The sequence below is a fragment of the Enterobacter sp. MGH85 genome (assembly GCF_001037655.1).
GTDB classification, from domain to species: domain Bacteria; phylum Pseudomonadota; class Gammaproteobacteria; order Enterobacterales; family Enterobacteriaceae; genus Enterobacter; species Enterobacter intestinihominis.
Map to the genome: position 1 here is coordinate 2,120,353 of NZ_KQ089925.1, position 56,724 is coordinate 2,177,076.

The window sequence follows — 56,724 nt, forward strand, 5'->3', positions numbered from 1 at the left end:
AGAATACCAAGGCGCTTGAGAGAACTCGGGTGAAGGAACTAGGCAAAATGGTGCCGTAACTTCGGGAGAAGGCACGCTGATGTGTAGGTGAAGTCCCTGCGGACGGAGCTGAAATCAGTCGAAGATACCAGCTGGCTGCAACTGTTTATTAAAAACACAGCACTGTGCAAACACGAAAGTGGACGTATACGGTGTGACGCCTGCCCGGTGCCGGAAGGTTAATTGATGGGGTTAGCGGCAACGCGAAGCTCTTGATCGAAGCCCCGGTAAACGGCGGCCGTAACTATAACGGTCCTAAGGTAGCGAAATTCCTTGTCGGGTAAGTTCCGACCTGCACGAATGGCGTAATGATGGCCAGGCTGTCTCCACCCGAGACTCAGTGAAATTGAACTCGCTGTGAAGATGCAGTGTACCCGCGGCAAGACGGAAAGACCCCGTGAACCTTTACTATAGCTTGACACTGAACACTGGTCCTTGATGTGTAGGATAGGTGGGAGGCTTTGAAGCGTGGACGCCAGTCTGCGTGGAGCCAACCTTGAAATACCACCCTTTAATGGCTGGTGTTCTAACGTAGACCCGTAATCCGGGTTGCGGACAGTGTCTGGTGGGTAGTTTGACTGGGGCGGTCTCCTCCCAAAGAGTAACGGAGGAGCACGAAGGTTGGCTAATCCTGGTCGGACATCAGGAGGTTAGTGCAATGGCATAAGCCAGCTTGACTGCGAGCGTGACGGCGCGAGCAGGTGCGAAAGCAGGTCATAGTGATCCGGTGGTTCTGAATGGAAGGGCCATCGCTCAACGGATAAAAGGTACTCCGGGGATAACAGGCTGATACCGCCCAAGAGTTCATATCGACGGCGGTGTTTGGCACCTCGATGTCGGCTCATCACATCCTGGGGCTGAAGTAGGTCCCAAGGGTATGGCTGTTCGCCATTTAAAGTGGTACGCGAGCTGGGTTTAGAACGTCGTGAGACAGTTCGGTCCCTATCTGCCGTGGGCGCTGGAGAATTGAGGGGGGCTGCTCCTAGTACGAGAGGACCGGAGTGGACGCATCACTGGTGTTCGGGTTGTCATGCCAATGGCACTGCCCGGTAGCTAAATGCGGAAGAGATAAGTGCTGAAAGCATCTAAGCACGAAACTTGCCCCGAGATGAGTTCTCCCTGAGACCTTGAGTCTCCTGAAGGAACGTTGAAGACGACGACGTTGATAGGTCGGGTGTGTAAGCGCAGCGATGCGTTGAGCTAACCGATACTAATGAACCGTGAGGCTTAACCTTACAACGCCGAAGCTGTTTTGGCGAAGAGACAGACACGATTTTCAGCCTGATACAGATTAACAGAATTTGCCTGGCGGCTTTAGCGCGGTGGTCCCACCTGACCCCATGCCGAACTCAGAAGTGAAACGCCGTAGCGCCGATGGTAGTGTGGGGTCTCCCCATGTGAGAGTAGGGAACTGCCAGGCATCAAACAGAAAGAACCCCGTACCGGAAGGTGCGGGGTTTTTTGCTTTGTGCGCGGAAAAACATGCCGGATGGCGGCTTCCCCTTATCCGGCCTACAATTGTTAAAACGATTTTAACAATGGTGCCGCTTTGACTCGTCCTTTTGATTACCAACAAGATTTTGCAAATATAAATTTTCGCGAACATCCCGAACGGTATCAGGTTGGCCGGGGTGAGCAGGGCGTATTGATGGTCGAGCCTTATAAAAGCGAAATCCTTCCACACTGGCGTTTTAAAAATTCTGAAGTCGCAGCGCGTTCGGCACAAGAGATATACGCTCTCTTTGAAGAGTACCGCAGTAAAAACGATTTTGTAGGCATGGATATGGCGCGTAAATTCATACAAATGGGCTATACCCGCGCCCGGCGATACGCGAATCATAAGGGCGGTAAAAAGTATGATGCGGAACGACAAGTCAAACCCCTCGATCACGATCCAGTGAAAGCAGAAGCAGCCGCAGTCTTCAAAAAGTGGTGGGATAAAATTCGTGCAGACGAAGATTACTTGCAGCGAAAAAAGGCCCACCAGCAGTCCTGGGGATAATTACTGCGTCCGCTAATAATTAGATAGCTGATCGAGTTCACAAAACGCAATGAAACATATTGGAAACATTTTATTTACCTAACGATTCGTTTTAAATCCGGTTTTACTGTTTGTGGGCAAAGGCCCGCAATGTGAGACAGGGGATATTAAAATGACAGAAACCGTAGCCAGTGCAGATACGGATAACACCAATTTGGCAGGTAAGGATACTCGCCGTCGGGTTTGGGCAATCGTTGGGGCCTCATCAGGAAACCTTGTAGAGTGGTTTGACTTTTACGTCTATTCATTTTGTTCACTCTACTTTGCGCATATCTTTTTCCCGTCAGGGAACACCACAACTCAGCTTTTGCAAACCGCAGGCGTTTTTGCCGCCGGGTTCCTGATGCGCCCTATCGGTGGATGGCTCTTCGGCAGGATCGCGGACAGGAAAGGGCGCAAGACATCCATGCTCATCTCTGTATGCATGATGTGCGTCGGCTCGCTGGTGATTGCCTGCCTGCCCGGTTATGAGACTATCGGAACATGGGCACCGGCGTTGTTGTTGCTGGCACGTCTGTTCCAGGGGCTATCCGTCGGTGGCGAATATGGCACCAGTGCGACATACATGAGCGAAGTGGCTGTTGAAGGGCGCAAAGGTTTCTATGCATCATTCCAGTATGTAACCCTCATTGGCGGACAGCTACTGGCGTTACTGGTTGTGGTGATCCTTCAACAGATCCTTAGCGATGAAGATTTACGCGCCTGGGGCTGGCGCATTCCGTTTGCCCTGGGGGCAGCCCTGGCGGTTGTGGCGCTGTGGCTACGCCGTCAGCTTGATGAAACCTCCCGACAGGAGGTCAGGGCGCTGAAAGAAGCTGGTTCGATGAAAGGGCTGTGGCGTAACCGCAAAGCATTTTTGATGGTATTAGGCTTTACCGCCGCAGGCTCGCTAAGCTTCTATACCTTCACCACCTATATGCAAAAATATCTGGTCAACACTACGGGCATGCATGCAAACGTTGCGAGTGTCGTCATGACGGTGGCGTTACTGGTCTTTATGCTCATCCAGCCGATTGTCGGCGCGCTGTCGGACAAAATTGGTCGCCGTACCTCCATGCTGATCTTTGGCGGCATGCTCACCCTGGGTACCGTTCCGCTTTTGACGGCGCTACAGCATACAACCTCTCCGTATGCCGCTTTCGCTTTAATCATGGTGGCGCTCATTATTATCAGTTTTTACACGGCAATCAGTGGCATTTTGAAAGCGGAAATGTTTCCCGCACAGGTGAGGGCGCTGGGCGTAGGCCTCTCTTATGCGGTTGCAAACGCCCTGTTCGGCGGTTCGGCAGAGTATGTCGCGTTATCCCTTAAGTCATGGGGCAGTGAAACGACCTTCTTCTGGTATGTCACCGTTATGGGGGCGCTGGCGTTTATTGTCTCGCTGATGCTGCATCGCAAAGGAAAAGGTATCCGCCTTTAATAATGCGCCATCTGCCAGACGGCGTAGCCGGTTGTTGCCCCGGCTACGTCCCAGGCAAAATCTTTCCAGCTCCAGCCACTTCCCGAGGGGCGGCTATCCCAAAGTTCTTTTGATGCCCCCAGGCTGATGGAGAACATCAGGCCTATTGTGGCACTTCGATCCCGGCTATATCCCTGGTGCAGCGCATACTCATTACCCGCAGCGGACATCATTGCAGACGCCAGAAAGTGCTGAGCTTTATCCTGACCCGACCAGTTATCATTAGCCATATGGCTGCAACCTGTCAGCAAAAGAGGGATTATCAGGCAAGGCGTACGCATTAACAGGCTCCATAAAAAAAGCCCCGTCGATGACAGGGCTCGTGTATTACAGAATGCGGCTGATGAGGCGATCGATACGGATCCGACGTAGACGGCGAATCAGCTTGCGAACTTTCACCGGGTAATCAGCGATGCTTTGCAGATCGCGATAAAGACGAACCACTGTGGTATGCGTGCGTATAAGCTCCAGCTCACGATCGCGTTTCGCGGCTAACGCATGCTGAGGATCGTGAATAAGAATGGCGTTTTCCAAATCCAGACGCCAGGCGCGTGGGTTCAGGTTATTACCGGTCAGCAGCATCCACTCGTCATCAACCCACATTCCTTTGAGATGATAACTGTTATCTTCATCTTTCCAGAGGCGCACGACGAGCTGGTCCGTGTTCACATAGTACTGTAAACGGCTCAGAAAGCGGCGCAGGTTAATCTCATAGAGATAAGGCAGTGCGCCGATGATCTTGAAAGGCTGATCTTCCGGAATGAAAAAGTCGTTTGCCGTTTTATCCCCGACAATGATTTCCACCTTTTTACCATCACGCAGCAACTGAATGATATTACGCACCAGAACGGCGGGAAGGTTGAAGTACGGGGTGCAGATGGTGAGCTTATGCTCCGCGCACGGCATCAAATGGAAGATAGTCTTGTTCAGGAGGCTGGATTTACCCAGGCCTACCAGAGGCGTAACGGACAGTTCTTCATTATTGGCATCACCCTGGAAACGATAAACCGCATCGCGCAGCTCCTGGCGGAAGGAGCGAACGTCGTTTTTGATTTCCGGGCTTTTCGGGCGATGAGGATCGTCAAGACGGTGCACACCCCGGCCATGAACCAGGTTTTTATCAACCCAGTTGAACATGATGTCGGTCATCTGCGGATTACGGATAAGATGGTAGCGATCGTAACGGTATTTATCGAGCTGATGGAGATACACATCATTCAGACTGGCGCCGCTATAAAGGACGCTGTCATCAATGATAAATCCTTTAAAATGAAGAACGCCAAGCGCTTCACGGGTATTCACCGGTACGCCATATACCGGGATATCAATACCCGGATTTTCCTGGGCCATGCGGCAATACCAGTCAGCATTGGTATTCGAGGCAGCCGCACCAATACGGCCACGCTGAGCACGGTGCCAGTCAACCAGCACGCGAACATCCAGTTCCGGACGCTGACGTTTCGCTTCATAGAGCGCGTTCAGGATCGCACGCCCAGCTTCATCTTGTTCAAGATAGAGCGCCACAATGCAAATACGTCGCGTAGCGCTGGCAATCTTTTCAAGAAGCGTCTCCCGGAAATGAGCGGGAGCATAAAAGAACTCTACATCATCAACTGACTGAGAAATCTTCGGTAGTTGAGCAAGGTGTTGTTGATGTTTATTACGCTTAAATTTTGACAACATCACAGTGCGTTTCTTCTCTGTTCATTGAAGGGTTGTCTGTACCAGGCAAACAACATAAGCGGACAATGATACCCCAGTGCCGGGAAAAGTGGGTAACATTTCCAGCAGCTTACTCTTGTTTATCCGTCGAAGTCAGGCTGAGGGACAAAGAGACAATGCCTTCATCCAGCTGGATATCAACGTCAAAACCGAGCTTCCGCGCCAGGGTCACCATACCCCGATTATTTGGCATAGTAATGCCATTGAGCCGTGACAATCCGTGATCGCGCGTATAACCAATGAGTTTTTCGAGCAGCCGTCTGCCCAAACCCAAACCTTTAAGATCGGAACGCACCAGTACGGCAAACTCCGCATCCACGTTATCCGGGTCGGAAATGGCACGCGTCACGCCGAGGATCTCTTCTCCCTCTGCGGAACGGCGGACCGCCACAATCGCCATTTCTCGATCGTAGTCGATCTGGGTCATATTGGCTAAATCGTCGTGGGTAAATTCATTAATTTCGCTGAAATAGCGATAGTACAAATCTTCTTTCGTCACCTGCGAGATGAACGCTCGCAGCAGCGGCTCGTCTTCCGGCAGGATAGGGCGAAACAGTGCCCGCTCTCCATTTTTCATCTCCACCCACTCTTCCAGATGGAGAGGATAAGGACGAATGGCGAGACGGCTTTCCCGGTCACCGACAAATGGCGCAATTTCCAGCGTCACGTCGAGGGCAGTGAATTCATTTCCGGAAGCGAGGAGCGGGTCGATGTCCAGGCGCTGGATCTCCGCACAGTCAACAATGAGGTTGGAGACCTTCACCAGAAACTGGCTTAACCCGGCGATATCAAGCGGCCTCAGAGCGCTTCTGCCGCGGATTTTTTTACTTTTGATGGCCTGAATAACCAAATAACGCGCCAGGTTCATGTTTAGAGGTGGAAGCGCGACAGCCGCTTGTTCTTCTGGCCGCCATTCAACGCCGCCGTCACCCAGCATAATGAGTGGACCAAAAACCGGATCGTGTTCGACGACCACGCGCAGCTCCTGCGCACCTGCTCGGTTAGCCATGCTCTGCACCAGCAGGCCGTGGATCCGGGCCTGTGGCCACGTCATTTTAACGCGATCGATAATGGCATCCGCGGCCTGTTGTACTTCTGTCGCGGTGCGCAGATACAGCATGACGCCCTGAACATCCGATTTGTGCGGAATATCGGGGGAGCGCAGCTTCAGCGCGACCGGATAGCCAATCTGCTCAGCGATATGTACCGCCTCAGCGCTGTCACCGGCAATCCAGGTCGGCAGTGTTTGCATCCCATAGCTGCCAAGAATGGGTTGCACTTCATGCGTATCAAGCGAAGTGGCGCCCTCTTCGATGGCCTGTTGCAATAAACTGTGTACGTCCACCGAATTTGCTGTGAGGTTGCCCGGTAAGGCAGGCGTTTCACGCAGCTGCTTCTGGTTGCGGCGGTACTCAACCATATGCATAAACGCGGTTATGGTGCCCTCTGGCGTACGGTAGGTTGGCAACCCGGCTTCACTAAACAGACGTCGCGCTTCCTGCGAGGAGAACTCGCCGCACCAGTTGGTCAGCAGGGTGACGTATTTGCCGCGCGGATGGTTTCGGACAGCCTCAATCAGCGTTCGTGCACTTTCGCTGCCTGGCGCAACCGCGCTGGGCGAATGGATAATCATCAGCGCATCAAAGTCCTGGCTATCCAGCAAAATCGTGATCGCCTTAATGTAACGATCGCTGCTGGCATCATCGCGCAAATCGAGGGGATTATCGGGAACAACGCTTCCCGGTAACGCGTCCCGCAGGCGCTGGAGCGTCTCTTCACCCAGCGTGGCCAGCTTGCCGTTGCGTAGCCAGAGCTCGTCCAGCGCCAGGGCGGCGGGAGCGGCTCCGTTGCTGACAATCATCAGCTTTTCACCGCGCAGGGGACGCATGTGGCTCAACGTTTCGACGGCGGAAAAAAGCTCGTGCGTATCCTGTACCCGCAGTAAACCGGCGCGCTGGATCGCTGCATCCCATGCGGGATCCATCCCGGAATGGGATTGCAGCAGGCGCTGAGCCGCGGGGCTGCGCCCGCTTTTGATGACCAGAATCGGTTTATTACGCGATGCGCTACGCGATGCCGACACAAAACGACGGGCGTCACTCAGGTGTTCAAGGTAGAGCAGGATAGCGCTGGTTTTGCTGTCACGCGCCAGGAAATCCAGCAGCTCATCGACGTCAATGTCCAGGCTGTCGCCGAGGGCGATGAAATAGGAAAAGCCCATCTCACGCTGCTGCGCCCAGTCGAGGATGGTATTGGATACCGCTGCCGACTGTGAAATAAAGGCCAGTTTGCCTTTACGGATCGGAACCGGGGAAAAACTGGCATTCAGCCCTTGCCAGGGCGCAAGCAGACCGAGGCTATTTGGACCAAGAATGCGCATCTGGTAGCGGCTGGCGCAGGCCAGCAGTTCGGGCTGCTGTTCAGGAGGCGAGGAAAGAATAATGCAGGTTTTACAGCCTTTCTGACCGAGCGACTCAAGCAATTCGAGGTTTCGTTTCGCATGCGTACAGAGCACGGCGAGGTCGGGAACAAACGGTAAACTTTGCACGTCCGGCCACGCCAGCACCCCCTGTACCGCTTTATAAGCGGGCGTAACGGGCATGACCGGGCCGTTAAACCCGCCAGCCAGCAGGTTACGCATCATCAGATACCCTGCGCGGTCCGGTTTCATCGAGGCGCCAATAACGGCAATGGATTTCGGACGGAGTAGCGCTTCTAACCCTCTCTGGCTCATGCAGGCCTCCTGTGAATGCAAGCGACCTGATGATTTTAAACGCTTTCTGTCTCTGTTGCTGTGACGCTACCCTTATGAACGGTTTTTCCTGCCAGATAACGTTCGCGGAAGCAGGAGAAGTGGGAGCTTAATGCGCTGGCCGCCTGGGTATCGCCCGCCAGATCCAGTAGCGCAATGGCGACTTCAGCGGTGCAATATTGACCCTCGGCATGCGCTTCTCGTAAGCGATAGGCCGAAACGCGCGACAGATCGACGGAGATCACCGGCAGCGCATCAAGATAAGGGCTTTTGCGAAACATCTTTCTTGCTTCGGTCCAGGTGCCGTCGAGCATAATAAACAGCGGCGGCTTACCGGATGGTGGCGCCGTAAGCACCTGGCGTTGTTCGCCTGCATATGATGCCGGGAAAACGACCATGGGCTGATAGTCCGGGTTTGCCACCAGGTCAAGCAGAGCCTGAGGTGGCTCAGTGCGCGACCACTGAAACGCTGCGGTATTGGGCAGAATATCGGCGATCAAACGCCCCGTGTTGCTGGGCTTCATCGGTTCGGTATCGAACATGACCAGACAAAAGCGGCTTTTCGCCTCGCTCGGTGTAAGCGTTTCGCACAGACACACTTTCAGCGGTAAAAGGCAGCGCTGGCAGCGGCGAATACGATTGCCTCGGGCCAGAAAAGGGCGGGTTGCGCGCGCAAGGCGCTCGGCGCGTAATTGAAGTACAGCGTTATCAGTCATGGGCGAAAAGGCAGGAAAAAACCCATTTTCGCAGAGGAGAGAACGGGGCACAAGATGTGCCCCGTGAATGTTACAGGGATTCGTTTAACCAGCTGTCGAAAGGCGCCTTCGGTACTGCACCATTGAGCATGTCGATCACTTCCCCATTTTTGAAAATCATAATGGTTGGAATGCTGCGAATGCGAAAACGGGCGCTGAGTTCACGTTCCGCTTCGGTATTCACTTTAACAAAACGCATTTTCCCGCTGCGCTCTTCAGCCACGTCTTCGAAGATGGGCGCAAAGTTACGGCAGGGGCCGCACCACGGTGCCCAGAAATCGACCACAACCGGCAGATCGTCCTTGAGGAGTTTGTCCAGCGTAGCACCCGTCGCGTTAATGACATCGCCATCAAATAATTCGTGGCCACAACGCCCGCATTTCGCACCGTCATCCATCCGATCGTCCGGAATGCGGTTTAAAGCCTGACAGTTGGCACATACGGTATTCATAACTAACCTCTGATAGAGCCGTGGAACAACGGCAGAACGCCGATAATGTTTCTGATATGTTACATATTATCAGTGAGCCTGTATAAATCGACAACACGTTTTATTCAATGGGAACAATAGTCACAGGCTTTTGTACGAAATTATGGCTATGAGCTTGCACATCGGGTAATCTGCGCGCTTCGCGCAGCGCTGGTGGAGAAAAGCATGAACGACGAAATGAAAAACAAAAGCGGCAAGGTCAAAGTGATGTATGTCCGCAGTGATGATGACTCTGATAAACGCACCCAAAATCCGCGTACCGGAAAAGGTGGCGGGCGTCCGGCGTCTTCTCGTGCAGACGGTGGCCGTCGCCCCGCCCGCGATGACAGAAATAACCGCGGCGATGACCGCAAACGTGATGACCGTAAGCGTGACGATCGCAAACGCGATGATTTTGTCCGCGACGGTGGATCGCCATGGCGTACCGTTTCTCGCGCGCCCGGTGAAGAGGCGACCGAAAAAGCCGATCACGGCGGTATCAGCGGAAAAAGCTTTATCGATCCGGAAGTGCTGCGTCGTCAGCGTGCGGAAGAAACCCGTGTATATGGCGAGAACGCCTGTCAGGCCCTGTTCCAGAGCCGCCCGGAGTGTATCGTTCGCGCATGGTTTATCCAGAGCGTGACCCCGCGCTTTAAAGAAGCGCTGCGCTGGATGGCGGCGAACCGTAAAGCCTACCACGTGGTTGACGATGCCGAGCTGACAAAAGCGTCCGGGACTGAACACCACGGCGGCGTCTGCTTCCTGATCAAAAAACGTAACGGCACCACCGTGCAGCAGTGGGTCAGCCAGGCGGATGCCGATGACTGTGTGCTGGCGCTGGAAGATGTGGGTAACCCGCATAACCTGGGCGCTATGATGCGTAGCTGCGCGCACTTTGGCGTGAAAGGCGTTCTGTTGCAGGATGCCGCGCTGCTGGAATCCGGTGCGGCAATCCGTACCGCGGAAGGCGGTGCTGAGCATGTTCAGCCGATCACCGGCGACAGCGTGCTGGAGGCCCTTGAGCAATTCCGTAACGCGGGCTACACCATTGTCACCACCTCAAGCCGTGCCGCTACGCCGCTGTTTAAAGCGACGTTGCCGCGCAAAATGGTGCTGGTGTTAGGTCAGGAGCGCGATGGTCTGTCTGATGCGGCACTCTCCAGCGCTGACATGAGCGTTTCTATCGACGGCACTGGCAACGTTGAAAGCCTGAACGTATCCGTTGCGACCGGCGTGCTGCTGGCCGAATGGTGGCGTCAGAACAAGGCATAAGCCTTATATGTGCCGGGCCTGACCCGGCACATTCAAACCCTACTCACTCTCTGCCGGTAACACAGGCATCCAGTCAATCGGCTTTTCGCCACGCTTTTCCAGCCACTCATTCGTCAGAACAAAATGGTTACTGCCAAAGAAACCGCGATGCGCAGACAGCGGCGACGGGTGCGGTGCTTTCAGTACGTGATGGCGCTGACGATCGATAATCGCCCCTTTCTTTTGGGCATGTGAACCCCAGAGTAAAAACACGACGCCTTCACGATGCTCATTGATCAGGCTGATAACCTTATCGGTAAAGGTTTCCCATCCCAGACTGGCGTGGGAGTGTGCCTGACCCGCCCGGACGGTTAATACGGTATTCAGCAACAGCACGCCCTGGCGCGCCCAGCTTTCCAGATAACCGTGATTAGGGCGGGTGAAACCCGGAATCGTTCCTTCCAGCTCTTTATACATATTCAGCAGAGAAGGGGGAATGGCCACGCCCGGACGCACGGAAAATGCCAGTCCGTGAGCCTGCCCGGGACCATGGTACGGATCCTGCCCCAGTATAACCACCTTCACGTCGCTCAGTTCGGTGTAGCGAAAGGCGTTAAATACATCTTTCTGCGGTGGATAAATTGTCTGGCCGGCCTGCCGTTCAGCCGCAACGGTACTGAGGGTATTAATAAAATAGGGCTGCTGCTTCTCTTCTGCCAGCACGTCATGCCAGGTTAAAGGTGTTGTCATCTCGCTCTCCTGCGAATTTCATTCTTTGCCTAGCTTACCTGCTAATGGCTGGTGAGCAAAATTACCCGCGGAAAAGCGGCTAAGTGTCTCAATTTATGTTGAAAACCAGGCAGGGTAAGTTGAATTGGTAAATCATTAAAATTGATCTAAAACAAAAAATTCAGACCACACTCTTTATGTGGTTAGTGATTTTGTTGATTTAAATCAATAAATCACCCGGGTCTGAATGTTATATATACACACAACAAACAATGGTTTTACCAATTGGCCGCAAAAGGCCAGCATCAGTTAATGTAGCCTAAGGGAGGCAACACATGATTACAGGTATCCAGATTACTAAAGCTGCAAATGACGATCTGCTGAACTCTTTCTGGCTGCTGGACAGCGAGAAAAACGAAGCGCGCTGTGTAGTAGCGAAAGCAGGTTTTGCGGAAGACGAAATCGTTCCGGTGAGCAAACTGGGCGAAATTGAATACCGTGAAATTCCAATGCAAGTGCAACCAGAAGTGCGCGTGGAAGGTGGTCAGCACCTGAACGTTAACGTCCTGCGTCGTGAAACGCTGATGGATGCTGTTGAGAACCCAGAAAAATACCCGCAGCTGACCATCCGTGTGTCTGGCTATGCGGTGCGTTTCAACTCTCTGACTCCGGAACAGCAGCGCGACGTTATCGCCCGTACCTTTACTGAAAGCCTGTAAGGTTTCAGCTTCGGGGGTGGAATAAAAAAGCCGGGAATGTCCCGGCTTTTTTTTACTCTTCAGTTTTTGTCTCTGGCGCAGCAGAACTTGGCTTACGGCGCTTACCAATATTTTTGGTATCGCGGTGGCGCTGCTTCACGCGCGGCTTCTCTTTTTCTTTCTCTTTTCTCTCAGCACGTTTCGCGAGCGCTTTCTTGGACGGTTTACCCGTCATTTTTTCACTCGGTGCACGTGTCGTCGGACGAAGTTCGTCAATCACACGAGCTTTTAGCGGCTCATCAACGTAGCGGCCAATTTTTTGGAGCAGCAGATGGTCGTGTGCTTCTACCAGAGAAATAGCAATCCCTTTGCGGCCCGCACGGCCGGTACGACCAATACGGTGCAGGTAAGTATCACCGCTGCGCGGCATATCAAAGTTGATCACATGGCTTACGTCCGGGATGTCGATCCCGCGCGCGGCAACGTCGGTTGCAACCAGCACATTCACGCGACCATCGGTCAGGCGCTTAATCCCTTCGGTACGCTTAACCTGTGCCATTTCACCTTCGAGATAGCAGTTGTTGATGCCAGCGTTGCGCAGCATTTCTGCCAGCTCATGCACTCGCTCACGTTTACGTACGAAGACGATGGTACGGGTTGCTTCTTCCTGCTTCAGCAGATGTTTCAGCAACTCAACCTTATGCTCAAGGTTATCTGCGCGGTAGTACCACTGATGGATCTTCTTACGCTCACGCGTCGATGGCGTAGCGGACACTTCCACCGGATCTTCCAGCAGACGTTCGGCGAAATCTTTAATGGCATCCCCTTCAAGGGTTGCCGAGAACAGCATTGTCTGGTTACGCCAGCGCGTTTCACCCGCGATGTGTTCGATATCCTGGGCAAAGCCCATGTCCAGCATGCGGTCAGCTTCATCGAGAATCAGCGTTTCCACCGCCCGGCAGTCGAAGTTCTCTTCTTTTATGTATTGCAGCAGACGGCCTGTCGTCGCGACAACGATATCCTGGTTTTCGCTGAACACTTCGGCGTGGTTCATATACGCTACGCCGCCGGTGATGGTCGCGATATCCAGATGGGTGTTCGCCGCCAGCTCACGCGCGTGTTCGGCAACCTGCATCGCCAGTTCACGGGTCGGGGTCAGGATCAAAATGCGCGGCGGCCCTGATTTTTTACGCGGAAAATCGAGCAAATGCTGCAACACAGGCAGCAAGTAGGCTGCTGTCTTCCCCGTGCCGGTTGGCGCAGAACCGAGCACATCGCGGCCCTCAAGCGCAGGCGGAATGGCCGCGGCCTGAATGGCGGTCGGGCGTGTAAAGCCTTTACTCTCAAGAGCATTGAGCAGGCTTTCATCGAGTTCAAGTTCGGAAAAAGTCGTTACAGTCATGTTCTACCTCTGTGTGGGGCGCTGATTATAGACGTTACGGCTGTAATCTTCATCTGTTTGTATGGATATCGCTTTTCGACCACTTCGCTTTCCCCTATGCTACTCCAGTTTCACACAGAAGGTTGCCCTGACATGTCTCAACTCAAAGCGCAGTTGCGCCGCGATGGTTTTACGTTTAAACAATTTTTTGTGGCGCACGATCGTTGCGCAATGAAAGTCGGTACAGACGGTATTTTACTGGGTGCATGGGCCCCTGTCGCAGGTGTAAAACGCATTCTGGATATTGGTACGGGCAGCGGACTTCAGGCGCTGATGCTGGCGCAGCGTACCGAAGAACACGTCACGATCGACGCCGTTGAGCTTGATCCTCAGGCGGCCCAGCAGGCAAGCGAAAACGCTGCCGATTCTCCGTGGGCAGAACGGATCAGGGTGGAATGTGCCGATGTCCTGACCTGGGCACCGGAGCAGACTGCGCGTTACGATTTGATCGTCAGCAATCCGCCGTATTTCACGCCAGGTGTGGAGTGTGGAACGCCGGAACGCGAGCAGGCACGTTACACCGGCTCGCTCGATCACAAGGCGCTACTGACCAGCGCGGCGGAACTCATCTCGGAAGAGGGATTTTTCTGCGTGGTCTTGCCCGAAAGCACGGGTAACACCTTCATTGAGATCGCTCGGGATATCGGCTGGAGTTTGCGTCTTCGTACCGATATTTCGGATACGGAAGGTCGCTTACCGCACCGTGTGTTGCTGGCGCTCTCGCCGAAAGAGGGGGAGTGCTTTACCGACAGGATGGTTATTCGCGGGCCAGACCAGCGTTATTCCGAAGATTACACTGCCCTGACCCAGGCCTTTTATCTGTTTATGTGAACCTGCGGCGTCAACACCGACGGGCCGGACGTTTCCAGCGGGTCGGGATAGTCCAGCGTATAATGCAGGCCACGACTCTCTTTGCGCATCATCGCACAGCGTACAATCAGCTCGGCAACCTGCACAAGGTTGCGCAGCTCCAGCAGATTATTGGAAACGCGGAAGTTGGCGTAATATTCATCAATTTCCTGCTGCAACATCATGATGCGGCGTAACGCGCGTTCCAGACGCTTCGTTGTGCGTACAATCCCGACATAATCCCACATGAGAAGCCGCAGCTCGTGCCAGTTATGCTGGATAACAACCAGTTCGTCCGGGTTCTCTACCCGACTTTCATCCCATGCTGGCAGGTGCGTTGTTGGACGTGCATAGGGCATGCGTTTGGTTATATCTTCCGCAGCCGACCACCCATACACAAGACACTCCAGCAATGAGTTTGATGCCATGCGATTCGCACCATGCAGGCCGGTGTAACTGACCTCGCCGATCGCATACAAACCATCCACGTCGGTACGACCATGATCGTCAACTATCACCCCGCCACAGGTATAGTGGGCAGCAGGCACAATCGGCACCGGATCGCGGGTTAAATCGATACCCAGACTCAGCAGCTTTTCATAAATCATCGGGAAGTGCTGGCGAATAAAGTCTGCCGGTTTATGGCTAATGTCCAGATACATACAGTCCACGCCAAGCCGCTTCATCTCGTGGTCAATGGCGCGGGCCACGATATCCCGCGGGGCAAGTTCACCTCGGGGGTCGAAGTCCGGCATAAACCTGGAACCGTCCGGTCGCTTGAGATACGCGCCTTCGCCGCGCAACGCTTCAGTTAACAGGAAGTTACGTGCCTGCGGGTGGAACAGGGCGGTAGGATGGAACTGATTAAACTCCATATTCGCTACGCGGCAGCCTGCGCGCCAGGCCATGGCGATACCGTCTCCGGAGGCGATATCCGGGTTAGTCGTGTACTGGTAAACCTTGGAGGCGCCGCCGGTCGCCAGCACAACGGCTTTAGCCTGGCAGGTTTCCACCTTCTCTTTATTCCGATTCCACACCCATGCGCCGACAACACGGCGCGTGCCGGGCAGGCCAATTTTATCGGAAATAATCAGGTCGACGGCGTTACTGCGCTCCAGCACCCGAATATTGGGATGGCTGAGGGCTTTGCTGACCAATGTGGTTTCAACCGCTTTTCCTGTTGCATCAGCAGCGTGCAGAATACGGCGATGGCTGTGCCCGCCTTCACGGGTCAGATGATAGCTCTCTTCACCATTAGGCTGAACCTGAGTATCAAACAGCACGCCCTGGTCGATAAGCCATTGCACGCAGTGGCGGGCATTGCTGGCGACAAACTCTGCGGCATGCTCATCCACGATCCCGGCACCGGCAATCAGAGTGTCTTCTACGTGTGAGGCAATGCTGTCCGTTTCATCAAACACGGCGGCAATACCGCCTTGTGCATAGAAGGTGGAACCTTCGCTCATCGGCCCTTTACTCAGCACGATTACGTTCTGATGTTCCGCCAGGCGCAGCGCGAGGGAGAGGCCAGCAGCACCGCTGCCGATAATCAGTACATCACAATGGAGTTCAGGCGTTGTATTCATGGTGTTTGTTTAATTTACTAAACATGGTCTGGGCAGAATAGCATTGTGATGCGAGTTATCGCACGTTTTTTTTGAAGCGTGTTGCAATGACTAAACGGATGGCCGGAAGTTAAATCATCGCTAAATGACTGGAATTATTTTGCGAAGCAGATCGTTAGCTTCAGATTTTGTGGTGAAATAAAGCCTGTGTTGCGTTACTCTTCTGACGATAAAGTTAATGATTCTTGTCAGAAAGCGGGTGCGTATCGTGAACAGACTTATAATGAGAGAAAATGAACGGTCTGCGGCGCGATGAACAAAAACAAAGGCGTTACGGAACTTATTGAAGAACAGACGCTCTAATTCGGTGCTTGCTCAAAGTGCAATGTTGTTAGAGTGGCGTTTCGATAACGCGTGGAATTTGGTTTGGGGAGACATTACCTCGGATGAGCGAGCAGTTAACGGACCAGGTCCTGGTTGAACGGGTCCAGAAGGGAGATCAGAAAGCTTTTAACCTACTGGTGGTGCGCTACCAGCATAAGGTAGCGAGTCTGGTTTCCCGCTATGTACCGTCAGGCGATGTTCCTGATGTGGTACAAGAGTCTTTTATTAAGGCCTATCGCGCGCTGGATTCATTCCGGGGGGATAGTGCTTTTTATACCTGGCTGTATCGTATTGCAGTCAATACGGCTAAGAATTATTTGGTTGCTCAGGGGCGTCGTCCGCCTTCAAGTGATGTTGACGCTATCGATGCAGAAAACTTCGAAAGTGGCGGCGCGCTGAAAGAAATTTCGAACCCTGAGAACTTAATGTTGTCAGAAGAACTGAGACAAATCGTTTTTCGCACGATCGAGTCGCTCCCGGAAGATTTACGCATGGCAATTACGTTACGGGAGCTGGATGGCCTAAGCTATGAAGAGATAGCCGCCATCATGGATTGTCCGGTCGGCACGGTTCGTTCACGAATTTTCCGTGCGCGAGAAGCCATTGATAATAAAGTTCAACCGCTTATCAGGCGTTGACGATAGCGGGATACTGGAAAAGGTATTAGGCATGCAGAAAGAAAAACTTTCCGCTTTAATGGATGGTGAAATGCTGGATAGTGAGCTGCTCGATGAGTTGTCTCATTCTCCCGAAATGCAACAGACCTGGGAGAACTATCATCTTATTCGCGACACTCTGCGGGGTGATACCAGCGATGTTCTCCATTTCGATATCTCAGCACGCGTTATGGCGGCCATTGAGAACGAACCTGTTCATCAGACCACGCCGCTTATTCCTGAAGCGCAGCCTGCACCTCACCAGTGGCAGAAAATGCCGTTCTGGCACAAGGTGCGTCCATGGGCCAGCCAGCTCACCCAGATGGGAGTCGCTGCGTGTGTATCGCTTGCAGTTATCGTTGGGGTCCAGCACTATAATACCCAGTCTGAAGCCAGTCAGCAGCCTGAAGCGCCAGTGTTCAATACGCTGCCGATGATGGGTAAAGCCAGTCCGGTTAGCCTGGGCGTACCGGCAGATGCCTCCGCAAGCGGCGGACAGCAACAGCAGGTACAGGAGCAGCGTCGTCGCATTAATGCGATGTTGCAGGATTACGAGTTGCAGCGTCGTCTGCACTCCGAGCAGCTTCAGTTTGAGCAGGCCCAAACCCAGCAGGCTGCTGTGCAGGTGCCAGGAAACCAAACTTTAGGAACGCAATCGCAGTAATGAAGCAACTTTGGTTCGCCATGTCTTTGATGGCGGGTAGCCTGTTCTTCTCTGCTAACGCCTCGGCTGATGTTTCATCCGGGGCGTTGTTGCAGCAAATGAATCTGGCCAGCCAGTCACTCAATTACGAGTTGGCATTTATTAGCATCAATAAGCAGGGTGTCGAATCGTTACGCTATCGCCACGCCCGCCTTGATAATCAGCCGCTCGCCCAGCTTTTACAGATGGATGGCCCGCGTCGGGAAGTGGTCCAGCGTGGGAACGAAATCAGCTATTTCGAGCCAGGCCTTGAGCCGTTTACGCTCAATGGTGACTACATCGTTGATTCCCTGCCATCGCTCATTTACACCGATTTTAAACGTCTCGCCCCCTACTATGATTTTATCTCGGTGGGGCGAACGCGTATTGCCGACAGGTTGTGCGAAGTGATCCGCGTAGTCGCGCGGGATGGGACACGTTACAGCTATATCGTCTGGATTGACGCAGAGACGAAGCTGCCGATGCGCGTTGATCTGCTCGATCTCGACGGTGAAACGCTGGAGCAGTTCCGCGTGATCTCCTTCGACGTGAACGGTCAGGTTGGCAACAGTATGCAGAATCTGGCCAAAGCCAGCCTGCCGCCTTTGCTTTCCGTACCTGCCGGCGATTCTGTCAATTTCAACTGGGTACCTTCCTGGATCCCGCAAGGATTCAGCGAAGTATCCAGCAGCCGTCGCCAGCTGCCGACTATCGAAACACCGGTTGAATCGCGCCTCTATTCCGATGGGCTATTTAGCTTCTCGGTGAATATCAATCGCGCTACGGCGAACAGTTCCGAACAGATGCTCCGTACCGGTCGCCGGACGGTTAGCACGACGGTACGCGATAATGCGGAAATTACCATTGTTGGTGAATTACCGCCGCCAACAGCAAAACGTATTTCAGACAGCATTAAATTCAGGGCTGCGCAATGATTAAAGAGTGGGCGACGGTCGTATCCTGGCAGGATGGAGTAGCGCTTGTCAGCTGTGACGTTAAAGCATCATGCAGCAGCTGCGCTTCGCGAGCCGGTTGCGGCAGCCGCGTATTGAATAAGCTGGGGCCGCAAACGTCGCACACTATTGCTGTGTCGAGCGATCAGCCGCTGGTGGCAGGGCAAAAAGTGGAGCTCGGCATCGCTGAAGGCAGCCTGCTCACTTCCGCCATACTGGTTTACCTCTCTCCGCTCGCCGGACTGTTTGTGATGGGCGGGGTTTTCCAGATGCTGTTCGGCACAGATTTGGCCGCCATGTGCGGTGCCGCCTTGGGCGGTGTGGGCGGGTTCTGGCTTGCTAAAGGCGTTTCCCCAAGGCTTACCGCCCGGGAAGCCTGGCAGCCCGTCATTCTCAGCGTTGCACTGGCACCCGACCAACTTCGTGTTGAGACGCTCTCTTCTGAGGCCCGGTGATCTGCCGGGCTTTATTATTATTTACATCGCAATAAAGTAAACGCCGTCTCTTCGCGCTATACCTGACTCTAAGTGCATTTCCAGCAGACGAGGTTGTAGTGTAGAATGCTGCGTTTTCGCACTGAAAAACGTCAGGCTAAGAACAGCGGCCTCCAGGAATTCGTAAGGCATAATTATTTAACTATATGAAGAACATACGTAACTTTTCGATCATTGCTCACATTGACCACGGTAAGTCGACGCTGTCTGACCGTATTATCCAGATTTGCGGTGGCCTGTCTGATCGTGAAATGGCAGCCCAGGTTCTGGACTCCATGGACCTGGAACGCGAACGCGGTATTACCATTAAAGCCCAGAGCGTGACGCTCGACTATAAGGCTTCCGATGGTGAAACCTACCAGCTGAACTTTATCGACACCCCAGGGCACGTTGACTTCTCTTATGAAGTGTCACGCTCGCTGGCGGCCTGCGAAGGCGCGCTGCTGGTGGTGGATGCCGGGCAGGGCGTAGAGGCCCAGACGCTGGCAAACTGCTATACCGCCATGGAAATGGATCTCGAAGTGGTGCCGGTTCTGAATAAAATCGACCTGCCAGCCGCCGATCCTGAGCGCGTAGCGGAAGAAATTGAAGACATCGTCGGTATCGATGCGACCGATGCAGTGCGCTGCTCGGCAAAAACCGGCGTAGGTGTTCCGGATGTACTGGAACGTCTGGTGCGTGACATTCCGCCGCCGGAAGGTGACCCGGATGCGCCGCTCCAGGCGCTGATCATCGACTCCTGGTTTGATAACTACCTGGGCGTTGTCTCGCTGGTGCGTATTAAAAACGGCACCATGCGTAAAGGCGACAAAATCAAGGTTATGAGCACCGGGCAGGTCTACAACGCTGACCGTCTGGGCATCTTCACGCCAAAACAGGTTGACCGTACCGAACTGAAATGCGGCGAAGTGGGTTGGCTGGTCTGTGCAATTAAAGACATCCTCGGCGCGCCAGTGGGCGATACCCTGACCGGCGCACGTAACCCGGCAGATAAAGCGCTGCCAGGCTTCAAAAAGGTGAAACCGCAGGTTTATGCGGGTCTGTTCCCGGTCAGCTCCGACGATTACGAAAACTTCCGCGATGCGCTCGGAAAGCTGAGCCTCAACGATGCTTCCCTGTTCTATGAGCCAGAAAGCTCAACGGCGCTGGGCTTCGGCTTCCGCTGTGGCTTCCTCGGTCTGCTGCACATGGAGATCATTCAGGAACGTCTGGAGCGTGAATACGATCTGGATCTGATCACCACCGCCCCGACGGTTGTCTACGAAGTAGAAACCACGTCGAAAGAGGTCATCTACGTCGACAGCCCTTCCAAGCTCCCGCCGCTGAATAATATTCAGGAACTGCGCGAGCCTATCGCAGAGTGTCACATGCTGCTGCCGCAGGAGTTCCTCGGTAACGTGATCACCCTGTGTATTGAGAAGCGTGGCGTGCAGACCAACATGGTGTACCACGGTAACCAGGTGGCGCTGACCTATGAAATTCCGATGGCGGAAGTGGTGCTCGACTTCTTCGACCGTCTGAAGTCTACCTCCCGTGGCTATGCGTCACTGGACTACAACTTCAAACGCTTCCAGGCCTCCAACATGGTTCGCGTGGACGTGCTGATCAACGGCGAGCGTGTTGATGCCCTGGCGCTGATCACCCACAACGATAACGCACCGTACCGTGGTCGTGAGCTGGTTGAGAAGATGAAAGAGCTGATCCCGCGTCAGCAGTTTGACATTGCGATTCAGGCGGCCATTGGTAACCACATCATTGCCCGTTCAACCGTGAAGCAGCTGCGTAAAAACGTTCTGGCTAAGTGCTACGGCGGCGACGTCAGCCGTAAGAAAAAGCTGTTGCAGAAGCAGAAAGAAGGTAAGAAGCGTATGAAGCAGGTCGGTAACGTTGAGCTGCCGCAGGAAGCATTCCTTGCCATCCTTCATGTTGGTAAAGACGGAAACGGTAAATAACCTTAAGGAGTTGGCATGGCGAACATGTTTGCCCTGATCCTGGTCATCGCTACCCTGGTAACAGGTCTGTTATGGTGCCTGGATAAGTTTATCTTCGCCCCAAAACGCCGTGAACGTCAGGCTGCCGCGCAGGCTGCCGCGGGCGATACGCTGGACGCGAAAACCCTGAAAAAAGTCGGCCCAAAACCGGGCTGGCTGGAAACAGGGGCATCGGTCTTCCCGGTGCTGGCGATTGTGCTGGTGGTGCGTTCATTTATCTATGAACCGTTCCAGATCCCGTCAGGATCGATGATGCCAACGCTGCTGATCGGTGATTTCATTCTGGTTGAGAAGTTTGCCTATGGCATCAAAGATCCGATCTACCAGAAAACGCTGATCGAAACGGGTCATCCGAAACGTGGCGACATTGTGGTGTTTAAATATCCGGAAGATCCACGGCTGGATTATATTAAACGCGCGGTAGGTCTGCCGGGCGATAAAGTAACCTACGATCCGATAGCGAAGGAAGTGAGGATTCAGCCAGGCTGTAGCTCTGGAACTGCATGTGAAAATGCGCTGCCAGTCACTTACTCCAACGTTGAGCCAGGTGATTTTGTGCAGACCTTCGCCCGCCGTAATGGCGGTGAAGCGACCAGCGGATTCTTCCAGGTGCCAAAAGGTGAAACCAAAGAGAACGGTATTCGTCTGGTTGAACGCAAAGAGACGCTGGGCGATGTCACTCACCGCATTCTGACCGTGCCAATCGCACAGGACCAGCTGGCAATGTACTACCAGCAGCCAGGCCAGCAGCTGGCGACCTGGATTGTGCCGCCGGGACACTACTTCATGATGGGTGACAACCGCGATAACTCTGCGGACAGCCGTTACTGGGGCTTTGTGCCGGAAGCGAATCTGGTCGGTAAAGCAACCGCTATCTGGATGAGTTTCGAGAAGCAGGAAGGCGAGTGGCCGACCGGCGTTCGCCTGAATCGTATTGGCGGAATTCATTAATTTTCGTCAAAAATAACACGTAGCGGCTTTTATTCGCCGCTACGTGAATTATTTCAGCGATAAATCTCTTTGAACTAACGACATCCCCTGTCGTTGCGTATAGAATATTCCCCCGAAGTTTAAGGTTGGCCCTGCAAGGGTGCCACGGCACACGAAACCGCGTTGGTTTTCTCAGGTCGGTTTCGTGTGCTGCATTTTTGACGCATTCATTTATTGGTATCGCATGAACCCCATCGTAATTAATCGGCTTCAACGGAAGCTGGGCTACACTTTTCATCATCAGGAGTTGTTGCAACAGGCATTAACCCATCGCAGTGCCAGCAGCAAACATAATGAGCGTCTCGAGTTTTTGGGCGACTCTATTTTAAGTTTCGTGATTGCAAATGCGCTTTATCATCGTTTTCCGCGTGTGGACGAAGGTGATATGAGCCGCATGCGCGCCACGCTGGTGCGCGGCAACACCCTCGCTGAAATCGCACGCGAGTTTGAGCTGGGTGAGTGTCTGCGTCTGGGGCCGGGTGAGCTGAAAAGTGGTGGGTTCCGTCGTGAATCCATTCTTGCCGATACGGTCGAGGCATTAATCGGTGGCGTGTTCCTGGACAGCGATATCCAGACCGTAGAAAAGCTGATCCTGAACTGGTATCAGACCCGTCTGGACGAAATCAGCCCGGGCGATAAACAAAAAGATCCGAAAACGCGTCTGCAAGAATATTTGCAGGGTCGTCACCTCCCGCTGCCATCCTATCTGGTGGTGCAGGTACGTGGCGAAGCGCACGATCAGGAATTTACCATCCATTGCCAGGTCAGTGGCCTGAGTGAACCGGTGGTCGGCACGGGTTCAAGCCGTCGTAAGGCTGAACAGGCTGCCGCCGAACAGGCGTTAAAAATGCTGGAGCTGGAATGAGCGAAGAAAAAACGTATTGCGGATTTATTGCCATCGTCGGACGTCCGAACGTTGGCAAATCCACCCTGTTGAATAATCTGCTTGGACAGAAGATTTCCATTACCTCGCGTAAGGCGCAGACCACGCGTCACCGCATCGTTGGTATCCATACTGAAGGCGCGTATCAGGCGATCTACGTCGATACCCCGGGCCTGCACATGGAAGAGAAGCGTGCCATCAACCGTCTGATGAACAAGGCGGCGAGCAGCTCCATTGGCGACGTAGAGCTGGTGATTTTCGTTGTGGAAGGCACCCGCTGGACGCCGGACGACGAAATGGTCCTGAACAAGCTGCGTGACGGCAAAACGCCGGTGATCCTCGCGGTCAATAAAGTGGACAACGTGCAGGAAAAAGCCGAACTGCTGCCGCATCTGCAATGGCTGGGCAGCCAGATGAACTTCCTGGACATCGTCCCGCTGTCTGCGGAAACGGGTCTGAACGTCGATACCATCGCGGGCATCGTGCGTAAACATCTGCCGGAAGCGACTCATCACTTCCCGGAAGACTACATCACCGATCGCTCTCAGCGTTTTATGGCGTCTGAAATCATCCGTGAGAAGCTGATGCGTTTCCTGGGCGCTGAACTGCCGTACTCTGTGACGGTGGAGATCGAGCGTTTCCAGAGCAACGAGCGTGGCGGCTACGATATTAACGGTCTGATCCTCGTTGAGCGTGAAGGTCAGAAGAAGATGGTGATCGGCAATAAAGGTGCCAAGATCAAAACTATCGGAATCGAAGCCCGTAAAGACATGATGGACATGTTTGAAGCACCGGTTCACCTGGAACTGTGGGTGAAAGTGAAATCTGGCTGGGCCGATGATGAGCGTGCGCTGCGCAGCCTCGGTTACGGCGAAGATCAGTAACCTAAGACGACGAGCATATGGATGGATGGCAGCGCGCCTTTGTCCTGCATAGTCGTCCCTGGAGCGAAACCAGCCTGATGCTGGACGTCTTCACGGAAGAGTCCGGTCGCGTGCGCCTTGTTGCCAAAGGCGCACGTTCCAGACGTTCTAATCTGAAAGGTGCCTTGCAGCCTTTCACCCCGCTGCTGGTCCGCTTTGGCGGGCGAGGGGAAGTCAAAACCCTGCGCAGTGCTGAAGCCGTCTCCCTGGCGCTTCCTCTTTCTGGTATCACGCTCTACAGCGGTTTGTATGTCAACGAACTCATTTCACGGGTTCTTGAACATGAGACCCGCTTCTCTGAACTTTTCTTTGATTACCTGCACTGTATTCAGGCACTTGCTGGCGCAACCGGCACCCCTGAGCCTGTGCTGCGTCGTTTCGAACTGGCGCTGCTGGGGCACCTTGGTTACGGCGTTGATTTTCTGCACTGTGCGGGAAGCGGAGACGAGGTAGAAGACACCATGACCTATCGCTATCGTGAGGAAAAGGGCTTTATTGCCAGTGTCGTCGTCGATAACAGCACTTTTACCGGGCGCCAGCTCCGGGCACTGTATGAACGCGAGTTCCCGGACGCCGACACCCTGCGTGCGGCAAAACGCTTTACCCGAATCGCGCTCAAGCCGTATCTTGGGGGCAAACCTTTAAAGAGCCGCGAATTATTCAGGCAGTTTATGCCGAAACGCTAATGTTTTACCCCTCACCCCAGCCCTCTCCCGGAGGGAGAGGGAGAAGGTAAATGACCAAAAATACCGAGGATTGTCATGGCTGAATTACTGTTAGGCGTCAATATCGATCACATCGCCACGTTACGTAATGCACGCGGTACCGCGTATCCCGATCCGGTTCAGGCGGCATTTATCGCTGAGCAGGCTGGCGCCGACGGCATTACCGTCCACTTGCGTGAAGATCGTCGCCACATCACTGACCGCGACGTGCGCATCCTGCGTCAGACGCTGGATACCCGCATGAACCTGGAGATGGCGGTGACAGAAGAGATGCTGGCGATTGCCTGCGAGACCAAACCGCATTTCTGCTGCCTGGTGCCGGAAAAGCGTCAGGAAGTGACCACCGAAGGCGGTCTCGATGTGGCCGGGCAGCTCGACAAAATGCGCGATGCCTGCAAACGCCTGGCGGATGCCGGTATCCTGGTATCTTTATTTATCGACGCTGATTTCACCCAGATTAAAGCCGCTGCCGACGTGGGTGCGCCGTATATTGAAATTCACACCGGCTGCTATGCCGATGCCGAAAACGACGCAGCGCAGGCGAAAGAGCTGGAGCGAATCGCCAAAGCGGCAACCTACGCCGCGAGCCTGGGACTGAAGGTTAACGCCGGACACGGCCTGACCTATCACAACGTAAAAGCCATTGCTGCCCTGCCGGAAATGCATGAGCTGAACATTGGCCACGCCATTATTGGTCGTGCGGTGATGAGCGGCCTGAAAGAGGCGGTGTCCGAGATGAAGCGCCTGATGCTGGAAGCGCGTCAGTAATGGCTATTCTGGGCTTAGGCACCGACATCGTTGAAATAGCCCGCATTGAAGCGGTGATCGCCCGCAGCGGCGATCGCCTCGCAAGACGCGTGCTGAGCGATAACGAATGGGCTATCTGGGAGGCGCATCAACAGCCGGTGCGCTTTCTGGCAAAGCGCTTCGCGGTAAAAGAGGCGGCGGCGAAAGCGTTCGGCACGGGCATTCGTAACGGCCTGGCGTTTAACCAGTTTGAAGTGTTTAACGATGAGCTGGGTAAGCCACGTCTGCGTTTATGGGGCGAGGCGCTTAAGCTGGCGGAAAAGCTGGGCGTGGCGCACATGCACGTAACGCTTGCAGATGAACGCCACTATGCCTGTGCGACGGTGATTATTGAGAGTTAAATTTTGTCCGCATGGTGCATCAGGACAAACTTATCCCACAACTGTTCTTCGTTCTCGACGTGTGCCGGATCTTTTAAGATCGTATTGGGAATTGGGCACACCTTCTGGCAGGTCGGCGTTTCATAGTGGCCGATGCATTCGGTGCAGCGGTCGCTGTTAATCTCATAAATGCTGTCGCCCATCGAAATCGCCTGGTTCGGGCATTCGGGTTCGCACATATCGCAGTTGATGCATTTTTTGGTGATTAACAGCGCCATCAGGAAATTCTCAGAAACATCACAAACAGGGCGGGCATTATACGCTCATTCGTTGTTCAAACCAGTTTTTTTACCAGCTCTTCGCTGTGCCGAATACGCTCTGGCGCACGCTCCAGATCCTGCTGAACCAGCGCCATAAACAACAGGTCCGTCAGCATCATCTGCGCACTCGTCGACGAAATCGCCGCGCTGCGAGTGGCCTGTTCCTCGGCAATGGTATACAGACAGCGGGTGGCCCGCTGCTGAAGCGCATTCGGGCTAAAACCGGTAATCGCCAGAATTTTTCCTCCTACGCGCAGGGCTTCGTCAGTGGCCATATTAATTTCACGTCGCTCGCCGGAATAGGAGATGGCCAGCAGTAAATCGTCAGGATCCATGGCCTGCACGGTCGCCAGCAGCGCGTGCATATCCTGTTCAACGATGGCGTTATAGCCGATTTTTGTCAGCTTCCAGCCAAAGTTACGCGCAACCAGTCCGGAGGCGCCGATCCCGGTCAACACAATACGCCGCGCGTCGCGAAGCATGGCTACGCTTTCCAGCAGTTTCTCTTCTGTGTTCACATCCAGCGTGGCATGCATTGCCGCCACGTTCTCCTTGATCAGCTTTTCGCCCACCAGACGCATCGGATCGTCGCCACGGATCTGGTTATGCACCGGCATTGACTGCGGATTCGGGTTGCTCACCAGTGCTTCACTGATCGCCAGCTTTAGCGCCGGAAAGCCCTTATAGCCTATTTTCTGGGCGAATTTCACCACGCTCGACTGGCTCACCCCGGCTTCGCCTGCCAGCTGCTGGGAGCTGAGGTGTCGCGCGCGATCGGGCTGAGAAAGTAAAAAATCCGCCAGCTTTTTATCACTCTGGGCAAACCCTGCGTAGCGCTGACGAATACGAATTAAACAGTTCATACGGTCTCCTGGCGAAAAGGTGATTACCCGCGCAAATACGAATTTTGCTCGCCTGAATGAATTTTATATTCCATTATAGTGCGTTTATTATGAATTAAAAATTCCAGAGGTAAATAACATGAATCTTGGCTCTCTTGTTTCTGAAACGCGTAACCCGCAAACCATGGATCTTGATGCACTGTCCACGCTGGAGCTGGTAAACCGCTTTAATCAACAGGATACCCTCGTCGCGCTGGCAGTCAAAGAGACATTGCCTGAGGTAGCAAAAGCCGTAGACGCCGCTGCCGACGCTCTGAAAGCAGGAGGGCGCATTATTTATATGGGAGCGGGAACCAGTGGGCGCCTCGGTGTGCTGGATGCCTCAGAATGTCCGCCGACTTTTGGCGTTCCGCACGGGCTGGTCGTTGGCCTGATTGCCGGTGGCCCCGGCGCGCTGCTGAAAGCGGTAGAAGGGGCAGAAGACAATAAACAGCTTGGGGAAGATGATCTCAGGGCGCTGAACCTGACCGCGCAGGATCTGGTGGTCGGGCTGGCGGCTTCTGGTCGTACGCCGTACGTCATTGGTGGACTGGAATATGCCAGACAGACCGGGTGCACCACAGTGGCCATCTCCTGTAACCCGGGCTCGCCGATTGCGCAGGTGGCCGCCATTGCCATCTCTCCGGTCGTCGGGCCGGAAGCGCTCACCGGCTCCACACGGCTGAAGTCGGGTACCGCGCAGAAGCTGGTGCTCAATATGATCTCCACCGGCGCGATGGTGAAATTTGGCAAGGTCTACCAAAACCTGATGGTGGATATGCAGGCCACTAACATCAAGCTGGTGGACAGAGCGTGTCGCATGGTGATGGAAGCGACAGGCGCCAGTCGTGAAGAGGCGGAAAAGGTGCTTCAGCAGACCGATCACGATGTAAAACCCGCCATTCTGATGATATTAACCGGGCTGGATGCAGCCGCGGCCAGAGCCAGACTCGAAGCCCATCACGGGTTTTTACGGGCGGCATTAGAACACCAATAAGAGGCGTGTATGGACAAAACAGCAGCGCTCGCCAGCGACATCCTGCTCGGGATCGGTGGGGAAAAAAATATTCAGCGTCTTGAGAACTGTATGACGCGTGTTCGCGTCGAGGTGCATAACGACGAACAGCTTGATTTGACGCGCCTTAAGCAGCTTCCCGGCGTGAGCGGGTACGTTAAGCAGGGGCAACAGCACCAGTTGATTGTCGGTCCGGGCAAAGCGGCGCAGGTGGTAGATGCCATGCGCGCCCTGATGACGGGCGGTGAAACGGCTCCCGCCTTTGACGATGCGGAACGCACCAAAGCGCAGGCGAAAGCCAAATACAAAGCCCCTATGAGCGATGCGCTGCGCCAACTGGCTAACGTCTTTATTCCGCTGATCCCGGCGTTTATCGCGTCGGGGCTGATCACCGGGATTATCAATATTCTTAAGCGTCCGGATATTGTCGGGGATTTTGCCACGCAGTATCCGAACCTGCTGGGTATTCTGGCGATTTTCGGCAGCGCGGTGTTTGCCATCATGAACATTCTGGTGGGGGTGAACACGGCCAAAGTGTTTGGCGGCTCGCTGGCGATGGGCGGCGTTATGGCGGGTATCCTCTCCAGCCCGCAGCTGGCGCAGATTACGCTGTTTGGCGAGGCGCTTCAGCCTGGCCGCGGCGGGGTGATTGCCGTGCTGCTGGTGGTCATTCTGATGTGCTGGATCGAGAAAAAGCTGCGCGCGGTGCTGCCAGGCTCGATTGAGCTGATCCTCAACCCGCTGCTGACCACATTGATTACCGGGAGCGTGGCGATTGTGGCGCTGCAACCGTTAGGCGGCGCAATCTCTGAAGCCATCGCCCACGGCGCGTCTCTGGCTATCGATCGCGGTGGGTTATTGGTGGGGGCTGTGCTGTCCGGAACCTTCCTGCCGTTAGTGCTGACCGGTTTGCATCAGGGGCTAGTGCCGATTCACGTCGAACTGGTACAGGCGCACGGCTATAACGCCCTGCTGCCGATCCTGTCGATGGCGGGCGTTGGGCAGGTCGGCGCGGCCATCGCGGTGCTGATGAAAACCCGCAACGCACGTCTGAAAAAGGTCATTAAAGGGGCGTTGCCGGTCGGGTTGCTCGGTATCGGCGAGCCGCTGATTTTCGGCGTTACGCTGCCGCTGGGCAAGCCGTTCCTGGCCGCCTGTCTCGGTGGCGCGGTGGGCGGGGCGTTGATTAGCTACTGGAAAGTGGCGACCGTTATCACCTTCGGGATTTCCGGTTTACCGCTGGCATTAACCATCGTGACCGGAAAAGTGATGCTCTATCTGTTAGGCTATCTGGTAGCGGTGATCGCCGGGTTCCTGTTTACCTGGCTATTAGGATTCAACGACCCAGAGGAGTAAGGTTTGGCAAATCACAAGCGTCGCGTTGTCTTTTTTGATCTGGATGGAACGCTGCATCAGCAGGATATGTTCGGCACCTTTATGCGCTATCTGCTGCGGCGCCAGCCCCTTAACGCGTTGCTGGTATTGCCCCTGTTACCCGTTATTGGCATCGCGCTAATGGTGAAAGGCCGTTCAGCGCGCTGGCCGATGAGCCTGCTGCTCTGGGGATGCACGTTTGGTCATAGCGAAGCGCGTCTTAAGCAGCTTGAGCAGGATTTTGCCCACTGGTTTCGCGGGCACGTCGCCGCGTTTCCCGTGGTCCAGGCGCGCCTGACCAGCTATCTCGACGCCAACGATGCCGATATCTGGCTGATTACCGGCTCCCCGCAGACGCTGGTGGAGCAGGTCTATTATGATACGCCCTGGCTGCCGCGCGTAAACCTTATCGCCACGCAGATCGCGCGCGGCTACGGCGGCTGGGTGCTCACCCTGCGTTGCCTCGGACATGAAAAAGTGGTGCAGCTGGAGAAACGCATCGGTACGCCGCTGCGTCTGTACAGCGGCTACAGCGACAGCAAGCAGGACAACCCGCTGCTCTATTTTTGCCAGCACCGCTGGCGCGTCACGCCTCTGGGCGAACTTCAGCAACTCGAATAGTCTTATCTGTACCGGCTGTGTATAATGCCGCCCGCTTTTCGACTGGAGTATCAGCCCTTGTCCAACCCTGAACACAATCATGAATACTGGATGCGCCACGCGCTGGCGCTGGCTCAGCGCGCCTGGGAAGAGGGCGAAGTTCCCGTGGGCGCGGTGCTGGTCCATAACAATCAGGTAATTGGTGAAGGGTGGAACCGTCCGATTGGCCGTCACGATCCTACCGCGCATGCTGAAATTATGGCGCTGCGTCAGGGCGGACTGGTGCTGCAAAACTATCGTCTGCTTGATACCACCCTGTACGTCACCCTTGAACCGTGCGTGATGTGCTCCGGGGCGATGGTGCACAGCCGAATCGGTACGCTGGTGTTTGGCGCGCGGGATGAAAAAACGGGCGCTGCTGGTTCACTGATGGACGTGCTTGGGCATCCGGGGATGAACCACCAGGTGAAAACTATCGGCGGGGTACTTGCACCAGAATGTTCGGGTCTGTTAAGTGACTTTTTTCGAATGCGTCGGCTGCAGAAAAAGCAACAAAAGGCAGAATTGAAACCGCAGGGTGATTAAGCTCGTCCGGTGCGACCACCGGATAGCTTTCAGCCAGCTGTTGCGCCTCGGCCGCCTCTTTTTCTTTCTCCAGCAGATATCCCACCAGGCTTATCTGATACTTACGAATATTTTCCACGTAGGCATACGCTTCATGCCCGCGCGCATAGCCGTACGTCAGCTTCTGGTACCACTGTTTCTGGCTAAGCAGCGGCAGGCGCTGTTTTACATCTGACCAGCTGTCCGGGTTACCTTTGGTTTTTGCCGTCAGCGTCCGCGCGTCGAGCATATGGGCATAACCCATGTTATAGGCGGCCAGCGCAAACCAGATCCGCTCCCCTTCAGGGACCGTCTCCGGCACTTTCGCCATCATATCCTGTAAATATTGCGCGCCGCCGCTGATGCTCTGTTCCGCATCGGTTCGATCGCTAATGCCGAGGCTCTGCGCGGTATTTTTGGTCAGCATCATCAACCCGCGAACGCCCGTGGGGGAGGTGGCCTGAGCATCCCAGTGCGATTCCTGGTAGGAAATTGCCGCCAGTAACTTCCAGTCAATCTCCTGAGCGTACTTCTCGAACAGCGGTTGCAGGTCCGGCAGCACGCTATCCACCGCGCGCAGGAAGGAGCGGGTGTCAACGTAATCAAAATCGTCACCGTGACCGAGATATTTCTCTTCCAGACGCGCCAGGGTGCCGTCTTCATTGATGGAATTAAAGAAATCGAGCATAGCCGCAGAGACGGTTTGATCGTCGTCTAACTGGGTAAACCAGGTTACCGGCTGTTCATCGGTCACATCCAGCGCCACGGCGATTTCAGGATGAACGCGCTGGAAAAGGCTGATCGCCACCGAATCAGCAATGGTATAGGCCAGCTTTTTATCTTTTACCTGCTCCAGCAATTCGGTAGTGCCGAGTTTAGGATCGACCGTCCAGCTGAGGTTCGGGTATTTGTTCTCTTTCAACGCCCGCAGATCGTCAATCACCACATGGCCTGGCGCGATGGTCAATTGCTGGTCGGTAATGTCGGCCAGTGAGCGCGGGCGCAAGCTACCCACACGATAAACCACCTGCTGCGACACAGAGTAATAAGTCGGGCCCGGCTGATAATTTTTGCTGCGTTCGCTATTGTACACCAGACCTGCGGCGAGAATATCGGCACGGTCATGGTCTAAATCATCAAACAGCTGGTTGATGTTCTGCCGCACGGTGACTTTCAGCTTCACGCCCAGATAGTCCGCAAACAGCTGTGCCAGTTCGTAATCAAGACCAATGGTTTTACCGTTGATATCGTCGTATATAAGCGGAGAGGAGAGGGTACTGACGCGCAACTCCCCCCGCTCCTGAATGGCGGCGATACGGTTTTCGGCTTTGCCGAACCAGGGGATAGACGGCCAGAGGGCCACTGCCAGCAGCAACGTAACAATGCCGATGAGCAGATAATTAATCTTTAATTTTTTCAATTAGTTAATTCTCTGCGACGCCGGTTGCCTCAGTGTGCTGTAGTCATGTTAAGAGTAGAGTTTGCCATTGATTGAGCGGCATTTTGCGCAAAGTAGCGCCAGTTGGCAACCAATTAGAGAGACAGGTCACATCTATTGTTAAACAAAAAGGATGATTTTATTTCGACGCAAACGGTTTCGTCGGCGCTCAGGATTCTCTATAATGACGCCCGTTTTCCCCCCTTGCGCACACTGTAAGCGCCCCGGCGCTTCGAAGACGAGAGACTTATGATGGAAATTCTGCGTGGTTCGCCTGCACTGTCTGCCTTCCGTATTAATAAACTGCTGGCACGTTTTCAGGCGGCCGACCTTCCGGTAAGCAATATTTACGCTGAGTATGTCCATTTTGCTGACCTGAATGCCCCCCTGAATGCAGAGGAGCGCGTACAGCTGGAACGTCTGCTTAAATATGGCCCAAGCCTGAGCAGCCATACGCCGACCGGCAAATTAATCCTCGCCACGCCACGTCCTGGCACCATCTCCCCCTGGTCTTCCAAAGCCACCGACATCGCTCACAACTGCGGCCTGAGCCAGATTAACCGTCTGGAGCGCGGCGTGGCGTACTATGTGGAAGCGTCAACCCTGAGCGACGCGCAGTGGCAGGCCGTCACAGCGGAGCTGCACGACCGCATGATGGAGAGCGTGTTTGACTCTCTGGATGATGCGCAGAAACTGTTCTCCCACCATCAGCCTGCGCCGGTACAGAGCGTGGATCTGCTGGGGCAGGGGCGTCAGGCGCTGATCGACGCAAACCTGCGTCTTGGTCTGGCACTCGCAGATGATGAAATCGACTACCTTCAGGATGCATTCGTTAAGCTGAATCGCAACCCGAACGACATCGAACTGTATATGTTCGCGCAGGCCAACTCCGAGCACTGCCGCCACAAAATTTTCAACGCCGACTGGATTATCGACGGCGAACAGCAGCCGAAGTCGCTGTTCAAAATGATCAAAAACACCATGGAGCAAACGCCTGACCACGTGCTGTCTGCCTATAAAGACAACGCCGCGGTGATGGAAGGTTCCGAGGTGGGCCGCTTCTTCGCCGACCGCGAAGCAGGGCGCTATGACTTCCACCAGGAGCCTGCGCATATCCTGATGAAAGTGGAAACCCACAACCACCCGACGGCCATCTCTCCGTGGCCGGGTGCGGCGACCGGCTCCGGCGGTGAAATCCGTGACGAAGGTGCGACCGGTCGCGGCGCGAAACCAAAAGCGGGTCTGGTCGGTTTCTCCGTTTCCAACCTGCGTATCCCGGGCTTTGAACAGCCGTGGGAAGAAGATTTCGGCAAGCCAGAGCGCATTGTGACCGCGCTGGATATCATGACCGAAGGCCCGCTGGGCGGCGCGGCGTTCAACAATGAATTTGGTCGTCCGGCGCTGAACGGTTACTTCCGTACCTACGAAGAGAAAGTGGACAGCCACAACGGCGAAGAGCTGCGCGGCTACCACAAACCCATCATGCTGGCGGGCGGGATCGGCAACATTCGCGCCGATCACGTGCAAAAAGGTGAGATCGTCGTGGGCGCGAAGCTGATCGTGCTCGGCGGCCCGGCCATGAACATTGGTCTGGGCGGTGGTGCAGCCTCGTCTATGGCTTCCGGCCAGTCTGATGCGGATCTCGACTTCGCGTCCGTGCAGCGCGACAACCCGGAAATGGAGCGCCGCTGTCAGGAAGTGATCGACCGCTGCTGGCAGCTCGGCGATGCCAACCCGATTCTGTTTATCCACGACGTGGGCGCGGGTGGGCTCTCTAACGCCATGCCTGAGCTGGTGAGCGACGGCGGTCGCGGCGGGCGCTTCAACCTGCGCGATATCCTGAGCGATGAGCCAGGCATGAGCCCGCTGGAAATCTGGTGTAACGAATCCCAGGAGCGCTACGTGCTGGCGGTTGCTGCCGATCAGCTGCCGCTGTTTGACGAGCTGTGCCGCCGCGAGCGCGCGCCGTATGCCGTCATCGGTGAAGCGACCGAAGAGCAGCACCTGACTCTCAGTGATACCCATTTCGACAACCAGCCGATCGATCTGCCGCTCGACGTGCTTCTCGGCAAAACGCCGAAGATGACCCGCGACGTTACAACCCGCAAAGCGGCGGGTAAAGCGCTGGATCGTCAGGGCATTATTGTGGCGGAAGCGGTTAACCGCGTGCTGCACCTGCCTGCGGTGGCGGAGAAAACCTTCCTGGTCACCATCGGCGACCGTACCGTGACCGGTATGGTGTCACGCGATCAGATGGTCGGCCCGTGGCAGATCCCGGTCGCTAACTGCGCCGTGACCACCGCGAGCCTCGACAGCTACTACGGCGAAGCGATGGCGCTGGGTGAACGCACCCCGGTGGCTCTGCTGGACTTCGCCGCTTCTGCCCGTCTGGCGGTCGGTGAAGCGCTGACCAATATCGCCGCGACGCAGATCGGCGACATCAAACGCATCAAACTTTCCGCGAACTGGATGGCCGCTGCCGGTCACCCTGGCGAAGACGCGGGCCTGTACGAAGCGGTAAAAGCGGTGGGTGAAGAGCTGTGTCCTGCGCTCGGCCTGACCATTCCGGTGGGTAAAGACTCCATGTCGATGAAAACCCGCTGGCAGGAAGGCAGCGAGCAGCGCGAGATGACTTCGCCTCTGTCGCTGGTGATCACTGCGTTTGCGCGCGTGGAAGACGTGCGTCATACCGTTACGCCGCAGCTTTCCACTGAAGATAACGCCCTGCTGCTGATTGACCTCGGCAAAGGCCATAACGCGCTGGGTGCCACCGCGCTGGCACAGGTTTATCGCCAGCTCGGCGAAAAGCCAGCCGACGTGCGGGACGTCGCACAGTTAAAAGGCTTCTACGACGCAATTCAGGCGCTGGTGGCGCAGCGTAAGCTGCTGGCCTACCACGATCGTTCCGATGGCGGCCTGCTGGTGACGCTGGCAGAGATGGCCTTCACCGGCCACTGCGGCGTTGAAGCAAACATTGCAACGCTTGGTGAAGACCGCCTGGCGGCGCTGTTTAACGAAGAGCTGGGTGCCGTCATTCAGGTACGCGCCGCAGATCGCGACGCGGTGGAAGCGATTCTGGCGCAGCACGGTCTGGCAGACTGCGTGCACTATCTCGGTAAAGCGGTGCAGGGCGACCGTTTCGTGATTGAAGCCGACTGCCACGCGGTGTTCAGCGAAAGCCGCACCACGCTGCGTATGTGGTGGGCGGAAACCACCTGGCAGATGCAGCGCCTGCGTGACAATCCGGAATGCGCCGATCAGGAACACAACGCGAAGGCGAACGACAACGATCCTGGCCTGAACGTGAAGCTCACCTTCGACATCAACGAAGACATTGCCGCGCCGTACATTGCGACCGGTGCGCGTCCTAAAGTGGCCGTGCTGCGCGAGCAGGGCGTTAACTCCCACGTTGAGATGGCAGCGGCCTTCCACCGGGCGGGCTTTGACGCCATCGACGTCCACATGAGCGACCTGCTGGCAGGGCGTACCGGGCTGGATGATTTCCAGGCACTGGTAGCCTGCGGGGGGTTCTCCTACGGTGACGTGCTGGGCGCGGGCGAAGGCTGGGCGAAGTCCATCCTGTTCAACAGCCGCGTACGTGACGAGTTTGAAACCTTCTTCCACCGTCCGCAGACGCTGGCGCTGGGGGTGTGTAACGGCTGCCAGATGATGTCTACCCTGCGCGAGCTGATCCCGGGCAGCGAAGCCTGGCCGCGCTTTGTGCGTAACCAGTCTGACCGCTTTGAAGCGCGCTTCAGCCTGGTAGAAGTAACCCAAAGCCCGTCCCTGCTGTTGCAGGGGATGGTCGGTTCGCAGATGCCAATCGCGGTTTCGCACGGTGAAGGTCAGGTTGAAGTCCGTGATGCGGCGCACCTGGCTCAGCTTGAAAGCAAAGGACTGGTGGCGCTGCGCTTTGTTGATAACTTTGGCAAGGTCACCGAAACCTATCCGGCTAACCCGAACGGTTCGGCAAATGGCATTACCGCGGTCACCAGCGAAAGCGGTCGGGTGACGATTATGATGCCGCACCCGGAGCGTGTCTTCCGTACCGTGAGCAACTCCTGGCACCCGGAAAACTGGGGCGAGGACAGCCCGTGGATGCGCATTTTCCGCAACGCACGTAAACAGCTAGGTTAAGTTTCTACGCCCTGACTGTAGGCCCGGTAAGCGCGAGCGCCACCGGGCTTTTTTGTCTCTGTCGCAAATTCGCGACAACTCTCTGGTCTGAGTGTCTCCAAAAGGAGACATTTAACCTGTTGATTTATATGCGGCAGGACAGGTTCCCGTTAAGGTGTTGCTTAATAGCGACACTTAGCCTGGAAATCATTCACGTAAAAATCAATACGTTTTGATAATAAAAATATTACTAATCATAAGGATAGCATTAATTTTTGCAATCTGGCACGCGTGTTGCATAATAGTAACCAGTGGCTCATTCACCTTCTTATGTCAGCCCCTTCGGGACGTGCTACATAAACTTCGAATGACGCACAAAAAGGTGCCTGCCGTCCAACTACTGATTATTGCAATGCTTTATCAGGCCAGGGCGAAACGTCGAGTTAGGCACCGCCTTATTCCATGACAAAGCCGGGTTTTTACCCGGCTTTGTTGTATCTGAAGGGCAGACTCAGTTACGCTCTCCTCAAACCCGGATGAAGAGAGTAATGTGTTGAAACGCTGGCCCGCTTTCCCTCGCTCCCTGCGACAGCTCGTTATGATGGCCTTCCTGCTGATCCTGCTACCTTTGCTGGTTCTGGCCTGGCAGGCCTGGCAAAGCCTGAACGCGTTAAGTGCTCAGGCGGCCCTGACTAACCGCACCACGCTTATTGATGCTCGCCGTAGCGAGGCGATGACCAACGCCGCGCTTGAGATGGAGCGTAGCTATCGCCAGTACTGCGTGCTGGACGATCGCACGCTGGAGAGGGTCTATCAGAACCAGCGTAAACGCTACAGCGAAATGCTGGACGCCCACGCCGGGGTGCTGCCAGATGACAAACTCTATCAGGCGCTGCGTCAGGATCTGAACGATCTGGCGCAGCTCCAGTGCAAAAACAGCGGTCCTGATGCCGCCGCCGCCGCCCGACTTGAAGCCTTCGCGAACGCCAATACGGAGATGGTTCAGTCCACCCGTACGGTTATCTTTTCCCGTGGTCAGCAGCTCCAGCAGGAGATTGCCGAGCGCGGCCAGTTCTTCGGCTGGCAGGCGCTGGTGCTGTTCCTCGTCAGCCTGGGGCTGGTGCTGCTCTTTACCCGCATGATCATCGGCCCCGTGAAGGGGATCCAGCGGATGATTAACCGCCTGGGGGAGGGTAAATCTCTCGGGGATACGGTCGTATTTAAAGGCCCGCGCGAGCTGCGCTCGGTCGGTCAACGCATCATCTGGCTTTCAGAGCGCCTGGCATGGCTGGAATCGCAGCGCCACCAGTTCCTGCGCCATATCTCACACGAACTCAAAACGCCGCTGGCCAGCATGCGTGAAGGTACGGAACTGCTGGCCGACGAAGTGGCGGGGCCGTTAACCCCTGAGCAAAAAGAGATCGTGGCGATTCTGGATGCCAGCAGCCGCAATTTACAAAAGCTTATTGAACAACTGCTGGACTATAACCGCAAGCTGGCGGATGGTGCTGTGGTGCTTGAAAGCGTTGAGATTGAACCGCTGGTGGACATGGTGATCTCCGCCCATAGCCTGCCAGCAAGAGCTAAAATGATGCATACCCAGGTGGAACTCAACGCGCCAGCCTGTCTTGCAGAACCGATGCTGTTAATGAGCGTACTGGATAATCTTTATTCCAATGCGGTGCACTATGGTACTGAATCCGGTACCATTTATATCAGAAGCAATAACAACGGTTCGCGGGTATTTATTGACGTAGCGAATACCGGAAGCCCGATTCCGGATGATGAAAAAACGATGATCTTTGAACCCTTCTTCCAGGGGAGTCATCAGCGAAAAGGTGCGGTAAAAGGAAGTGGTCTGGGGCTGAGTATTGCCCGCGACTGCATACGACGCATGCAGGGTGAGCTTAACATCGTGAGTGATGAACGCGCCGATGTCTGTTTTCGTATCGAACTGCCTCTTGAGCCGGAAAAATCAATGAAATGAATAACAACCTGGTGAGTATGTCACACGTCTTTTACCGCGCACTGCGCGCGGTGTTTTCCAGCAAAAATGTGCGCCTCAGCCTGCCCTGCTTACTGCTGGCAGGCTGTGTAACCCATGCACCGAAAAGTGCAATTAGCCACAAACAGGAAGATAAATGGCCGCAAAAACAGCTGGCTGATTTCCTTTCGACACGTTGCGATGATATCTGGAGCCTGTCGGGGCGTGATGTTGAATCCAATCCGCTGTTCTGGCTGCGCGGAATAGACTGCGCCCAGCGGCTGGCGCCCGCCGAGGCCCGTGCCCAGGCGGCGATGCTGGTGGACGATACCTGGCAGGACGCATTTAAACGCGGGATCGTGATGGCGGATGCCAGAATCACGCCTGTCGAACGCCGCGCCAACGTGACGCGGCTGGATACTTACGTGATCAATATTCCCCCGCAGGTGCGCCCGGTCTATCAGCTCTGGCGGGACGGACAAACCCTGCAATTACAGCTGTCTGAAGAGCGTTTCCGCTACAGCAAATTGCAGCAGTCAAGCGACAGCGAGCTTGATGCGCTTCGCCAGCAGCAGGAGTCGCTGCGCGAGCAGCTGGAAACCACCACCCGCAAGCTCGAAAATCTGACCGATATCGAAAGACAGCTCTCGACGCGTAAGCCGGCAGGCAGCTATCTGCCCGATGGGTCGAAAGGCAACTCTGCCACGACGCCAGACAGTGAGATGCCGAAACAAGAGGATGTGAAGCCATGACAAGCCGTAAACCTGCCCATCTGTTACTGGTGGATGACGATCCCGGGCTGTTAAAGCTGCTGGGGATGCGTCTGGTCAGCGAAGGCTACAGCGTGGTCACCGCTGAAAGCGGGCAGGAGGGGCTGAAGGTGCTCAGCCGTGAGAAAATCGATCTGGTGATCAGCGATTTGCGCATGGATGAAATGGATGGCCTGCAACTGTTCACGGAGATCCAGAAGCAGCAGCCCGGGATGCCGGTGATTATCCTCACCGCTCACGGATCTATTCCTGATGCGGTGGCCGCGACGCAGCAGGGGGTATTCAGCTTCCTCACCAAACCGGTGGATAAAGACGCCCTCTATAAAGCGATCGACAGCGCCCTTGAGCACGCGGCGCCATCCGGAGACGACGCCTGGCGTGAATCCATCGTGACGCGTAGCCCTGTAATGCTGCGCCTGCTGGAACAGGCGCGGATGGTGGCGCAATCCGACGTTAGCGTGCTGATCAACGGCCAGAGCGGGACCGGGAAAGAGATCCTCGCCCAGGCGATCCACAACGCCAGCCCGCGCAGTAAAAATGCTTTTATTGCCATTAACTGTGGCGCGTTGCCGGAACAGCTGCTCGAATCAGAGCTCTTCGGCCATGCCCGCGGCGCCTTTACCGGCGCGGTGAGCAGCCGTGAAGGGCTGTTCCAGGCGGCTGAGGGGGGCACGCTGTTCCTTGATGAAATTGGCGATATGCCCGCGCCGCTGCAGGTCAAATTGCTGCGCGTGTTGCAGGAGCGGAAAGTGCGTCCGCTTGGCAGCAACCGCGATATCGATATCAACGTGCGTATTATTTCCGCCACCCACCGTGATTTACCCAAGGTGATGGCGCGCAACGAGTTCCGCGAAGATCTCTACTATCGACTGAATGTCGTCAACCTGAAAATCCCGGCGCTGGCCGAGCGTGCGGAAGATATCCCGCTGCTGGCAAATCACCTTTTGCGCCAGGCCGCTGACCGCCACAAACCATTTGTGCGCGCGTTCTCCACCGATGCGATGAAACGCCTGATGACCGCAAGCTGGCCGGGTAACGTACGCCAGCTGGTGAACGTGATTGAGCAGTGCGTGGCGTTGACGTCATCGCCGGTGATCAGCGATGCGCTGGTGGAGCAGGCGCTCGAGGGGGAAAACACGGCCTTACCGACATTTGCGGAAGCGCGAAATCAGTTCGAGCTGAACTATCTGCGCAAGCTGCTGCAAATCACCAAAGGCAACGTGACCCACGCGGCGCGCATGGCCGGGCGTAACCGTACCGAGTTCTATAAATTGCTCTCACGCCACGAGCTGGAAGCGAACGATTTTAAAGAGTAATACCGCAAAATTCGCCTGAATATGATACTGTGAGCAACCGATTACGAGGCTGCTTACTGGCAAGAGTTTAAGGACCCACCATGAAAAAAATTGATGCGATTATTAAACCTTTCAAACTGGATGATGTACGTGAAGCGCTGGCAGAAGTAGGCATCACCGGGATGACCGTAACTGAAGTGAAAGGTTTTGGTCGTCAGAAGGGCCACACCGAGCTATACCGTGGCGCAGAGTACATGGTGGACTTTCTGCCGAAAGTGAAAATCGAGATCGTGGTGAGCGATGATATCGTCGATACCTGTGTGGATACCATCATCCGCACGGCGCAGACCGGTAAAATTGGCGACGGGAAAATCTTCGTCTTTGACGTGGCGCGCGTGATCCGTATCCGTACCGGCGAAGAAGACGACGCGGCGATTTAACATTCTTGCCGGGTGGCGCTGCGCTTACCCGGCCTACAGAACCCTTCGCAGGTCCGTGCAAGCGCAGCGCCGCCGGGCGATTACAGCACTTTATGCGGGCCGAAACATTCGTAATGAATGTTGTCTTTGTTCACGCCCAGGTCTACCAGCTGCTTCGCGGCATACTGCATAAACGCTACCGGCCCACACACGTAGAACTGCATCCCCGGTGCGCTAAACGCCCCTTCGTGCTGCCCTAAATTCATCAGGCCTTCACTGTCAAAACGTGCCGCTGCGCGGTCAGCTTCAGTAGGTAAACGATACCAGGTATGCGCGGTAAAGTGTGGCAGACCCGCTCCGAGCGCTTTCACTTCATCTGCAAAGGCGTGCACATCACCGTTTTCGGCCGCGTGGAACCAGTTAACCTGCGCGCTGTGGTTTGATTTTGCCAGCGTATCCAGCATCGCCAGCATTGGCGTTTGACCAACACCTGCGGAAATCAGCGTCACCGGGGTACCCGATTCCACCGCCATAAAGAAATCACCCGCTGGCGCGGCCAGATGAACGATATCACCCACGCTGGCGACGTTATGCAGCCAGCTGGATACCTGACCGCCTTCCTCACGTTTAACCGCAATGCGATAGCCTTTGCCGTCTGGCTTGCGGGTCAGGGAGTACTGGCGAATCTCCTGGTGCGGGAAGCCTTCAGGCTTCAGCCAGACGCCCAGATACTGCCCCGGCTGGTAATCGGCAACTGGCTGGCCGTCCACCGGCTCAAACTCAAAGCTGGTGATCAGTGCGCTGCGCGGGGTTTTCTCAACGATGCGGAAAGCGCGCGTGCCTTCCCAGCCGCCATTCTTGCTGGCGTTTTCGCTGTAGATCTGCGCTTCACGGTTGATGAACACGTTTGCCAGCACGCCGTATGCCTTACCCCATGCATCCAGCACTTCCTGGCCCGGGCTGAACATTTCGTCCAGGGTTGCCAGCAGGTGACTGCCCACGATGTTGTACTGCTCAGGTTTGATCTGGAAGCTGGTGTGCTTCTGCGCGATTTTTTCCACCGCAGGCAGCAGAGCCGGCAGGTTTTCGATGTTGCTGGCATAGGCGGCAATAGCGTTAAACAGCGCTTCGCGCTGATCGCCGTTACGCTGGTTGCTCATGTTGAAAATCTCTTTGAGCTCCGGGTTATGCGCGAACATGCGATCGTAGAAATGAGCGGTCAGTTTAGGACCCGTTTCAACCAGCAGGGGGATTGTGGCTTTCACGGTAGCGATGGTTTGGGCGTCGAGCATAGCAGCTTCCTTCTGATGTTACTTTAATGATGTATTTTATATGCATCTTATAAAAATACCCCTGCAATGTAAATGGTTCTTTGCATCGTGAAAAATATGCATCACAAAGCTGAAAAAAATCCGTTGAAAATGGCGAGAGCTTTATTGCTCAAACCCTTGCGTGGCGTGGAGGTAAACGTTTGCTTAAAATCGTTTGTCAAGACCTGTTATCGCAGAACTATTCAGTTATACTGTTGCCCGTCGTCCAACAGGACTGCCTTTTCAGGCCAAAAATTTACTTGTTAGCTGAGTCAGGAGATGCGGATGTTAAAGCGTGAAATGAACATTGCCGATTATGATGCCGAACTGTGGCAGGCTATGGAGCAGGAAAAAGTACGTCAGGAAGAGCACATCGAACTGATCGCCTCCGAAAACTACACCAGCCCGCGCGTGATGCAGGCGCAGGGTTCTCAGCTGACCAACAAATATGCTGAAGGTTATCCGGGCAAGCGCTACTACGGCGGTTGCGAATACGTTGATATCGTTGAGCAACTGGCGATTGACCGTGCGAAAGAACTCTTTGGCGCTGACTACGCGAACGTCCAGCCGCACTCTGGCTCTCAGGCTAACTTCGCTGTTTACACCGCGCTGTTGCAGCCGGGCGATACCGTTCTGGGTATGAACCTGGCGCAGGGCGGCCACCTGACTCACGGCTCTCCGGTTAACTTCTCTGGCAAACTGTACAACATCATCCCTTACGGTATTGATGAGTCCGGTAAAATTGACTACGAAGACATGGCGAAGCAGGCCAAAGAGCACAAGCCGAAGATGATCATCGGTGGCTTCTCTGCTTACTCCGGCATCGTTGACTGGGCAAAAATGCGTGAAATCGCTGACAGCATCGGCGCGTACCTGTTCGTCGACATGGCGCACGTTGCCGGTCTGATTGCCGCTGGCGTTTACCCGAACCCGGTTCCACATGCGCACGTTGTGACCACCACCACCCACAAAACCCTGGCGGGTCCACGCGGTGGCCTGATCCTGGCGAAAGGCGGTGATGAAGAGCTGTACAAAAAGCTGAACTCCGCCGTGTTCCCAAGCGCCCAGGGCGGCCCGCTGATGCACGTTATCGCCGCGAAAGCCGTCGCGCTGAAAGAAGCGATGGAGCCAGAGTTCAAGGTTTATCAGCAGCAGGTTGCTAAAAACGCCAAAGCGATGGTGGAAGTGTTCCTGAACCGTGGTTACAAAGTGGTGTCCGGCGGGACTGAAAACCACCTGTTCCTGCTGGATCTTGTCGACAAGAACCTGACCGGTAAAGAAGCTGACGCAGCCCTCGGCCGCGCCAACATCACCGTGAACAAAAACAGCGTGCCAAACGATCCGAAGAGCCCGTTCGTGACTTCCGGTATCCGTATCGGTTCTCCGGCCGTAACTCGCCGTGGCTTTAAAGAAGCGGAAGTGAAAGAGCTGGCGGGCTGGATGTGTGACGTTCTGGACAACATCAATGACGACGCGGTTATCGAGCGAGTTAAAGGTAAAGTTCTGGACATCTGCGCACGCTTCCCGGTGTACGCATAATTCTCTGCGTTTCAGAACTGAAAAAGGCCGCTCATGCGGCCTTTTTTTATGGGCTAAAGTCGGTCGAGGGAGATGGCCCCCGGCCCGGTAATCGCCAGCAAAATAAAGGCGCCAGCGATACTCACATTTTTATAGAAGTTAATCATATTTGGCAGGACCGCATCGCCCGTCATATCCCAGTAGTGGTGTCCAATCACCGCCGTTCCCAGCGTATAGAAGACAAAGATCACCGCCAGGGGGCGGGTAAAAAAGCCCAGAACGATCAGAATCGCGGCGGGGATTTCCATTACCACCGCAATAATCGCGGCCAGCATGGGCATGGGGGCGCCGAGCGACGTCATGTACTGAACGGTGCCGCTAAACCCCGTCAGCTTGGGATAACCGAAAATAATAAACAGGACCACGATAGCAATGCGGGCAATTAAAAGCAGGAGAGAACGAGAGGATCCGAAATCGAAATAACGTAAGCTGTTCATGGCAAACGACCTCTTCAGGCGATGTCTTATAAACGTAATACAGTTTTACCGCTCTCGCCATACGCTGTACGGCTGGTGATGATGTTAATTTTTAGTTAATTTATAGCGCGCTAACGACTTGCTAAAGTCAGGGATTAACGCCAGACTATCGCCTCCATTTCGGGAGGGATTCATGGTCTTGCATTCCACGCGCTGGCTGGCGCTCAGCTATTTCACCTATTTCTTTAGTTACGGTATTTTTTTGCCTTTCTGGAGCGTCTGGCTCAAGGGAATTGGTCTGACGCCTGAGACCATCGGCATCCTGCTGGGCGCGGGGCTGGTGGCACGTTTCCTGGGTAGCCTGCTGATAGCGCCCCGCGTCAGCGATCCCTCTCTGTTGATTAAAGCCGTGCGTATTCTGGCCCTGCTGACGCTGGTCTTTGCGGCCTGCTTCTGGGTCAGCCACCAGTTTGCCTGGCTGATGGTGGTGATGGTTGGCTTTAATCTGTTCTTCTCCCCGCTGGTGCCGCTGACGGATGCCCTGGCGAACACCTGGCAAAAGCAGATCACCATGGACTATGGCCGCGTGCGCCTGTGGGGATCGGTTGCCTTCGTGATTGGCTCTGCGCTGGTCGGGAAACTGGTCAGCCTCTATGACTATCGCGCCATTCTGGCCCTGTTAACGCTCGGCATCGCCTCGATGCTGCTCGGTATGTTGCTGCGTCCGTCGGTGATGCCGCAGGGCGAAAGCCGCCATCAGGAGAGCGCTGGCTGGCCCGCCTGGCGCTCGCTGGTGGCGCAAAGCTGGCGTTTCCTGGCCTGCGTCTGTCTGCTTCAGGGGGCGCATGCGGCCTATTACGGCTTCAGCGCCATCTACTGGCAGGGGGCGGGCTACTCGGCTTCTGCGGTAGGCTACCTGTGGTCACTCGGCGTGGTAGCGGAGGTCATTATCTTCGCGCTGAGCCAAAAACTGTTCCGTCGTTTCGGGGCGCGTGACCTGCTGCTGCTTTCCGCCGTTTGCGGCGTAGCGCGCTGGGGCATCATGGGCTGGACGACGGATCTGCCGTGGCTGATTGTGGCGCAAATTCTGCACTGCGGAACCTTCACCGTCTGCCATTTGGCGGCGATGCGCTATATCGCGGCGCGAGAGGGTGGGGACGTTATTCGTCTTCAGGCAGTCTATTCAGCGGTGGCGATGGGCGGCAGTATTGCGGTGATGACCGTATTTGCCGGTTTCCTCTATCAGCACCTGGGCCACGGTGTGTTCTGGGTGATGGCGCTGGTCGCTTTACCGGCCATCGTCATCCGCCCTAAAGTCGCTGCTCGCACGTAACTAGGATTCGAGCATAACGCGAATATGTTCCTGCTGCTGCGTGTTCAGGGTCTCAACGGCATGAATGAGCGGCGGCGAGAACAGCGGCAGGGCGGTTGGATAAGGCGTAATGACCAGCGCCGCTTCGCGGGGGGCGCCCTCCTTCTTAAACACTTCCAGGCTAAGATAACGAATATTGAGCGGCAGCAGCGTTAGCTCGCGAAGCTGCTGCTCAATTAACTCCTCGCAGGCTTTATCTTCCCCCGTTAACAGGACCAGCTGTTTTTCATGAAGATCGGTTTCCTGCATCAGCCAGGCACCAAAAATCACCGCCACCAGAGCCATCTCTTCACCGGAGAATCGCAGGCCAAATTCGGCTTCCAGCTCAAACAGCGCCTCTTTAGTGGTGCGCAGCAGCCGGGGGTATAGACGGTGGATCTCTTCCGGCAGACTGTTGTCGATGCCGATGTCAAATAAGGAGCGGTCCAGCGCCTGAGCCAGATGAATATACAGCTGATCGGTCAGCCCTTGCTCATCGCTGAAGTTCATCCCGGTTTGCGCCCGGAAACGGGCAATCATACGCACGATGGCCCGACGCAGGCGCTGATCCTGCTGGTGTTTATCCAGTACCGGGTCGGGTGTGCGGAGCATCATAAACAGCAGCGCCAGGAACAGCTGTTCATCACTGTGCGTTCCCTGCGGGACGCGCCGTTTCCAGTGACGGACAATTTCCTGCGCCGTAAAGTATTCCCCTCTCGATTGCGTCCAGCTGCGCTGAACGGGTGAAAACTCCGGCGTATTGCCCAGATGATGCTGAATAAGACAATATTGCAGATAAAGCTGTAAAAACTGTACGTCGCGGGACTCAAACTGGCGCTGAAGCTTGCGCGCGCAAAAGTTGATAAGCGCCCGAAGGTTCGCATCGTCATAAAGCGGGCGGGCAATGCCGTGCTGTTTGAGCGCGGTTTTTAAGGCAGGGGTAAACTGTTGGGCGACAAAATGTGGACACAGCCGAAGCGCCCTGCGCAGCCAGTGCAGCAGGCACAAACGCTGATTCAGGGCGGAGCCCTCAATACGGTAGCAACCGTCATGGTGCGTGACGATATCAAGCCGATGATAGCGCTGGATTTCATCGCGCGTCTCGGCTATATCTTGCCGTGCCAGGACGTCGTCCACGCCATTGGCAGCGATTATGCTCTGTGCGGTGACGGCAGCATCGGGCAGGTAAAGCATCAAAAGCACCTGGCAACGGCGCTGCGAACTGGAAAGCACAGATGGAATTTCAAGCGTCGTCATCATCTGTCGGGTATCCAGTGTGAATGTTTGATAAGAATAGCTAAAGGATGGGCGCTGAAAAGCGCGCCGGCAGGCCTTTCATTCAGGATTGCTGGCGAACATCACAGAATTTTTGACGTGAGGAATTGATGCAAACAGTTAAACAAAGCGTGACAGCGTTATTTTTGGCGGTTATCACCTCCGCCGCCAGCGCACATCCTCACAGCTTTATCAGCCTGAAAACCGAACTGGTGACGGACGGCACACAGCTCAGCGGCCTGAAGATGCGCTGGACGATGGATGAAATCACCTCCGCCGACCTGCTGTACGATGCCGGAAACGCAAAGCCCGGCGACGAGATCTGGAAAAAGCTGGCGGCGGAAGTCATGGCCAACGTGCTGGGTCAGCACTACTTCACCGAGTTCTGGCACAACGGACAAAAGGTGAAATTTCTTAACCGTCCCACGGAGTACGGTATGACCCGCGACGGCCATCAGGCGGTGCTGACGTTTATCCTTCCGCTGGCGCACCCTCAGCCGCTGGCCGGGCAGAAGTACAGGTTTTCCACGTTTGACCCAACCTACTATGTCGATATGCATTACGCCCAGGACAGCGACGTGCAGTTGCCAGAAATATTGCAAAAAAGCTGCAAAATTGCCGTGCACACGCCGACGCCCAGTGAAGAGACGCTGAACTTTGCCGTTTCCCTTGATAAAGAAGATGCGCCTCCAGAAGACATGGAATTAGGAAAACAGTTTGCGCAGGAGGTGACGTTACAATGTCAGTGATCTCCTCCCCCGTCAGTAAGCCGCGTCGCTGGCTGCACCTCTGGCCTCTGGCGCTCTTTTTGCTGTTAGCGTCTGGCGGCGCGCTCTGGCTGTGGCAGGCATGGCCGCAGGTGATGATGAAAAGTATCCTCTGGCAGCGGGAAGTTAATCAGCAGATGAGCGGGCTGCTGAAAGCCGTGGCGGAAAATCCGTCCAAAGCGGGCGGCTCTCTTCTGGCGTTCAGCTTTATCTATGGCGTGCTGCATGCCCTGGGGCCGGGGCACGGCAAAATCGTCATCACGACCTGGCTTGCCACCCATCCGTCGAAGCTGAAATCGAGTATCGGCCTGACGCTGGCTTCCTCGTTACTTCAGGGCGGTGTGGCAATTGCGCTGGTCGTGGTCGTCCTTTCGCTGCTACAGCTCCCGGCCCGCCAGCTGCATATGAGCAGCTTCTGGCTGGAGAAGGGAAGTTACGCGCTGGTAGGCTTACTGGGGCTGATTCTCTGCTGGCGGGCGCTGAAAAAATTGCGCGCGTTGCTGCAAAAACCAAAATTCAAAGCCTTTACGCCGCATCACCTTCACCATGAAAACTGCGGGTGCGGGCATCAGCATCTCCCGACGCAGGAACAATTACAGAATGGTGACGACTGGCGTGCGCGCCTGATGATTGTTCTCTCAATGGGGATGCGTCCGTGCTCGGGCGCAATCATGGTGCTGTTGTTCAGCAAAGTGATAGGTGTATTTGGCTGGGGCATGATCTCGGCGCTGGCGATGGCGGCGGGAACATCTCTGACTATCTCTTCGTTAGCCTTGCTGGTGCACAGCTTCCGTCAGCTGGCGGTAAAACTCAGCGGCAATAAAACGCCGGTATTGTGGCGACAGGTTGGCTGGACGACGCTTGCGCTGGCGGGCGGGGTGATTCTGCTGGTGGCTGCGGTCACGATGTGGATGAGCGCGGTGCCGGTGGGAAGGGGGTTGCGGCCTTTTTAGCCATACCTGAGGGGTTTGTAGGCCCGGTAAGCGTAGCGCCACCGGGCTTAACAGACTGGATTAACGCTTCAGCGCATCGCTCAGTTCTTCACGCATGTTTGCCAGCATGGCTTTAACAACGCGCGGGTTACCTGCAACGATGTTGCCGGTAGACATATAGTTATGGCCGCCGGTGAAGTCACAAACAATCGCGCCAGCTTCACGTGCGATCAGCTCGCCCGCCGCGAAGTCCCACGGCTTCAGTGACAGCTCAAAGTAACCGTCAACGCGGCCGGTCGCCACGTAGGCCAGATCCAGTGCAGCAGAGCCGGTGCGACGGAAGTCCGCGCATTCGGTGAACAGTTTGCCGAGGATATTCATATAAGTGGTTGCGTGCTGCTTCGCCTTGAACGGGAAGCCGGTCGCCAGAATCGTGCCGTCCAGATCGCGTGCATTGCTGCAGCGCAGACGGTAGCCGTTCAGCTGCGCGCCCTGACCGCGGGTCGCGGTGAACAGTTCGTTACGCATTGGATCGTAAACAACGGCGACTTCAGTACGGCCTTTGATGCGTACTGCGATAGACACAGAGAAGTGTGGCAGGCGCTTAACGAAGTTGGTGGTGCCATCCAGTGGATCGATAACCCATTGAACATCCTGATCGGTACCTTCATGTTCACCGCTTTCTTCGGTGATGATGGTGTGCTGCGGGTAAGATTTGCGGATCGTTTCGATAATAATCGCTTCGGCGGCTTTATCGACGTTAGTCACGAAATCATTGCTGCCTTTCTGGCTGGTTTCTACGGAGTCTGGGGTTTCGTAGTGTTTGGCAATTACATTACCCGCCTTGCGCGCTGCGCGCACGGCGATGGTCAGCATCGGATGCATCGGTCTCTCTCACTGGATGTTAAAGAACAGGAAAATCGGCGCAGAGTATAGCAGCGGGATCGGATTATGTCTCTCGTTTATGATAATATGCCCGAATATTCTTCAGACACTGAATCCAGACATCTAAAAATTATGCTGCAAAACATTCGAATCGTGCTGGTCGAAACATCGCACACCGGCAACATGGGCTCTGTGGCCCGCGCTATGAAAACCATGGGCTTAACGAACCTGTGGCTGGTTAATCCGCTGGTGAAACCAGACTCTCAGGCTATTGCGCTGGCGGCCGGCGCCAGCGACGTGATCGGGAATGCACAGATTGTGGACACCCTGGACGAAGCCCTGGCCGGTTGCAGTCTGGTGGTGGGGACCAGCGCGCGCTCCCGTACGCTGCCCTGGCCGATGCTGGACCCGCGCGAATGCGGCCTGAAAAGTATCTCAGAAGCGGAACAGGCGCCGGTTGCGCTGGTGTTTGGTCGCGAACGCGTTGGCCTGACCAACGAGGAACTACAGAAGTGCCACTACCACGTGGCGATTGCCGCCAACCCGGAATACAGCTCGCTGAACCTGGCGATGGCGGTGCAGGTAATCGCCTACGAAGTGCGCATGGCATGGCTGGCGACGCAGGAGAAACAGGTCGAACCTAAAGAAGAGACGGCCTACCCGCTGGTGGACGATCTTGAGCGCTTCTACGGCCACCTGGAGCAGACGCTGCTCTCTACTGGCTTTATCCGCGAAGGTCACCCGGGACAGGTGATGAACAAGCTGCGCCGTATGTTCACCCGCGCGCGTCCGGAAAGCCAGGAGCTGAACATCCTGCGCGGGATCCTGGCGTCGATTGAGCAGAAGAATAAAGAGTAGTGCCGTGTGTTCGCCGGGTGGCGCTGCGCTTACCCGGCCTACAAAGCCCGTAGGCCCGTGCAAGCGCAGCGCCGCCGGGCAAAAAATACGGCACAGAAGGTTAAATACCTGACTAAAACAGTCAAGTAAATAGTTGACCAATTTAGTCAGGAATGTCAGACTTGGCCCTGCTATGCAATACCCCCATTTTACAATAAAAAACCCCGGGCAGGGGCGAGTTTGAGGTTAAGTAAGACATGAGACTGACATCTAAAGGGCGTTATGCCGTGACCGCGATGCTGGACGTTGCGCTCAACTCCGAAGCGGGCCCGGTTCCGTTGGCTGATATTTCTGAACGACAGGGGATCTCCCTCTCTTATCTGGAACAGCTGTTCTCCAGACTGCGTAAAAATGGACTGGTGTCCAGCGTTCGTGGCCCGGGCGGCGGTTATCTGCTGGGTAAAGACGCGGGCAGTATTGCGGTTGGCGAAGTGATTAGCGCAGTTGACGAATCCGTTGACGCGACCCGTTGCCAGGGCAAAGGCGGCTGTCAGGGCGGCGATAAATGCCTGACCCACGCGCTGTGGCGCGATCTGAGCGACCGTCTGACCGGCTTCCTGAATAACATCACCCTGGGTGAGCTGGTTAATAACCAGGAAGTTCTGGATGTTTCTGGTCGTCAGCACAGTCAGGATTCACAACGCAGCACCCGCTCGCAGGACGCCATCGACGTTAAACTGCGCGCGTAATTAAAAAGATAAGTATTCAGAATCAGGCCGGGGTGGTCACACCCCGCGTACTCGGTCGTACATCCAGCCGGTTGCCTGATTCCTTGCATTGAAGCGATGTACGGAGTTTATAGAGCAATGAAATTACCGATTTATCTCGACTACTCCGCAACCACGCCGGTGGACCCGCGTGTTGCCGAGAAAATGATGCAGTGTCTGACCCTGGACGGAAACTTTGGTAACCCAGCTTCCCGTTCACACCGTTTTGGCTGGCATGCTGAAGAGGCGGTTGATATCGCCCGTAATCAGATTGCTGACCTGGTCGGTGCCGACCCGCGTGAAATTGTTTTCACCTCCGGTGCGACCGAATCCGACAACCTGGCGATCAAAGGTGCAGCCAACTTTTATCAGAAAAAAGGCAAGCACATCATCACCAGCAAAACCGAACACAAAGCCGTGCTGGACACCTGCCGTCAGCTGGAGCGTGAAGGGTTCGAAGTGACTTACCTGGCGCCGCAGAGCAACGGGATCATCGACCTGAAAGAGCTCGAAGCGGCGATGCGTGATGACACCATTCTGGTTTCCATCATGCACGTTAACAACGAAATCGGTGTTGTGCAGGACATCGCCACCATCGGCGAAATGTGCCGTGCGCGCGGCATCATCTACCACGTGGATGCGACCCAGAGCGTGGGCAAACTGCCTATCGACCTGAGCCAGCTGAAAGTGGACCTGATGTCCTTCTCCGGTCACAAAATCTATGGCCCTAAAGGCATCGGCGCGCTGTACGTTCGTCGCAAGCCACGTATCCGCATCGAAGCACAGATGCACGGCGGCGGTCACGAGCGCGGCATGCGTTCCGGTACTTTGCCTGTTCACCAGATCGTGGGGATGGGCGAAGCGTATCGCATCGCGAAAGAAGAGATGGAAAGCGAGATGGCACGCCTGCGTACGCTGCGTAACCGTCTTTGGGACGGCGTGAAGGATATGGAAGAAGTCTATCTGAACGGCGATCTCGAGCAGGGCGCGCCCAACATCCTCAACGTCAGCTTCAACTATGTTGAAGGCGAGTCGCTGATCATGGCGCTGAAAGACCTGGCCGTTTCTTCCGGTTCTGCCTGTACGTCTGCAAGCCTGGAGCCATCCTACGTGCTGCGTGCGCTGGGCATGACTGACGAGCTGGCGCACAGCTCTATCCGTTTCTCTTTAGGTCGTTTCACTACCGAAGAAGAGATTGACTACACCATCAAACTGGTTCGTAACTCCATCGGCCGTCTGCGCGACCTTTCTCCACTGTGGGAAATGTTCAAGCAGGGCGTGGATCTGAACAGCATTGAATGGTCACATCACTAATCGGTACATAAGGAGAATTCAATCATGGCATACAGCGAAAAAGTTATCGATCATTACGAGAACCCGCGCAACGTTGGCTCTTTTGACAACAGCGACGAATCTGTCGGTAGCGGTATGGTTGGCGCGCCAGCGTGTGGCGACGTGATGAAGTTGCAGATTAAAGTCAACAATGAAGGTATCATTGAAGACGCGCGCTTCAAGACCTACGGCTGCGGTTCTGCTATCGCCTCCAGCTCCCTGGTCACCGAGTGGGTGAAGGGCAAGTCTCTGGACGAAGCACAGGCAATCAAAAACACGGACATTGCTGAAGAACTCGAACTGCCGCCGGTGAAAATTCACTGTTCAATTCTGGCAGAAGACGCGATCAAAGCCGCCATTGCGGATTACAAAAGCAAACGTGAAGCAAAATAATTGAGGTTTGAGTATGTCGATTACCCTTAGCGACAGCGCTGCCGCGCGAGTAAGCTCTTTTCTGGCGAACCGTGGTAAAGGCTTTGGCCTGCGACTGGGCGTACGTACCTCCGGCTGTTCTGGTATGGCTTACGTACTGGAGTTTGTTGACGAACCGGCGTCTGATGACACCGTGTTTGAAGACAAGGGCGTGAAGGTGGTGGTCGATGGCAAAAGCCTGCAATTTCTCAACGGCACTCAGCTGGACTTTGTAAAAGAAGGCCTGAACGAAGGGTTCAAATTTACGAACCCGAACGTCAAAGACGAGTGTGGTTGCGGCGAAAGCTTCCACGTTTAACCGCGTTCCGCTGTTATACCGATTAATTCGTGTTGCAGAAAGGCGGCAAGCGAGTGAATCCCCGGGAGCTTACTTAAGTAAGTGACTGGGGTGAACGAGCGCAGACAACGCATCTGCAGCGCGAAGTAAGAAGGTATAACCCCACCGTGGCTTTGCTGCGCGTGGGGTTTGTTCTAACAGCCTACCCCTGAGATTGTTATGGATTACTTCACTCTCTTCGGACTACCCGCTCAATACCCGATTGATCTCCAGGCGCTGACGATCCGTTTTCAGGATCTCCAGCGTCAGTACCATCCGGATAAATTCGCCAGCGGGACGCAGGCAGAGCAGCTGGCTGCGGTATCACACTCCGCAACCATCAACCAGGCCTGGCAAACGCTGCGTCATCCGCTGGCGCGTGCAGAATATCTGCTCTCGCTCCACGGTTTTGATCTGGCGAGCGAACAGCATACCGTGCGCGACACCGCGTTTCTGATGGAGCAGCTGGAGCTTCGCGAAGAGCTGGATGAAATTGAACAGACTAAAGACGAAGCGCGTCTGGAACGTTTTCTCCAGCGCGTAAAGGGCATGTTCGATACCCGCCATCAGCAGATGGTTGAGCAACTGAACAACGAGACCTGGGACGTGGCGGCAGACACTGTGCGCAAACTCCGTTTTCTCGATAAACTGCGAAGCAGTGCTGAACAACTCGAAGAAAAGCTGCTCGATTTTTAATTTCGGAAGCAATTATGGCCTTATTACAAATTAGTGAGCCAGGCTTAAGCGCCGCACCGCACCAGCGTCGTCTGGCGGTCGGTATTGACCTGGGCACCACCAATTCTCTCGTGGCGACCGTGCGTAGCGGCCAGGCGGAAACGCTGGCTGACGAGCAGGGCCGCCATCTGCTGCCTTCCGTGGTCCACTACCAGCAGCAGGGTCACGCTGTCGGCTTTGATGCCCGCGCCAATGCCGCGCGCGATCCGGCTAACACCATCAGCTCGGTTAAGCGCATGATGGGCCGCTCGCTGGCGGATATCCAGACCCGTTATCCGCATCTGCCGTACCAGTTACAGGCCAGCGAAAACGGCCTGCCGATGATTGCGACATCTGCCGGTCTGCTGAACCCGATTCGTGTTTCTGCTGACATCCTCAAAGCGCTGGCGGCGCGCGCGACGGCGACGCTCGGTGGCGATCTGGACGGCGTGGTAATCACCGTTCCGGCCTACTTCGACGATGCACAGCGTCAGGGCACCAAAGACGCCGCGCGTCTGGCGGGCCTGCACGTGCTGCGTCTGCTGAACGAACCGACAGCGGCAGCCATTGCCTACGGCCTCGATTCCGGTCAGGAAGGGGTGATTGCGGTTTACGATCTCGGCGGCGGGACGTTTGATATCTCTATCCTGCGCTTAAGCCGCGGTGTGTTCGAAGTGCTGGCCACCGGCGGGGATTCCGCGCTCGGCGGCGATGACTTCGACCATCTGCTGGCGGACTACATCCGCGAGCAGGCGGGCATCAGCGATCGCAGCGATGCGCGCGTCCAGCGTGAACTGCTGGATGCGGCCATCGACGCCAAAATCGCCCTGAGCGATGCGCAGTCCGTCAGCGTGAACGTCGCAGGCTGGCAGGGTGAGATCACCCGCGACCAGTTCAGCGAACTGATTGCGCCTCTGGTTAAGCGTACCCTACTGGCCTGCCGTCGCGTATTGAAAGATGCGGGTGTTGAGGCTAACGAGGTGCTGGAAGTGGTCATGGTTGGCGGCTCAACCCGCGTGCCGCTGGTACGTGAGCGCGTAGGGGAATTCTTTGGCCGCACGCCGCTGACCTCTATCGACCCGGACAAAGTGGTTGCCGTGGGTGCCGCTATCCAGGCCGATATCCTGGTCGGCAACAAGCCGGACAGCGAAATGCTGCTGCTGGACGTCATCCCGCTGTCTCTGGGTTTAGAAACCATGGGCGGCCTGGTGGAGAAAGTTATTCCCCGTAACACCACCATTCCGGTGGCGCGCGCGCAGGAGTTCACCACCTTCAAAGACGGCCAGACCGCGATGTCCATCCACGTGATGCAGGGCGAGCGCGAGCTGGTGCAGGACTGCCGCTCTCTGGCGCGCTTTGCGCTGCGCGGAATTCCGGCGCTGCCGGCGGGCGGGGCGCATATTCGCGTCACCTTCCAGGTGGATGCGGACGGTCTCCTGAGCGTGACGGCGATGGAAAAATCCACCGGCGTCGAATCGTCCATTCAGGTGAAGCCGTCCTACGGCCTGACCGATGGCGAAATCGCCTCCATGATTCAGGACTCAATGAGCTACGCCGAGCAGGATGTGAAGGCGCGTATGCTGGCGGAACAAAAAGTGGAAGCCGCACGCGTGCTGGAAAGCCTGAACGGCGCGCTTGCTGCCGATGCCGCGCTGTTAAGCGCCGCTGAGCGCCAGGTGATTGACGAGGCTGCTGCGCGCTTAAGCGCCGTGGCCGAAGGCAATGACGCTGACGCAATAGAAGAAGCCATTAAAAACGTTGATAAACAAACCCAGGACTTCGCTGCTCGCCGCATGGACAAATCTGTCCGCGTCGCGCTGAAAGGCCAGTCCGTGGACGAGGTTTAATATGCCAAAGATTGTTATTTTGCCTCATGCGGACCTCTGTCCGGATGGCGCTGTTCTGGAAGCGAAGACCGGTGAAACCATTCTCGATGTAGCCCTGCGTGCAGGTATCGAAGTGGAACACGCCTGTGAAAAATCCTGTGCCTGCACCACCTGCCACTGCATCGTGCGTGAAGGTTTTGATTCTCTCGCCGAGAGCACCGAAGACGAAGACGACATGCTGGATAAAGCATGGGGTCTGGAGCCAGACAGCCGCTTAAGCTGCCAGGCCGCGGTGACCGATGAAGATCTGGTCGTGGAATTCCCACGCTACACCATCAACCACGCACGCGAGCATTAATATGGGACTGAAGTGGACTGACAGCCGTGAAATCGGCGAAGCGCTCTACGACGCGAACCCGGATCTCGATCCGAAGACCGTACGATTCACCGACATGCATCAGTGGATCTGCGATTTAGAGGATTTTGACGACGATCCAAACGCATCCAATGAAAAAATTCTGGAGGCGATTCTGTTAGTCTGGTTAGATGAAGCAGAGTAAATCACTTAACGGGCTGCCTTCAGGCGGCCCGTTTGCTAATAAGGACAAATAAAATGACCGAAGCGATGAAGATTACGCTCTCCACGCAGCCAGCCGACGCACGCTGGGGCGAGAAAGCCACCTGGAGCATCAATAACGACGGTATTACCCTGCACCTGACGGGTAACGATGATTTGGGCCTGATCCAGCGCGCCGCGCGTAAAATTGACGGCCTGGGCATTAAGCATGTCACTCTGACTGGCGAAGGCTGGGACACCGACCGCAGCTGGGCTTTCTGGGCGGGTTACAAAGGGCCGAAAGGCACCCGTAAAATTGAGTGGGCGAACCTCGATGAAGCCGGTCAGAAAGAGCTGGAAAGCCGCCTGAAAATTATCGACTGGGTGCGCGACACCATCAACGCCCCGGCGGAAGAGTTGGGGCCTGAGCAGCTGGCGCAGCGCGCGGTTGACCTGCTGTGCGGCGTGGCGGACGACAAGATGTCCTACCGCATCACCAAAGGTGAAGACCTGCGCGAACAAAATTACATGGGTATCCACACCGTGGGTCGTGGCTCCGAGCGTCCTCCGGTCCTGCTGGCGCTGGATTACAACCCAACCGGCGATAAAGAAGCGCCCGTCTTTGCCTGTCTGGTCGGGAAAGGTATCACCTTCGATACCGGCGGTTACAGCCTGAAGCAGAGCGCGTTCATGGATTCCATGAAGTCCGACATGGGCGGCGCGGCGACCATTACCGGCGCGCTGGCGTTCGCCATCACCCGTGGTCTGAACAAGCGCGTGAAGCTCTACCTGTGCTGCGCGGATAACATGGTGAGTGGCAACGCCTTCAAGCTGGGCGACATCATTCGCTACCGCAACGGTAAAAATGTTGAGGTGATGAACACCGATGCCGAAGGCCGTCTGGTGCTGGCCGATGGCCTGATCGACGCCTCTGCGCAGAAGCCGGAGCTGATTATCGACATGGCGACCCTGACCGGCGCGGCGAAAACTGCCCTTGGCAACGATTACCATGCGCTGTTCAGCTTCGACGACAAGCT

At 55.4% G+C, this 56,724-nt stretch carries 54 protein-coding genes, 1 rRNA gene and 2 other annotated features (1 of these 57 only partly in view); of the genes, 40 read left to right on the plus strand and 15 right to left on the minus strand.

Going from position 1 to position 56,724, the window contains the following annotated elements; genetic code table 11:
- Window positions 1-14 precede the first annotated feature (14 nt).
- Window positions 15-379 (plus strand) — a sequence feature (23S ribosomal RNA rRNA prediction is too short).
- Between the two features lie 9 nt (window positions 380-388).
- Window positions 389-1,261: a sequence feature (23S ribosomal RNA rRNA prediction is too short), on the plus strand.
- 82 nt (window positions 1,262-1,343) lie between these two features.
- The 3 genes from rrf to SK51_RS10080 all read left to right on the plus strand — a co-directional run bounded on the left by rrf (window position 1,344) and on the right by SK51_RS10080 (window position 3,500).
- Window positions 1,344-1,459, plus strand: a 5S ribosomal RNA gene (gene rrf, locus SK51_RS10070).
- A 129-nt stretch (window positions 1,460-1,588) separates the two neighbouring features.
- Window positions 1,589-2,041, plus strand: coding sequence for a DUF4385 domain-containing protein (locus SK51_RS10075; RefSeq protein WP_032622345.1), 453 nt, complete (start codon window positions 1,589-1,591; stop codon window positions 2,039-2,041).
- A gap of 151 nt (window positions 2,042-2,192) precedes the next feature.
- Window positions 2,193-3,500, plus strand: a complete 1,308-nt coding sequence (locus tag SK51_RS10080) for an MFS family transporter (protein ID WP_023300743.1) — start codon at window positions 2,193-2,195, stop codon at window positions 3,498-3,500.
- On the opposite strand, the gene SK51_RS10085 is transcribed toward SK51_RS10080, so the two are convergent.
- The 5 genes from SK51_RS10085 to trxC all read right to left on the minus strand — a co-directional run bounded on the left by SK51_RS10085 (window position 3,497) and on the right by trxC (window position 9,219).
- A complete protein-coding gene (locus SK51_RS10085) occupies window positions 3,497-3,820 on the minus strand; it encodes a YfiM family lipoprotein (protein ID WP_022649053.1) in 324 nt (107 codons plus the stop codon). The genes SK51_RS10080 and SK51_RS10085 overlap by 4 nt on opposite strands.
- Before the next feature lie 46 nt (window positions 3,821-3,866).
- Complete coding sequence (gene pssA / locus SK51_RS10090) at window positions 3,867-5,222, minus strand: CDP-diacylglycerol--serine O-phosphatidyltransferase (protein WP_048206667.1); 1,356 nt, start codon at window positions 5,220-5,222, stop codon at window positions 3,867-3,869.
- A 109-nt stretch (window positions 5,223-5,331) separates the two neighbouring features.
- Window positions 5,332-7,995, minus strand: a complete 2,664-nt coding sequence (locus SK51_RS10095; RefSeq protein ID WP_023306730.1) for a bifunctional acetate--CoA ligase family protein/GNAT family N-acetyltransferase — start codon at window positions 7,993-7,995, stop codon at window positions 5,332-5,334.
- Between the two features lie 35 nt (window positions 7,996-8,030).
- Entirely contained in the window at window positions 8,031-8,729 is a 699-nt protein-coding gene (gene tapT, locus SK51_RS10100) for a tRNA-uridine aminocarboxypropyltransferase (protein WP_023306729.1), read from the minus strand.
- A gap of 70 nt (window positions 8,730-8,799) precedes the next feature.
- The gene (gene trxC / locus SK51_RS10105) at window positions 8,800-9,219 is read right to left on the minus strand and encodes a thioredoxin TrxC (RefSeq protein ID WP_003860733.1); all 420 of its coding nucleotides are present in this window, start codon (window positions 9,217-9,219) and stop codon (window positions 8,800-8,802) included.
- 204 nt (window positions 9,220-9,423) lie between these two features.
- Here trxC and SK51_RS10110 point away from each other — a divergent pair, with 204 nt between their 5' ends.
- Window positions 9,424-10,509: a tRNA/rRNA methyltransferase gene (locus tag SK51_RS10110; protein ID WP_023300740.1), complete on the plus strand. Its 1,086-nt coding sequence runs from the start codon at window positions 9,424-9,426 to the stop codon at window positions 10,507-10,509.
- Between the two features lie 39 nt (window positions 10,510-10,548).
- Here the strand turns inward: SK51_RS10110 and ung are convergent, their stop codons facing one another.
- Window positions 10,549-11,238: a uracil-DNA glycosylase gene (gene ung / locus SK51_RS10115; protein ID WP_003860729.1), complete on the minus strand. Its 690-nt coding sequence runs from the start codon at window positions 11,236-11,238 to the stop codon at window positions 10,549-10,551.
- 314 nt (window positions 11,239-11,552) lie between these two features.
- On the opposite strand from ung, the gene grcA reads away from it, so the two are divergent.
- Window positions 11,553-11,936, plus strand: a complete 384-nt coding sequence (grcA, locus tag SK51_RS10120; protein WP_022649048.1) for an autonomous glycyl radical cofactor GrcA — start codon at window positions 11,553-11,555, stop codon at window positions 11,934-11,936.
- A 52-nt stretch (window positions 11,937-11,988) separates the two neighbouring features.
- Here the strand turns inward: grcA and srmB are convergent, their stop codons facing one another.
- Entirely contained in the window at window positions 11,989-13,317 is a 1,329-nt protein-coding gene (srmB, locus tag SK51_RS10125) for an ATP-dependent RNA helicase SrmB (protein ID WP_022649047.1), read from the minus strand.
- A gap of 132 nt (window positions 13,318-13,449) precedes the next feature.
- On the opposite strand from srmB, the gene trmN reads away from it, so the two are divergent.
- Entirely contained in the window at window positions 13,450-14,187 is a 738-nt protein-coding gene (gene trmN, locus SK51_RS10130; RefSeq protein ID WP_023306727.1) for a tRNA(1)(Val) (adenine(37)-N(6))-methyltransferase TrmN, read from the plus strand.
- On the opposite strand, the gene nadB is transcribed toward trmN, so the two are convergent.
- Window positions 14,172-15,791, minus strand: a complete 1,620-nt coding sequence (gene nadB / locus SK51_RS10135; protein ID WP_023306726.1) for an L-aspartate oxidase — start codon at window positions 15,789-15,791, stop codon at window positions 14,172-14,174. The genes trmN and nadB overlap by 16 nt on opposite strands.
- 425 nt (window positions 15,792-16,216) lie before the next feature.
- On the opposite strand from nadB, the gene rpoE reads away from it, so the two are divergent.
- The 11 genes from rpoE to acpS all read left to right on the plus strand — a co-directional run bounded on the left by rpoE (window position 16,217) and on the right by acpS (window position 25,599).
- A complete protein-coding gene (gene rpoE / locus SK51_RS10140) occupies window positions 16,217-16,792 on the plus strand; it encodes an RNA polymerase sigma factor RpoE (RefSeq protein WP_006176728.1) in 576 nt (191 codons plus the stop codon).
- A gap of 31 nt (window positions 16,793-16,823) precedes the next feature.
- Window positions 16,824-17,474 carry an anti-sigma-E factor RseA gene (rseA, locus tag SK51_RS10145; protein ID WP_022649044.1) on the plus strand — a complete coding sequence of 217 codons (651 nt, stop codon included), beginning with the start codon at window positions 16,824-16,826 and terminating at the stop codon, window positions 17,472-17,474.
- On the plus strand, window positions 17,474-18,427 hold the full coding sequence (rseB, locus tag SK51_RS10150) for a sigma-E factor regulatory protein RseB (protein ID WP_023306725.1): 954 nt from the start codon (window positions 17,474-17,476) through the stop codon (window positions 18,425-18,427). The genes rseA and rseB overlap by 1 nt, the downstream gene beginning before the upstream one ends.
- Entirely contained in the window at window positions 18,424-18,900 is a 477-nt protein-coding gene (gene rseC / locus SK51_RS10155) for a SoxR-reducing system protein RseC (RefSeq protein WP_022649042.1), read from the plus strand. The genes rseB and rseC overlap by 4 nt, the downstream gene beginning before the upstream one ends.
- 185 nt (window positions 18,901-19,085) lie before the next feature.
- Window positions 19,086-20,891, plus strand: a complete 1,806-nt coding sequence (gene lepA / locus SK51_RS10160; RefSeq protein ID WP_022649041.1) for a translation elongation factor 4 — start codon at window positions 19,086-19,088, stop codon at window positions 20,889-20,891.
- A gap of 15 nt (window positions 20,892-20,906) precedes the next feature.
- A complete protein-coding gene (gene lepB / locus SK51_RS10165; protein ID WP_023306724.1) occupies window positions 20,907-21,881 on the plus strand; it encodes a signal peptidase I in 975 nt (324 codons plus the stop codon).
- 223 nt (window positions 21,882-22,104) lie between these two features.
- Complete coding sequence (rnc, locus tag SK51_RS10170) at window positions 22,105-22,785, plus strand: ribonuclease III (RefSeq protein WP_003860711.1); 681 nt, start codon at window positions 22,105-22,107, stop codon at window positions 22,783-22,785.
- Window positions 22,782-23,687 (plus strand): GTPase Era, encoded by a 906-nt coding sequence (era, locus tag SK51_RS10175; protein WP_023306723.1) that lies wholly within the window; start codon window positions 22,782-22,784, stop codon window positions 23,685-23,687. The genes rnc and era overlap by 4 nt, the downstream gene beginning before the upstream one ends.
- A gap of 17 nt (window positions 23,688-23,704) precedes the next feature.
- Window positions 23,705-24,412, plus strand: a complete 708-nt coding sequence (gene recO / locus SK51_RS10180; RefSeq protein ID WP_015572142.1) for a DNA repair protein RecO — start codon at window positions 23,705-23,707, stop codon at window positions 24,410-24,412.
- A 75-nt stretch (window positions 24,413-24,487) separates the two neighbouring features.
- A complete protein-coding gene (gene pdxJ / locus SK51_RS10185) occupies window positions 24,488-25,219 on the plus strand; it encodes a pyridoxine 5'-phosphate synthase (RefSeq protein ID WP_015572143.1) in 732 nt (243 codons plus the stop codon).
- Entirely contained in the window at window positions 25,219-25,599 is a 381-nt protein-coding gene (gene acpS / locus SK51_RS10190) for a holo-ACP synthase (protein ID WP_015572144.1), read from the plus strand. Before pdxJ ends, acpS begins: the two co-directional genes overlap by 1 nt.
- Here the strand turns inward: acpS and SK51_RS10195 are convergent.
- Together SK51_RS10195 and SK51_RS10200 are read right to left on the minus strand one after the other, a co-directional pair.
- Window positions 25,596-25,856 carry a YfhL family 4Fe-4S dicluster ferredoxin gene (locus SK51_RS10195; RefSeq protein WP_023300734.1) on the minus strand — a complete coding sequence of 87 codons (261 nt, stop codon included), beginning with the start codon at window positions 25,854-25,856 and terminating at the stop codon, window positions 25,596-25,598. The genes acpS and SK51_RS10195 overlap by 4 nt on opposite strands.
- Window positions 25,857-25,912: 56 nt before the next feature.
- Window positions 25,913-26,761 carry a MurR/RpiR family transcriptional regulator gene (locus SK51_RS10200; RefSeq protein WP_023300733.1) on the minus strand — a complete coding sequence of 283 codons (849 nt, stop codon included), beginning with the start codon at window positions 26,759-26,761 and terminating at the stop codon, window positions 25,913-25,915.
- A gap of 118 nt (window positions 26,762-26,879) precedes the next feature.
- On the opposite strand from SK51_RS10200, the gene murQ reads away from it, so the two are divergent.
- The 4 genes from murQ to tadA are packed head-to-tail and all read left to right on the plus strand — an operon-like array spanning window position 26,880 to window position 30,353.
- Window positions 26,880-27,776, plus strand: coding sequence for an N-acetylmuramic acid 6-phosphate etherase (murQ, locus tag SK51_RS10205; RefSeq protein ID WP_023306721.1), 897 nt, complete (start codon window positions 26,880-26,882; stop codon window positions 27,774-27,776).
- A 9-nt stretch (window positions 27,777-27,785) separates the two neighbouring features.
- Window positions 27,786-29,150 (plus strand): PTS transporter subunit EIIC, encoded by a 1,365-nt coding sequence (locus tag SK51_RS10210; protein ID WP_023306720.1) that lies wholly within the window; start codon window positions 27,786-27,788, stop codon window positions 29,148-29,150.
- 3 nt (window positions 29,151-29,153) lie between these two features.
- Complete coding sequence (yfhb, locus tag SK51_RS10215) at window positions 29,154-29,789, plus strand: phosphatidylglycerophosphatase C (protein ID WP_048206668.1); 636 nt, start codon at window positions 29,154-29,156, stop codon at window positions 29,787-29,789.
- 24 nt (window positions 29,790-29,813) lie between these two features.
- Window positions 29,814-30,353 (plus strand): tRNA adenosine(34) deaminase TadA, encoded by a 540-nt coding sequence (gene tadA, locus SK51_RS10220; RefSeq protein ID WP_023300729.1) that lies wholly within the window; start codon window positions 29,814-29,816, stop codon window positions 30,351-30,353.
- Here the strand turns inward: tadA and mltF are convergent.
- Window positions 30,241-31,791 carry a membrane-bound lytic murein transglycosylase MltF gene (gene mltF / locus SK51_RS10225; RefSeq protein WP_023306718.1) on the minus strand — a complete coding sequence of 517 codons (1,551 nt, stop codon included), beginning with the start codon at window positions 31,789-31,791 and terminating at the stop codon, window positions 30,241-30,243. The two genes, tadA and mltF, sit on opposite strands and share 113 nt — an antisense overlap.
- A gap of 267 nt (window positions 31,792-32,058) precedes the next feature.
- Between mltF and purL the strand changes: the two genes are divergently transcribed.
- The 5 genes from purL to glnB all read left to right on the plus strand — a co-directional run bounded on the left by purL (window position 32,059) and on the right by glnB (window position 40,414).
- Window positions 32,059-35,946, plus strand: coding sequence for a phosphoribosylformylglycinamidine synthase (gene purL, locus SK51_RS10230; protein ID WP_023306717.1), 3,888 nt, complete (start codon window positions 32,059-32,061; stop codon window positions 35,944-35,946).
- Window positions 35,947-36,478: 532 nt separating this feature from the next.
- On the plus strand, window positions 36,479-37,912 hold the full coding sequence (gene qseE, locus SK51_RS10235) for a two component system sensor histidine kinase QseE/GlrK (RefSeq protein WP_032622390.1): 1,434 nt from the start codon (window positions 36,479-36,481) through the stop codon (window positions 37,910-37,912).
- On the plus strand, window positions 37,909-38,661 hold the full coding sequence (qseG, locus tag SK51_RS10240; RefSeq protein WP_023300725.1) for a two-component system QseEF-associated lipoprotein QseG: 753 nt from the start codon (window positions 37,909-37,911) through the stop codon (window positions 38,659-38,661). The genes qseE and qseG overlap by 4 nt, the downstream gene beginning before the upstream one ends.
- Window positions 38,658-39,995: a two-component system response regulator GlrR gene (gene glrR, locus SK51_RS10245; RefSeq protein ID WP_015572150.1), complete on the plus strand. Its 1,338-nt coding sequence runs from the start codon at window positions 38,658-38,660 to the stop codon at window positions 39,993-39,995. Before qseG ends, glrR begins: the two co-directional genes overlap by 4 nt.
- 80 nt (window positions 39,996-40,075) lie before the next feature.
- Window positions 40,076-40,414 carry a nitrogen regulatory protein P-II gene (gene glnB / locus SK51_RS10250; protein WP_003860685.1) on the plus strand — a complete coding sequence of 113 codons (339 nt, stop codon included), beginning with the start codon at window positions 40,076-40,078 and terminating at the stop codon, window positions 40,412-40,414.
- A gap of 80 nt (window positions 40,415-40,494) precedes the next feature.
- Here glnB and hmpA read toward each other — a convergent pair whose 3' ends face one another.
- Window positions 40,495-41,685, minus strand: coding sequence for an NO-inducible flavohemoprotein (hmpA, locus tag SK51_RS10255; protein WP_032623756.1), 1,191 nt, complete (start codon window positions 41,683-41,685; stop codon window positions 40,495-40,497).
- Between the two features lie 303 nt (window positions 41,686-41,988).
- Here hmpA and glyA point away from each other — a divergent pair, with 303 nt between their 5' ends.
- Window positions 41,989-43,242, plus strand: coding sequence for a serine hydroxymethyltransferase (gene glyA, locus SK51_RS10260; protein WP_003860678.1), 1,254 nt, complete (start codon window positions 41,989-41,991; stop codon window positions 43,240-43,242).
- 53 nt (window positions 43,243-43,295) lie between these two features.
- On the opposite strand, the gene SK51_RS10265 is transcribed toward glyA, so the two are convergent.
- On the minus strand, window positions 43,296-43,718 hold the full coding sequence (locus tag SK51_RS10265) for a DoxX family protein (RefSeq protein WP_023306714.1): 423 nt from the start codon (window positions 43,716-43,718) through the stop codon (window positions 43,296-43,298).
- Window positions 43,719-43,890: 172 nt separating this feature from the next.
- Between SK51_RS10265 and SK51_RS10270 the strand changes: the two genes are divergently transcribed.
- Window positions 43,891-45,030: a 3-phenylpropionate MFS transporter gene (locus tag SK51_RS10270; protein WP_023306713.1), complete on the plus strand. Its 1,140-nt coding sequence runs from the start codon at window positions 43,891-43,893 to the stop codon at window positions 45,028-45,030.
- Here SK51_RS10270 and csiE read toward each other — a convergent pair whose 3' ends face one another.
- Window positions 45,031-46,308: a stationary phase inducible protein CsiE gene (gene csiE / locus SK51_RS10275; RefSeq protein ID WP_023306712.1), complete on the minus strand. Its 1,278-nt coding sequence runs from the start codon at window positions 46,306-46,308 to the stop codon at window positions 45,031-45,033.
- Window positions 46,309-46,433: 125 nt separating this feature from the next.
- Between csiE and SK51_RS10280 the strand changes: the two genes are divergently transcribed.
- Together SK51_RS10280 and SK51_RS10285 are read left to right on the plus strand one after the other, a co-directional pair.
- Window positions 46,434-47,072 (plus strand): DUF1007 family protein, encoded by a 639-nt coding sequence (locus tag SK51_RS10280; RefSeq protein WP_022649022.1) that lies wholly within the window; start codon window positions 46,434-46,436, stop codon window positions 47,070-47,072.
- Window positions 47,063-48,043, plus strand: a complete 981-nt coding sequence (locus SK51_RS10285; RefSeq protein WP_023306711.1) for a nickel/cobalt transporter — start codon at window positions 47,063-47,065, stop codon at window positions 48,041-48,043. Before SK51_RS10280 ends, SK51_RS10285 begins: the two co-directional genes overlap by 10 nt.
- Window positions 48,044-48,103: 60 nt before the next feature.
- On the opposite strand, the gene suhB is transcribed toward SK51_RS10285, so the two are convergent.
- Window positions 48,104-48,907 carry an inositol-1-monophosphatase gene (gene suhB, locus SK51_RS10290; RefSeq protein ID WP_022649020.1) on the minus strand — a complete coding sequence of 268 codons (804 nt, stop codon included), beginning with the start codon at window positions 48,905-48,907 and terminating at the stop codon, window positions 48,104-48,106.
- A 132-nt stretch (window positions 48,908-49,039) separates the two neighbouring features.
- Here suhB and trmJ point away from each other — a divergent pair, with 132 nt between their 5' ends.
- From trmJ to pepB, 10 genes are all read left to right on the plus strand, one after another.
- Window positions 49,040-49,765 carry a tRNA (cytosine(32)/uridine(32)-2'-O)-methyltransferase TrmJ gene (gene trmJ, locus SK51_RS10295; protein ID WP_032622388.1) on the plus strand — a complete coding sequence of 242 codons (726 nt, stop codon included), beginning with the start codon at window positions 49,040-49,042 and terminating at the stop codon, window positions 49,763-49,765.
- 236 nt (window positions 49,766-50,001) lie between these two features.
- Entirely contained in the window at window positions 50,002-50,493 is a 492-nt protein-coding gene (gene iscR / locus SK51_RS10300) for a Fe-S cluster assembly transcriptional regulator IscR (RefSeq protein ID WP_022649018.1), read from the plus strand.
- A 117-nt stretch (window positions 50,494-50,610) separates the two neighbouring features.
- On the plus strand, window positions 50,611-51,825 hold the full coding sequence (gene iscS, locus SK51_RS10305; RefSeq protein ID WP_006176692.1) for a cysteine desulfurase: 1,215 nt from the start codon (window positions 50,611-50,613) through the stop codon (window positions 51,823-51,825).
- Between the two features lie 24 nt (window positions 51,826-51,849).
- Window positions 51,850-52,236, plus strand: coding sequence for a Fe-S cluster assembly scaffold IscU (gene iscU, locus SK51_RS10310; RefSeq protein ID WP_003860661.1), 387 nt, complete (start codon window positions 51,850-51,852; stop codon window positions 52,234-52,236).
- 13 nt (window positions 52,237-52,249) lie between these two features.
- On the plus strand, window positions 52,250-52,573 hold the full coding sequence (iscA, locus tag SK51_RS10315; RefSeq protein WP_003860659.1) for an iron-sulfur cluster assembly protein IscA: 324 nt from the start codon (window positions 52,250-52,252) through the stop codon (window positions 52,571-52,573).
- A 198-nt stretch (window positions 52,574-52,771) separates the two neighbouring features.
- The gene (hscB, locus tag SK51_RS10320; RefSeq protein ID WP_023306710.1) at window positions 52,772-53,287 is read left to right on the plus strand and encodes a co-chaperone HscB; all 516 of its coding nucleotides are present in this window, start codon (window positions 52,772-52,774) and stop codon (window positions 53,285-53,287) included.
- Window positions 53,288-53,301: 14 nt separating this feature from the next.
- A complete protein-coding gene (gene hscA, locus SK51_RS10325) occupies window positions 53,302-55,152 on the plus strand; it encodes a Fe-S protein assembly chaperone HscA (protein ID WP_023306709.1) in 1,851 nt (616 codons plus the stop codon).
- A gap of 1 nt (window position 55,153) precedes the next feature.
- On the plus strand, window positions 55,154-55,489 hold the full coding sequence (fdx, locus tag SK51_RS10330) for an ISC system 2Fe-2S type ferredoxin (protein ID WP_003860652.1): 336 nt from the start codon (window positions 55,154-55,156) through the stop codon (window positions 55,487-55,489).
- Between the two features lies 1 nt (window position 55,490).
- Window positions 55,491-55,691, plus strand: a complete 201-nt coding sequence (gene iscX, locus SK51_RS10335; RefSeq protein ID WP_003860650.1) for a Fe-S cluster assembly protein IscX — start codon at window positions 55,491-55,493, stop codon at window positions 55,689-55,691.
- Between the two features lie 53 nt (window positions 55,692-55,744).
- On the plus strand, window positions 55,745-56,724 hold the 5' portion of the coding sequence (gene pepB, locus SK51_RS10340; RefSeq protein ID WP_023306708.1) for an aminopeptidase PepB. It continues 307 nt past the right edge of the window; the window shows 980 of its 1,287 coding nt (coding positions 1-980); the start codon lies at window positions 55,745-55,747; its stop codon lies beyond the right edge, outside the window.

What these genes read in the sequence shown, in the direction of transcription:
- pdxJ (WP_015572143.1), top strand. Translation starts at nt 24,488, where the DNA reads ATGGCTGAATTACTGTTAGGCGTCAATATCGATCACATCGCCACGTTA.
- SK51_RS10085 (WP_022649053.1), bottom strand. Translation starts at nt 3,820, where the DNA reads ATGCGTACGCCTTGCCTGATAATCCCTCTTTTGCTGACAGGTTGCAGC.
- glnB (WP_003860685.1), top strand. Translation starts at nt 40,076, where the DNA reads ATGAAAAAAATTGATGCGATTATTAAACCTTTCAAACTGGATGATGTA.
- SK51_RS10200 (WP_023300733.1), bottom strand. Translation starts at nt 26,761, where the DNA reads ATGAACTGTTTAATTCGTATTCGTCAGCGCTACGCAGGGTTTGCCCAG.
- lepA (WP_022649041.1), top strand. Translation starts at nt 19,086, where the DNA reads ATGAAGAACATACGTAACTTTTCGATCATTGCTCACATTGACCACGGT.
- rseA (WP_022649044.1), top strand. Translation starts at nt 16,824, where the DNA reads ATGCAGAAAGAAAAACTTTCCGCTTTAATGGATGGTGAAATGCTGGAT.
- rseC (WP_022649042.1), top strand. Translation starts at nt 18,424, where the DNA reads ATGATTAAAGAGTGGGCGACGGTCGTATCCTGGCAGGATGGAGTAGCG.
- iscR (WP_022649018.1), top strand. Translation starts at nt 50,002, where the DNA reads ATGAGACTGACATCTAAAGGGCGTTATGCCGTGACCGCGATGCTGGAC.
- recO (WP_015572142.1), top strand. Translation starts at nt 23,705, where the DNA reads ATGGATGGATGGCAGCGCGCCTTTGTCCTGCATAGTCGTCCCTGGAGC.
- glrR (WP_015572150.1), top strand. Translation starts at nt 38,658, where the DNA reads ATGACAAGCCGTAAACCTGCCCATCTGTTACTGGTGGATGACGATCCC.
- murQ (WP_023306721.1), top strand. Translation starts at nt 26,880, where the DNA reads ATGAATCTTGGCTCTCTTGTTTCTGAAACGCGTAACCCGCAAACCATG.
- ung (WP_003860729.1), bottom strand. Translation starts at nt 11,238, where the DNA reads ATGACAACACCTTTAACCTGGCATGACGTGCTGGCAGAAGAGAAGCAG.
- iscS (WP_006176692.1), top strand. Translation starts at nt 50,611, where the DNA reads ATGAAATTACCGATTTATCTCGACTACTCCGCAACCACGCCGGTGGAC.
- hmpA (WP_032623756.1), bottom strand. Translation starts at nt 41,685, where the DNA reads ATGCTCGACGCCCAAACCATCGCTACCGTGAAAGCCACAATCCCCCTG.
- SK51_RS10280 (WP_022649022.1), top strand. Translation starts at nt 46,434, where the DNA reads ATGCAAACAGTTAAACAAAGCGTGACAGCGTTATTTTTGGCGGTTATC.
- era (WP_023306723.1), top strand. Translation starts at nt 22,782, where the DNA reads ATGAGCGAAGAAAAAACGTATTGCGGATTTATTGCCATCGTCGGACGT.
- trmJ (WP_032622388.1), top strand. Translation starts at nt 49,040, where the DNA reads ATGCTGCAAAACATTCGAATCGTGCTGGTCGAAACATCGCACACCGGC.
- iscU (WP_003860661.1), top strand. Translation starts at nt 51,850, where the DNA reads ATGGCATACAGCGAAAAAGTTATCGATCATTACGAGAACCCGCGCAAC.
- SK51_RS10195 (WP_023300734.1), bottom strand. Translation starts at nt 25,856, where the DNA reads ATGGCGCTGTTAATCACCAAAAAATGCATCAACTGCGATATGTGCGAA.
- suhB (WP_022649020.1), bottom strand. Translation starts at nt 48,907, where the DNA reads ATGCATCCGATGCTGACCATCGCCGTGCGCGCAGCGCGCAAGGCGGGT.
- srmB (WP_022649047.1), bottom strand. Translation starts at nt 13,317, where the DNA reads ATGACTGTAACGACTTTTTCCGAACTTGAACTCGATGAAAGCCTGCTC.
- csiE (WP_023306712.1), bottom strand. Translation starts at nt 46,308, where the DNA reads ATGATGACGACGCTTGAAATTCCATCTGTGCTTTCCAGTTCGCAGCGC.
- tapT (WP_023306729.1), bottom strand. Translation starts at nt 8,729, where the DNA reads ATGACTGATAACGCTGTACTTCAATTACGCGCCGAGCGCCTTGCGCGC.
- iscX (WP_003860650.1), top strand. Translation starts at nt 55,491, where the DNA reads ATGGGACTGAAGTGGACTGACAGCCGTGAAATCGGCGAAGCGCTCTAC.
- rpoE (WP_006176728.1), top strand. Translation starts at nt 16,217, where the DNA reads ATGAGCGAGCAGTTAACGGACCAGGTCCTGGTTGAACGGGTCCAGAAG.
- fdx (WP_003860652.1), top strand. Translation starts at nt 55,154, where the DNA reads ATGCCAAAGATTGTTATTTTGCCTCATGCGGACCTCTGTCCGGATGGC.
- iscA (WP_003860659.1), top strand. Translation starts at nt 52,250, where the DNA reads ATGTCGATTACCCTTAGCGACAGCGCTGCCGCGCGAGTAAGCTCTTTT.
- SK51_RS10110 (WP_023300740.1), top strand. Translation starts at nt 9,424, where the DNA reads ATGAACGACGAAATGAAAAACAAAAGCGGCAAGGTCAAAGTGATGTAT.
- nadB (WP_023306726.1), bottom strand. Translation starts at nt 15,791, where the DNA reads ATGAATACAACGCCTGAACTCCATTGTGATGTACTGATTATCGGCAGC.
- SK51_RS10210 (WP_023306720.1), top strand. Translation starts at nt 27,786, where the DNA reads ATGGACAAAACAGCAGCGCTCGCCAGCGACATCCTGCTCGGGATCGGT.
- rseB (WP_023306725.1), top strand. Translation starts at nt 17,474, where the DNA reads ATGAAGCAACTTTGGTTCGCCATGTCTTTGATGGCGGGTAGCCTGTTC.
- SK51_RS10080 (WP_023300743.1), top strand. Translation starts at nt 2,193, where the DNA reads ATGACAGAAACCGTAGCCAGTGCAGATACGGATAACACCAATTTGGCA.
- hscA (WP_023306709.1), top strand. Translation starts at nt 53,302, where the DNA reads ATGGCCTTATTACAAATTAGTGAGCCAGGCTTAAGCGCCGCACCGCAC.
- qseG (WP_023300725.1), top strand. Translation starts at nt 37,909, where the DNA reads ATGAATAACAACCTGGTGAGTATGTCACACGTCTTTTACCGCGCACTG.
- pssA (WP_048206667.1), bottom strand. Translation starts at nt 5,222, where the DNA reads ATGTTGTCAAAATTTAAGCGTAATAAACATCAACAACACCTTGCTCAA.
- tadA (WP_023300729.1), top strand. Translation starts at nt 29,814, where the DNA reads ATGCCGCCCGCTTTTCGACTGGAGTATCAGCCCTTGTCCAACCCTGAA.
- grcA (WP_022649048.1), top strand. Translation starts at nt 11,553, where the DNA reads ATGATTACAGGTATCCAGATTACTAAAGCTGCAAATGACGATCTGCTG.
- trmN (WP_023306727.1), top strand. Translation starts at nt 13,450, where the DNA reads ATGTCTCAACTCAAAGCGCAGTTGCGCCGCGATGGTTTTACGTTTAAA.
- glyA (WP_003860678.1), top strand. Translation starts at nt 41,989, where the DNA reads ATGTTAAAGCGTGAAATGAACATTGCCGATTATGATGCCGAACTGTGG.
- SK51_RS10265 (WP_023306714.1), bottom strand. Translation starts at nt 43,718, where the DNA reads ATGAACAGCTTACGTTATTTCGATTTCGGATCCTCTCGTTCTCTCCTG.
- purL (WP_023306717.1), top strand. Translation starts at nt 32,059, where the DNA reads ATGATGGAAATTCTGCGTGGTTCGCCTGCACTGTCTGCCTTCCGTATT.
- hscB (WP_023306710.1), top strand. Translation starts at nt 52,772, where the DNA reads ATGGATTACTTCACTCTCTTCGGACTACCCGCTCAATACCCGATTGAT.
- SK51_RS10285 (WP_023306711.1), top strand. Translation starts at nt 47,063, where the DNA reads ATGTCAGTGATCTCCTCCCCCGTCAGTAAGCCGCGTCGCTGGCTGCAC.
- acpS (WP_015572144.1), top strand. Translation starts at nt 25,219, where the DNA reads ATGGCTATTCTGGGCTTAGGCACCGACATCGTTGAAATAGCCCGCATT.
- lepB (WP_023306724.1), top strand. Translation starts at nt 20,907, where the DNA reads ATGGCGAACATGTTTGCCCTGATCCTGGTCATCGCTACCCTGGTAACA.
- trxC (WP_003860733.1), bottom strand. Translation starts at nt 9,219, where the DNA reads ATGAATACCGTATGTGCCAACTGTCAGGCTTTAAACCGCATTCCGGAC.
- SK51_RS10270 (WP_023306713.1), top strand. Translation starts at nt 43,891, where the DNA reads ATGGTCTTGCATTCCACGCGCTGGCTGGCGCTCAGCTATTTCACCTAT.
- rnc (WP_003860711.1), top strand. Translation starts at nt 22,105, where the DNA reads ATGAACCCCATCGTAATTAATCGGCTTCAACGGAAGCTGGGCTACACT.
- SK51_RS10095 (WP_023306730.1), bottom strand. Translation starts at nt 7,995, where the DNA reads ATGAGCCAGAGAGGGTTAGAAGCGCTACTCCGTCCGAAATCCATTGCC.